This is a genomic window from Streptomyces sp. NPDC005017 (genome assembly GCF_042873115.1).
Lineage (GTDB): Bacteria > Actinomycetota > Actinomycetes > Streptomycetales > Streptomycetaceae > Streptomyces.
Genome location: NZ_JBIALD010000010.1, coordinates 223,862 through 280,270 on the forward strand (window position 1 = coordinate 223,862; position 56,409 = coordinate 280,270).

49 protein-coding genes (2 of these 49 only partly in view) are annotated in these 56,409 nt (G+C 73.5%); 28 read left to right on the plus strand and 21 right to left on the minus strand.

The features are described 5' to 3' along the window. The 3 genes in view from ACFYR0_RS17915 to ACFYR0_RS17925 are tightly spaced (at most 32 nt apart) and all read left to right on the plus strand, a layout consistent with a single transcriptional unit that may run on beyond the window. Positions 1–53, plus strand: partial view of an SDR family oxidoreductase gene (locus tag ACFYR0_RS17915; protein ID WP_389328300.1) — the 3' portion only. Its footprint begins 871 nt before the window's first position; 53 of the gene's 924 nt are visible here — the last part of the coding sequence; its start codon lies off the left edge, out of view; the stop codon is at positions 51–53. Between the two features lie 32 nt (positions 54–85). Continuing rightward, positions 86–1,222: an acyl-CoA dehydrogenase family protein gene (locus ACFYR0_RS17920; protein WP_389328303.1), complete on the plus strand. Its 1,137-nt coding sequence runs from the start codon at positions 86–88 to the stop codon at positions 1,220–1,222. A gap of 13 nt (positions 1,223–1,235) precedes the next feature. Continuing rightward, positions 1,236–2,285: an alcohol dehydrogenase catalytic domain-containing protein gene (locus tag ACFYR0_RS17925; RefSeq protein WP_389328306.1), complete on the plus strand. Its 1,050-nt coding sequence runs from the start codon at positions 1,236–1,238 to the stop codon at positions 2,283–2,285. Positions 2,286–2,399: 114 nt separating this feature from the next. Here the strand turns inward: ACFYR0_RS17925 and ACFYR0_RS17930 are convergent, their stop codons facing one another. Beyond that, entirely contained in the window at positions 2,400–3,515 is a 1,116-nt protein-coding gene (locus tag ACFYR0_RS17930) for a GlxA family transcriptional regulator (protein ID WP_389328309.1), read from the minus strand. 254 nt (positions 3,516–3,769) lie between these two features. On the opposite strand from ACFYR0_RS17930, the gene ACFYR0_RS17935 reads away from it, so the two are divergent. Beyond that, a complete protein-coding gene (locus ACFYR0_RS17935) occupies positions 3,770–5,047 on the plus strand; it encodes an MFS transporter (protein ID WP_389328472.1) in 1,278 nt (425 codons plus the stop codon). A 33-nt stretch (positions 5,048–5,080) separates the two neighbouring features. Here ACFYR0_RS17935 and ACFYR0_RS17940 read toward each other — a convergent pair whose 3' ends face one another. The 4 genes from ACFYR0_RS17940 to ACFYR0_RS17955 form a co-directional block, all read right to left on the minus strand. Beyond that, on the minus strand, positions 5,081–5,692 hold the full coding sequence (locus tag ACFYR0_RS17940; protein ID WP_389328312.1) for a flavin reductase family protein: 612 nt from the start codon (positions 5,690–5,692) through the stop codon (positions 5,081–5,083). 73 nt (positions 5,693–5,765) lie between these two features. Further along, on the minus strand, positions 5,766–6,692 hold the full coding sequence (locus tag ACFYR0_RS17945; protein ID WP_389328315.1) for an enoyl-CoA hydratase/isomerase family protein: 927 nt from the start codon (positions 6,690–6,692) through the stop codon (positions 5,766–5,768). Positions 6,693–6,699: 7 nt separating this feature from the next. After that, on the minus strand, positions 6,700–8,922 hold the full coding sequence (locus ACFYR0_RS17950; RefSeq protein ID WP_389328318.1) for an acetate--CoA ligase family protein: 2,223 nt from the start codon (positions 8,920–8,922) through the stop codon (positions 6,700–6,702). Positions 8,923–9,162: 240 nt separating this feature from the next. Further along, a complete protein-coding gene (locus ACFYR0_RS17955; protein ID WP_389328321.1) occupies positions 9,163–10,362 on the minus strand; it encodes a flavin-containing monooxygenase in 1,200 nt (399 codons plus the stop codon). Positions 10,363–10,602: 240 nt separating this feature from the next. Here ACFYR0_RS17955 and ACFYR0_RS17960 point away from each other — a divergent pair, with 240 nt between their 5' ends. The 3 genes from ACFYR0_RS17960 to ACFYR0_RS17970 are packed head-to-tail and all read left to right on the plus strand — an operon-like array spanning position 10,603 to position 12,086. Beyond that, positions 10,603–11,055, plus strand: coding sequence for a DoxX family protein (locus tag ACFYR0_RS17960; protein WP_389328324.1), 453 nt, complete (start codon positions 10,603–10,605; stop codon positions 11,053–11,055). Continuing rightward, the gene (locus tag ACFYR0_RS17965) at positions 11,043–11,444 is read left to right on the plus strand and encodes a Zn-ribbon domain-containing OB-fold protein (RefSeq protein ID WP_389328327.1); all 402 of its coding nucleotides are present in this window, start codon (positions 11,043–11,045) and stop codon (positions 11,442–11,444) included. Before ACFYR0_RS17960 ends, ACFYR0_RS17965 begins: the two co-directional genes overlap by 13 nt. A 30-nt stretch (positions 11,445–11,474) precedes the next feature. Next, on the plus strand, positions 11,475–12,086 hold the full coding sequence (locus ACFYR0_RS17970) for a GNAT family N-acetyltransferase (protein ID WP_389328330.1): 612 nt from the start codon (positions 11,475–11,477) through the stop codon (positions 12,084–12,086). Here the strand turns inward: ACFYR0_RS17970 and ACFYR0_RS17975 are convergent. Together ACFYR0_RS17975 and ACFYR0_RS17980 are read right to left on the minus strand one after the other, a co-directional pair. Then, positions 12,064–12,729 (minus strand): pyridoxal 5'-phosphate synthase, encoded by a 666-nt coding sequence (locus tag ACFYR0_RS17975; protein ID WP_389328333.1) that lies wholly within the window; start codon positions 12,727–12,729, stop codon positions 12,064–12,066. The genes ACFYR0_RS17970 and ACFYR0_RS17975 overlap by 23 nt on opposite strands. A 149-nt stretch (positions 12,730–12,878) precedes the next feature. Further along, positions 12,879–14,042, minus strand: a complete 1,164-nt coding sequence (locus ACFYR0_RS17980; RefSeq protein ID WP_389328336.1) for an acetyl-CoA acetyltransferase — start codon at positions 14,040–14,042, stop codon at positions 12,879–12,881. Positions 14,043–14,149: 107 nt separating this feature from the next. On the opposite strand from ACFYR0_RS17980, the gene ACFYR0_RS17985 reads away from it, so the two are divergent. After that, entirely contained in the window at positions 14,150–15,370 is a 1,221-nt protein-coding gene (locus ACFYR0_RS17985; RefSeq protein WP_389328339.1) for an acyl-CoA dehydrogenase family protein, read from the plus strand. Then, entirely contained in the window at positions 15,367–15,852 is a 486-nt protein-coding gene (locus ACFYR0_RS17990) for a nitroreductase family deazaflavin-dependent oxidoreductase (protein ID WP_389328342.1), read from the plus strand. Before ACFYR0_RS17985 ends, ACFYR0_RS17990 begins: the two co-directional genes overlap by 4 nt. Positions 15,853–15,879: 27 nt before the next feature. On the opposite strand, the gene ACFYR0_RS17995 is transcribed toward ACFYR0_RS17990, so the two are convergent. Beyond that, positions 15,880–16,497 (minus strand): LysE family translocator, encoded by a 618-nt coding sequence (locus tag ACFYR0_RS17995; protein WP_389328345.1) that lies wholly within the window; start codon positions 16,495–16,497, stop codon positions 15,880–15,882. An 82-nt stretch (positions 16,498–16,579) separates the two neighbouring features. Between ACFYR0_RS17995 and ACFYR0_RS18000 the strand changes: the two genes are divergently transcribed. Then, positions 16,580–17,032 carry an Lrp/AsnC family transcriptional regulator gene (locus ACFYR0_RS18000; protein ID WP_386377613.1) on the plus strand — a complete coding sequence of 151 codons (453 nt, stop codon included), beginning with the start codon at positions 16,580–16,582 and terminating at the stop codon, positions 17,030–17,032. A gap of 117 nt (positions 17,033–17,149) precedes the next feature. On the opposite strand, the gene ACFYR0_RS18005 is transcribed toward ACFYR0_RS18000, so the two are convergent. Then, positions 17,150–17,785: a TetR family transcriptional regulator gene (locus ACFYR0_RS18005; RefSeq protein WP_386377845.1), complete on the minus strand. Its 636-nt coding sequence runs from the start codon at positions 17,783–17,785 to the stop codon at positions 17,150–17,152. A gap of 133 nt (positions 17,786–17,918) precedes the next feature. Here ACFYR0_RS18005 and ACFYR0_RS18010 point away from each other — a divergent pair, with 133 nt between their 5' ends. Both ACFYR0_RS18010 and ACFYR0_RS18015 read left to right on the plus strand, forming a co-directional pair. Then, complete coding sequence (locus tag ACFYR0_RS18010; RefSeq protein ID WP_389328348.1) at positions 17,919–18,641, plus strand: VOC family protein; 723 nt, start codon at positions 17,919–17,921, stop codon at positions 18,639–18,641. 190 nt (positions 18,642–18,831) lie between these two features. Further along, positions 18,832–21,195 carry a PQQ-binding-like beta-propeller repeat protein gene (locus ACFYR0_RS18015; RefSeq protein ID WP_389328351.1) on the plus strand — a complete coding sequence of 788 codons (2,364 nt, stop codon included), beginning with the start codon at positions 18,832–18,834 and terminating at the stop codon, positions 21,193–21,195. A gap of 222 nt (positions 21,196–21,417) precedes the next feature. Here the strand turns inward: ACFYR0_RS18015 and ACFYR0_RS18020 are convergent, their stop codons facing one another. The 3 genes from ACFYR0_RS18020 to ACFYR0_RS18030 are packed head-to-tail and all read right to left on the minus strand — an operon-like array spanning position 21,418 to position 23,752. Beyond that, positions 21,418–22,188, minus strand: a complete 771-nt coding sequence (locus tag ACFYR0_RS18020; RefSeq protein ID WP_389328353.1) for an enoyl-CoA hydratase/isomerase family protein — start codon at positions 22,186–22,188, stop codon at positions 21,418–21,420. Then, complete coding sequence (locus ACFYR0_RS18025) at positions 22,185–22,601, minus strand: Zn-ribbon domain-containing OB-fold protein (RefSeq protein ID WP_389328356.1); 417 nt, start codon at positions 22,599–22,601, stop codon at positions 22,185–22,187. Before ACFYR0_RS18025 ends, ACFYR0_RS18020 begins: the two co-directional genes overlap by 4 nt. 2 nt (positions 22,602–22,603) lie before the next feature. Further along, positions 22,604–23,752: a lipid-transfer protein gene (locus ACFYR0_RS18030; RefSeq protein WP_389328359.1), complete on the minus strand. Its 1,149-nt coding sequence runs from the start codon at positions 23,750–23,752 to the stop codon at positions 22,604–22,606. A gap of 97 nt (positions 23,753–23,849) precedes the next feature. Between ACFYR0_RS18030 and ACFYR0_RS18035 the strand changes: the two genes are divergently transcribed. After that, positions 23,850–25,463 carry a FadD3 family acyl-CoA ligase gene (locus ACFYR0_RS18035; RefSeq protein WP_389328362.1) on the plus strand — a complete coding sequence of 538 codons (1,614 nt, stop codon included), beginning with the start codon at positions 23,850–23,852 and terminating at the stop codon, positions 25,461–25,463. 112 nt (positions 25,464–25,575) lie between these two features. Here the strand turns inward: ACFYR0_RS18035 and ACFYR0_RS18040 are convergent, their stop codons facing one another. Further along, positions 25,576–25,764, minus strand: coding sequence for a sigma-like protein (locus ACFYR0_RS18040; RefSeq protein ID WP_389328365.1), 189 nt, complete (start codon positions 25,762–25,764; stop codon positions 25,576–25,578). Between the two features lie 202 nt (positions 25,765–25,966). Further along, positions 25,967–28,912 carry a BTAD domain-containing putative transcriptional regulator gene (locus ACFYR0_RS18045; protein WP_389328367.1) on the minus strand — a complete coding sequence of 982 codons (2,946 nt, stop codon included), beginning with the start codon at positions 28,910–28,912 and terminating at the stop codon, positions 25,967–25,969. 195 nt (positions 28,913–29,107) lie between these two features. Between ACFYR0_RS18045 and ACFYR0_RS18050 the strand changes: the two genes are divergently transcribed. The 9 genes from ACFYR0_RS18050 to ACFYR0_RS18090 all read left to right on the plus strand — a co-directional run bounded on the left by ACFYR0_RS18050 (position 29,108) and on the right by ACFYR0_RS18090 (position 40,870). After that, positions 29,108–30,337 (plus strand): amidohydrolase family protein, encoded by a 1,230-nt coding sequence (locus tag ACFYR0_RS18050; protein WP_389328370.1) that lies wholly within the window; start codon positions 29,108–29,110, stop codon positions 30,335–30,337. Continuing rightward, complete coding sequence (locus ACFYR0_RS18055) at positions 30,334–31,248, plus strand: TIGR03619 family F420-dependent LLM class oxidoreductase (RefSeq protein WP_389328373.1); 915 nt, start codon at positions 30,334–30,336, stop codon at positions 31,246–31,248. The genes ACFYR0_RS18050 and ACFYR0_RS18055 overlap by 4 nt, the downstream gene beginning before the upstream one ends. A 10-nt stretch (positions 31,249–31,258) precedes the next feature. After that, positions 31,259–32,029 (plus strand): SDR family NAD(P)-dependent oxidoreductase, encoded by a 771-nt coding sequence (locus tag ACFYR0_RS18060; protein WP_389328376.1) that lies wholly within the window; start codon positions 31,259–31,261, stop codon positions 32,027–32,029. A 125-nt stretch (positions 32,030–32,154) separates the two neighbouring features. Further along, positions 32,155–33,273, plus strand: a complete 1,119-nt coding sequence (locus ACFYR0_RS18065; RefSeq protein WP_389328379.1) for an LLM class flavin-dependent oxidoreductase — start codon at positions 32,155–32,157, stop codon at positions 33,271–33,273. A 4-nt stretch (positions 33,274–33,277) separates the two neighbouring features. Beyond that, positions 33,278–35,008: an amidohydrolase family protein gene (locus tag ACFYR0_RS18070; RefSeq protein ID WP_389328382.1), complete on the plus strand. Its 1,731-nt coding sequence runs from the start codon at positions 33,278–33,280 to the stop codon at positions 35,006–35,008. After that, the gene (locus tag ACFYR0_RS18075; RefSeq protein WP_389328385.1) at positions 35,005–36,477 is read left to right on the plus strand and encodes an aldehyde dehydrogenase family protein; all 1,473 of its coding nucleotides are present in this window, start codon (positions 35,005–35,007) and stop codon (positions 36,475–36,477) included. The genes ACFYR0_RS18070 and ACFYR0_RS18075 overlap by 4 nt, the downstream gene beginning before the upstream one ends. A 168-nt stretch (positions 36,478–36,645) precedes the next feature. Further along, positions 36,646–37,497, plus strand: coding sequence for a TIGR03619 family F420-dependent LLM class oxidoreductase (locus tag ACFYR0_RS18080; protein WP_389328388.1), 852 nt, complete (start codon positions 36,646–36,648; stop codon positions 37,495–37,497). A 139-nt stretch (positions 37,498–37,636) separates the two neighbouring features. Next, positions 37,637–40,222, plus strand: coding sequence for a bifunctional FO biosynthesis protein CofGH (locus ACFYR0_RS18085; RefSeq protein WP_389328391.1), 2,586 nt, complete (start codon positions 37,637–37,639; stop codon positions 40,220–40,222). 90 nt (positions 40,223–40,312) lie between these two features. Continuing rightward, positions 40,313–40,870: a hypothetical protein gene (locus ACFYR0_RS18090; protein ID WP_389328394.1), complete on the plus strand. Its 558-nt coding sequence runs from the start codon at positions 40,313–40,315 to the stop codon at positions 40,868–40,870. Here the strand turns inward: ACFYR0_RS18090 and ACFYR0_RS18095 are convergent. Further along, positions 40,867–41,460: a DUF2165 domain-containing protein gene (locus tag ACFYR0_RS18095; protein ID WP_389328397.1), complete on the minus strand. Its 594-nt coding sequence runs from the start codon at positions 41,458–41,460 to the stop codon at positions 40,867–40,869. The genes ACFYR0_RS18090 and ACFYR0_RS18095 overlap by 4 nt on opposite strands. Positions 41,461–41,639: 179 nt before the next feature. Here ACFYR0_RS18095 and ACFYR0_RS18100 point away from each other — a divergent pair, with 179 nt between their 5' ends. After that, positions 41,640–42,758 carry an ADP-ribosylglycohydrolase family protein gene (locus ACFYR0_RS18100; protein WP_389328401.1) on the plus strand — a complete coding sequence of 373 codons (1,119 nt, stop codon included), beginning with the start codon at positions 41,640–41,642 and terminating at the stop codon, positions 42,756–42,758. 33 nt (positions 42,759–42,791) lie between these two features. On the opposite strand, the gene ACFYR0_RS18105 is transcribed toward ACFYR0_RS18100, so the two are convergent. Further along, positions 42,792–44,342, minus strand: coding sequence for a sodium:solute symporter family protein (locus tag ACFYR0_RS18105; protein ID WP_389328404.1), 1,551 nt, complete (start codon positions 44,340–44,342; stop codon positions 42,792–42,794). Positions 44,343–44,466: 124 nt separating this feature from the next. Then, the gene (locus ACFYR0_RS18110; RefSeq protein ID WP_389328408.1) at positions 44,467–45,252 is read right to left on the minus strand and encodes an SDR family oxidoreductase; all 786 of its coding nucleotides are present in this window, start codon (positions 45,250–45,252) and stop codon (positions 44,467–44,469) included. A gap of 76 nt (positions 45,253–45,328) precedes the next feature. Here ACFYR0_RS18110 and ACFYR0_RS18115 point away from each other — a divergent pair, with 76 nt between their 5' ends. After that, positions 45,329–46,168: a hypothetical protein gene (locus ACFYR0_RS18115; RefSeq protein ID WP_389328411.1), complete on the plus strand. Its 840-nt coding sequence runs from the start codon at positions 45,329–45,331 to the stop codon at positions 46,166–46,168. A gap of 1 nt (position 46,169) precedes the next feature. Here ACFYR0_RS18115 and ACFYR0_RS18120 read toward each other — a convergent pair whose 3' ends face one another. Together ACFYR0_RS18120 and ACFYR0_RS18125 are read right to left on the minus strand one after the other, a co-directional pair. Continuing rightward, complete coding sequence (locus ACFYR0_RS18120; RefSeq protein ID WP_389328414.1) at positions 46,170–47,993, minus strand: MFS transporter; 1,824 nt, start codon at positions 47,991–47,993, stop codon at positions 46,170–46,172. A gap of 171 nt (positions 47,994–48,164) precedes the next feature. Further along, positions 48,165–50,519: a D-alanyl-D-alanine carboxypeptidase gene (locus tag ACFYR0_RS18125; protein ID WP_389328417.1), complete on the minus strand. Its 2,355-nt coding sequence runs from the start codon at positions 50,517–50,519 to the stop codon at positions 48,165–48,167. Between the two features lie 235 nt (positions 50,520–50,754). Here ACFYR0_RS18125 and ACFYR0_RS18130 point away from each other — a divergent pair, with 235 nt between their 5' ends. The 3 genes from ACFYR0_RS18130 (at position 50,755) to ACFYR0_RS18140 (ending at position 53,279) form a co-directional block, all read left to right on the plus strand. Next, positions 50,755–51,507: a GPP34 family phosphoprotein gene (locus ACFYR0_RS18130; protein ID WP_389328420.1), complete on the plus strand. Its 753-nt coding sequence runs from the start codon at positions 50,755–50,757 to the stop codon at positions 51,505–51,507. A 487-nt stretch (positions 51,508–51,994) separates the two neighbouring features. Continuing rightward, on the plus strand, positions 51,995–52,858 hold the full coding sequence (locus ACFYR0_RS18135) for a helix-turn-helix domain-containing protein (protein WP_389328423.1): 864 nt from the start codon (positions 51,995–51,997) through the stop codon (positions 52,856–52,858). Between the two features lie 229 nt (positions 52,859–53,087). Next, positions 53,088–53,279, plus strand: coding sequence for a DUF397 domain-containing protein (locus ACFYR0_RS18140; RefSeq protein WP_356688680.1), 192 nt, complete (start codon positions 53,088–53,090; stop codon positions 53,277–53,279). Between the two features lie 207 nt (positions 53,280–53,486). Here ACFYR0_RS18140 and ACFYR0_RS18145 read toward each other — a convergent pair whose 3' ends face one another. Together ACFYR0_RS18145 and ACFYR0_RS18150 are read right to left on the minus strand one after the other, a co-directional pair. Next, complete coding sequence (locus tag ACFYR0_RS18145) at positions 53,487–53,993, minus strand: glutathione peroxidase (protein ID WP_389328426.1); 507 nt, start codon at positions 53,991–53,993, stop codon at positions 53,487–53,489. A gap of 315 nt (positions 53,994–54,308) precedes the next feature. Further along, positions 54,309–55,061: a DUF4232 domain-containing protein gene (locus ACFYR0_RS18150; RefSeq protein ID WP_389328429.1), complete on the minus strand. Its 753-nt coding sequence runs from the start codon at positions 55,059–55,061 to the stop codon at positions 54,309–54,311. Between the two features lie 135 nt (positions 55,062–55,196). Here ACFYR0_RS18150 and ACFYR0_RS18155 point away from each other — a divergent pair, with 135 nt between their 5' ends. Then, positions 55,197–56,409, plus strand: the 5' portion of a protein-coding gene (locus ACFYR0_RS18155) for an alkaline phosphatase D family protein (RefSeq protein WP_389328432.1). It continues 443 nt past the right edge of the window; 1,213 of the gene's 1,656 nt are visible here — the first part of the coding sequence; its start codon is at positions 55,197–55,199; its stop codon lies off the right edge, out of view.

Sequence of the window (56,409 nt, forward strand, 5' to 3'; positions counted from 1 at the left end):
GGGCCGCGGCGGCCGGGGACCGGCCCAACGCCGGGGCGCGCCAGGTGCCGTAGGGGCACACGTCCGCGGAAGTCGAGGAGAGCCGATGGACTTCGGGTTTGCCGCCGAGGACGAGGAGTTCCGTGCCGGGGCCCGCTCGTGGCTGGCCGCGCACGCCGGGGCCGCGACGGACCGGCGCGCCTGGGAACGTACGCTCGGCGAGGCCGGGTGGATCGGGATCGGCTGGGCCGAGGGCGGGTACGGCAACCGGCCGGCCTGCCTCACCCGGCAGGTCGTCTGGGCGGAGGAGTACGCCCGCTCCGGCGCGCCCCCGCGCTCCGGGCACATCGGGGAGAACCTGCTCGCCCCGACGCTCCTCGCCCATGGCACCGAGGAGCAGAAGGCCCGCTTCCTGCCCCCGGTCGCGGCCGGCCACGAGCTGTGGTGCCAGGGGTACAGCGAACCGGAGGCCGGGTCGGACCTGGCCGGGGTGCGCACCCGGGCCGAGCGCGCGGCCGACGGGACCTACCGGATCACCGGGCAGAAGATCTGGACCTCGCTCGCCCACGAGGCCGACTGGTGCTTCGTGCTCGCCCGCACCGACCCCGGCTCCCGGCGCCACCACGGGCTGAGCCTGCTGCTGGTGCCCATGGACCAGCCGGGACGCGTGGAGGTGCGCCCGATCCGCCAGGCCACCGGGACCAGCGACTTCAACGAGGTGTTCTTCGACGGCGCGTACGCCCGCGCGGAGCACGTCCTCGGCGGCGAGGGCGCCGGATGGCGGGTCGCCATGACCCTGCTCGGCGTCGAGCGGGGCGTGTCGACGCTCGCCCAGCAGGTCGGGTTCGCCGCCGAGCTGGACCGGGTGGTGCGCACCGCCGTGGAGAACGGCACCGCCGACGATCCCGTCGTACGGAGTCGTCTCGTACGGCAGTGGGCCGATCTGCGCGTCATGCGCTGGCACGCGCTGCGCACGCTCGGCGGCACGAGCGGCCCCAGCACGGCGAAGCTGCTGTGGGCCTCCTGGCATCAGCGGCTGGGGGAGCTGGCCGTGCTGGCGCGGGGCGCCTCGGCGGGAGCCGGGCCCGTCGTGTGGTCCGCCGGGCGGCCGTACGAACTCGACGCCGATCAGCATCTGTTCCTGTTCTCCCGTGCCGACACGATCTACGGCGGCTCGGACCAGATCCAGCGCACGATCATCGCCGAGCGGGTGCTCGGACTGCCCAGGGGACCCAGGGGATAGGGGAGTGGCCGGGATGCGTGGTGTGGTGTTCGACGGCAGGCGGGCCGAGGTCGTGGACGACCTCCAGGTGCGGGACCCGGGGCCGGGCGAGGTGCTGGTGGCCGTGTCGGCGGCGGGGCTGTGCCACAGCGACCTGTCGGTCCTGGACGGCACGATCCCCTTCCCCGTGCCGGTGGTGCTCGGGCACGAGGGCGCCGGGGTGGTGGAAGGGGTCGGCGCGGGCGTCACCCATGTCGCGCCCGGCGACCGGGTGGCCCTGTCCACGCTGGCCGGCTGCGGGGCCTGCGCCGAGTGCGACCGGGGCCGGCCGACCATGTGCCGGCAGTCCATCGGGCGCCCGGGACGGCCCTTCACGAGGGCGGGGGAGCCGCTGTTCCAGTTCGCCTCCAACTCCGCCTTCGCCGAACGGACCCTGGTCAAGGCCGTGCAGGCGGTGCGGCTGCCGGAGGACGTCCCCATGCCGTCCGCCGCGCTCATGGGCTGCGCGGTGCTCACCGGGGTCGGGGCGGTGCTCAACCGGGCCCGGGTCGAGGCGGGGGACCGGGTCGTGGTGATCGGCGCGGGCGGGGTCGGGCTCAATGTCGTCCAGGGCGCCCGACTCGCCGGGGCCTCGCGGATCGTGGCCGTCGACGCCGACCCGGACAAGGCGGAGGCCGCCCGGCGGTTCGGCGCGACCGACTTCTTCACCTCCGCCGACGACGTGGCCGGGGTGCTGCCGACCGGGGCCGACCACGTGTTCGAGTGTGTGGGCCGGGTCGAGCTGATCCGCCGGGCCGTGGACCTGCTCGACCGGCACGGCCAGGCGGTCCTGCTCGGCGTCCCGCCCGCCACGGCCGAGGCGTCCTTCCGCGTCTCCTCCCTCTACCTGGACAAGTCGGTCCTCGGCTGCCGCTACGGCTCCTCGCGGCCGCAGCGGGACATCGCCCGGTACGCCGAGCTGTACCGGGCCGGGCGGCTGATGCTGGACGAGCTGGTGACGCGGACGTACCCCGTGGAGGACTTCGGCAAGGCGGCGCAGGACGCCCGGGCGGGGAGGGTGGCCAGGGCGGTGCTGACGTTCTGAGGGTTCTGAGGGTTTTGCGGCCGCCCGGTCGGATCTGGGGTGCCGGCGGCCCTCTGGCCGAGAGTTGTCCACAGGCGGGGGGAAACTCGTCACGTTCTCACGTGCGCGCCGTCGTCAGGTGCGTGCCGTCGTCGCGTGCGTCCCGCTCTCGGGCAGGCCGCTGTCCTCTGGCAGGCCGCTGCCCTCGGGCAGGGTCCCGTCCTCCGGCAGGCTTTCGTCCTCCGGCAGGGACCCGTCCTCGCGGTCGGTGACCCGGAAGGTGCGGCGGTACGCGGTCGGGGTGACGCCGAGGGCCGCCTGAAGGTGCTGGCGCATCGACTGGGCGGCGCCGAAACCGGCGTCGCGGGCGATCCGGTCCACGGACAGACCGGTGGACTCCAGCAGATGCCGGGCCCGTTCGACGCGCTGCTGGGTGAGCCACTGGCCCGGGCTGACGCCCGTCTCCTCGCGGAACCGGCGGGTGAAGGTCCGTACCGACATCGACTCCTGCGCGGCCATGTCCCGCAGCTGGATCGGTTCGTGCAGCCGGCCGAGCGCCCAGGCGCGGGCCGTCGTGGTGGTGGCCTGCCGGAGGTCGGGCACCGGCCGCTCGATGTACTGCGCCTGCCCGCCGTCGCGGTGCGGCGGGACGACCGTACGGCGGGCCACCTCGTTGGCGACGGCCGTGCCGTGGTCGCGGCGGACCATGTGCAGGCACAGGTCGATCCCGGCCGCGACGCCCGCCGAGGTCAGCACGTCCCCGTCGTCGATGAACAGCACGTCGGGGTCCAGGTCGACCTGCGGGAAGGTCCGCCGGAAGTGCTCGGCGTCGGCCCAGTGCGTGGTCGCGGGGCGGCCGTCGAGGTAGCCGGCGGCGGCCAGTACGTACACGCCCGTGCAGATGGAGGCGAGCCGGGCGCCCGGGCGCACCAGGGCGAGCGCCGCCCGCAGCTCCTCGGTCAGGGTGCCCTGCTCGAAGACCGGGCCCAGCTCGTAGGAGGCCGGGACGATCACGGTGTCGGCGGTGGCCAGGGCCTCCGGGCCGTGGCCGACCTGGACGGCGAAGTCGGCGTCGGTCTCCACCGGGCCCGGCGGGCGCACCGAGCAGGTGATCACCTCGTAAAGATGCCGGCCCCGGGCGTCCTTGGGGCGGCCGAAGATGCGGTGCGGGATGCCCAGCTCGAAGGGGAGCAGTCCGTCCAGGGCCAGGACGACGACGCGGTGGGGGCGGAACTCCGGCTCACTGCTCATGGCCCGATTCTAACGAATGCTGTCCTTCGGGCCACTCGATGCGTCTGGCCGGATCGCCGAGGCTGTGTGTCGTGAGCAAGACGAACCAGGGCCGGACGAGCGAGGGCCGGACGAGCGAGGGCCGGACGAGCGAGGGCTGGGCGAGCGAGGGCTGGCCGAACGAGAGCCTGACGAGTGAGGGTCGGCCGAACGGAGGCCGGGCAGGCGAGGTCCGGGCAGGCGACGGCCGGACGAGCGAGACCGTCGCGGACGCCGTGCCGGGGCCGAAGGCCGTCCGTGGCCGTCGGCGCGTCCACCGTGCCTGGTTCGTCGCCGCCGTCACCTTCGTGACGATCCTCGGCGCCGCCGCCTTCCGGACCCTCCCCGGACTGATGTTCGACCCGCTGAACGAGGAGTTCGGCTGGTCGCGCGGCACGGTCGGCGCCGCCGTCTCCGTCAACCTCGCGCTGTACGGGCTGACCGCGCCGTTCGCCGCGGCGCTCATGGACCGCTTCGGCATCCGCAGGGTGGTCGCCGCCGCCCTCACGATGATCGCCCTCGGCTCGGGCCTCACCGTGTGGATGACCGCGCCCTGGCAACTGCTGCTCTGCTGGGGCCTGCTGGTCGGCCTCGGCACCGGCTCCATGGCGCTGGCGTTCGCCGCGACCGTCACCAACCGCTGGTTCGCCGAGCGGCGCGGGCTGGTCACCGGCATCCTCACCGCCGCCTCCGCGTCCGGCCAGCTGATCTTCCTGCCGGTGCTGTCCTGGATCGTCACCCGCCACGACTGGCGCCCGGCCGCCGTCACCGTCGCGCTCGCCGCCCTCGCCGTGGTGCCCTTCGTCTGGCTGCTGCTGCGCGACCACCCGGCCGACGTGGGTCTGCGGCCGTACGGCGCCGAGGAGTTCGTGCCCAGGCCCGCCCCGGTCCAGGGCGCCGCGAGCCGTGCGGTGAAGGTGCTGTCCTCGGCCGCGCGCACCGGGCCCTTCTGGCTGCTCGCCGGCTCCTTCGCGATCTGCGGCGCCTCCACCAACGGCCTGATCCAGACCCACTTCGTCCCCGCCGCCCACGACCACGGCATGCCGGTCACCGCTGCGGCCTCGCTGCTCGCCGTCATCGGGGTCTTCGACGTCATCGGCACGGTGGCCTCCGGCTGGTTCACCGACCGCTTCGAGGCCCGCCGTCTGCTCGCCGTGTACTACGCCCTGCGCGGCGTCTCGCTGCTGTTCCTGCCGATGCTGATGGCGCCGAACGTCCACCCGCCGATGCTGTTCTTCATCGTCTTCTACGGCCTGGACTGGGTCGCCACCGTGCCCCCGACCATCGCCCTGTGCCGCGAGCACTACGGCGAGGACAGCGCGATCGTCTTCGGCTGGGTGCTGGCCTCGCACCAGATCGGCGCGGCGGTGGTCGCCTTCGCCGGCGGAGTCGCCCGGGACGTCTTCGGCTCCTACGACGTCGTGTGGATCGCCTCGGGCGCGCTGTGCGCGGCGGCCGCGCTGATGGTGCTGGTGATCCGGCGCCGGCCGGCCGGGGTGCCGGCCCTGGCCTGACGGTCCCGGCCGCCTGACGGTCCGGCGTGGAGCTCAGTTCTCCAGCCGGGCGAACCGGCCCCGGTGGAAGAGCAGGGGCTCGCCCGCCCCGGCCGCGCCGAGGGCGTCGACCCGCCCGACCACGATCAGATGGTCACCGCCGGTGTGGACGGCGTGGATCGTGCAGTCGATCCAGGCCACCGTGCCCGTCAGCCGGGGCGCGCCGGAGACGGGCGCGGCGTCGTACGCCACCCCCGCGAACTTGTCGCCGCCGCTGACCGCGAAGCCACGGCACAGCTCGCCCTGGCCGGCGGCCAGCACGTTCACACAGAAGGCGCCCGCGCGGGCGATCCGCGGCCAGGTCGTCGACGCGCGGCCGACCATGAAGGCGACCAGCGGCGGCTCGAGGGACAGCGAGGAGAAGGACTGGCAGGCGAAGCCCGCGGGAGAGGCCTCGTCCGCGGCCGCCGGTGCCGTGACGACGGCCACGCCGGTCGCGAAGTTCCCGAGCACCCGCCGGAACACGCCCTGGTCCACGGGTGCCCGTTCGTCGGCGCCCACGCAGCGCAACTCCGGCCGGGGCAGCGCCTCCACGGGGTGTGGCGCGGCGGGGCCGGACGACCTGAGGTAGCGGACGGCGGCGGCCGCCATCCCTGCGGTTCCCATCACACGGACAGTGAACCTGACGCGGTGTCAGATAGGAAGCCCGCTTCGGGCACATTCGGGGGCGGTACGGCGTTCAGCGCCCCGTGAACTTCGGCGTCCTGCGCCGCGCGAAGCTCTCCAGCCCCTCTCGGGCGTCGGAGGTCGTCATGTTGATCTCCTGCGCGGCGGCTTCCGCGGCGAAGGCGGTGGCGCGGTCGCTGTCGAGGGAGGCGTTGACGAGCTGCTTGGTCAGGGCGAGGGCGCGCGTCGGGCCCTCGGCGAGACGGCCGGCCCACTCCCGGGCGGTGACGGCGAGCTCGGCGTCCGGCACGACCCGGTTGACCAGACCCAGCCGTTCGGCGTCGGCCGCCGTGAGGGCGTCGCCGAAGAACATCAGTTCCTTCGCCCGGTGCGGTCCGACCAGCCTGGGCAGCAGATAGGCGCCACCCGCGTCGGGGACGAGGCCGCGGCGGACGAACACCTCGACGAAACGGGCCGATTCGGCGGCCAGGACCAGATCGCAGGCGAGGGCCAGATGGGCGCCGAGGCCCGCCGCGACACCGTTCACGGCGGCGACGACCGGCTTCTCGCAGTCGAGGACGGCGGCGACGAGCCGCTGGGCGCCGAGGCGCAGGGTGCGTGCGACGTCCCCGGCGATCCGTTCCCCGTCGGCGGCCCGTTCCCCGCCGACGCCCTGCTGCCCGGAGCCCGGCGTGCTGTCCTGCTGCCCCGGGCCCGGCGTGCCGCCCTGTGGCCCGTCCCGTCGGTCGGCTCCCGCTCCGCCGCCCCGCAGATCCGCCCCCGCGCAGAACCCCCGCCCCGCTCCGGTGATCACCACCGCCCTCACCTCCGGGTCGGCGGAGGCCTGCGCGAGCCGCAGGACGAGGAGTTCGCGCAGGCCGGGGGTGATGGCGTTGAGGGCTTCGGGGCGGTTGAGGGTCAGGTGGGCGACCTGATTGTCAGTGGTGTGCCGTATCCATGATTCAGCGGATCTTTCCGGCGATCGGGGGAAATCGTCCATGCTCATCTCAGCGACACACCGCCAACGCGTCCAGCGCCACCGCGCCGTGGCCCCGGGGCAGCACCATCAGCGGGTTGACGTCCAGCTCGGCGAGGTCGTCGCCCAGTTCCAGCGCCATGCGCTGCACCCGGAGGACCACCTCGACGAGGGCGTCCACGTCGGCCGGGGGTCTGCCCCGCACCCCGTCCAGCAGAGCCCGCCCCCGAAGTTCACCGAGCATGTCGCGGGCCTGCTCCTCGCCGAAGGGCGGCACCCGGACGGCCGTGTCCCGCAGGACCTCCACCAGCACCCCGCCCAGCCCCACGGTCACGGTCGGCCCGAACAGCTCGTCGTGCGAGACGCCGACCACCATCTCCACGCCCTGCTCGACCATCTGGCAGACCAGCACCCCGTCCAGCTCGACCCCCTCGTAGCGGGCGATGTCGGTCAGTTCGCGGTAGGTGTCGCGGACCTGCGCGGCCGAGGTCAGTCCGACCTTCACCAGGCCCAGCTCGCTCTTGTGCGCGATCCGCGCGCCGGAGGCCTTCATCACCACCGGGTAGCCCACCAGCCCGGCCGCGCGTACGGCCGCCGCCGCACTGGTCACCAGCTGCTCGCGCGGCACCCGGATGCCGTAGGCGCGCAGCAGCTGCTTGGCCGCGTGCTCGCTCAACTGGCCTCTGTTCTGCAGCAGTTCACGCGCTTTGCGGTACGAGGGGGACGGCGTGCGCGGCGCCTCGTCGAAGGGGGAGCGGTAGTCGCGCACGAACGCGTGATGGCGGAGGTAGGCGCGGACGGCGGACAGGCAGTTGCCCACCGTGCGGAAGGTGGCGACCCGGGAGGAGCCGAGCAGCACCTCGCGATAGGCCGGCTCGGTGCCCACCGGCGACCCCCACACCACACAGACGAGCTTGTCCGTGTGCTCCGCGGCGTCCACCAGGTCGCGTACGAGCCGGTCGCTCAGCGGCGGGAAGGGCCCGGTGACCGGGCAGACCAGCACCCCCACCTCGGGGTCGGCCAGCAGTGCGTCGATGATCTTCCGGCCGCGTTCGTCGCCCACCGGATGCCCGCCGTTGTCGACGGGGTTGGCCACGTTCAGATAGCCGGGTATCCACTGGTGCAGTTCGGCCTGCTTCCGCTCGGACAGCCGCGGTATCCGCAGTCCGAGTCCGGTCGCGAGGTCGGCGACGTGCGCGCCCGTGCCGCCCGAGATCGAATAGACCGCGAGCCCGTCGGCGCGCGGGGGCCGGGCGCGGGCGAGCAGGGCCGCAGTGTCCTGGAGTTCGTCGAGCCCGTCGACGCGGATCACGCCGAACTGCCGCATCGCCGCGTCGACCACGTCGTCCGCGCCGGTCAGCTTGCCGGTGTGGGAAGCGGCCGTGCGGGCGCCGGTCTCCGTGCGGCCCACCTTGACCGCGACCACCGGCACGCCCCGCCGGGCGGCCCGGTCGGCGGCCAGCAGGAAGGCGCGGCCGTCCTTCAGGCCCTCCACATAGGCGGCGATCGCGCCGACCTCGGGCCGCTCGGCGAAGTAGGAGACGAAGTCGGCGGTCTCCAGGTCGGCCTCGTTGCCGGTCGGCGCCCAGTGCGAGAGCCGTACGCCCAGCTCCTGGAGGGCGAAGACGGGCCGTCCCTGGTGGCCGGACTGGGTGACGAGCGCGATCGCCGGACCGTCGAGGTCCTCGCGGAACCGCTCGAAGGCGTTGAGGTTGGTGTTCGGTCCGAGCAGCCGCAGCCCGGACCGGGCGACGGCGGCCGACAGCCGGGCCTGCGCGGCGGCTCCCCGCACACCGGTCTCGGCGAAGCCGGAGGCGAAGACGACCGCGAACCTCGCCTTGGCCTCGGCGAGTTCCTCGATCACCGGCAGGGGGTCGGCGACCAGCAGCACGGCCAGATCGACCTGCTCGGGCAGGTCGGCGACGGAAGGGAGGCAGGGAATCCCGAAGACGCAGGTGCGAGCGGGGTGGACCGGGTGCAGCCGGGCCCCCATCCGCTCGGCCCAGGACAGCAGCTGCCGGGTGACACCGGTGTTCGGGCGCCCCTCGGTGTCCGACGCGCCGATCACGGCGACGGACCCGGGCCGGAACAGCCGGTCGAGGTCGGGTACTCCGGCGTGCAGCGGACGCCCGCTGACGTCGAGCTCGTCAGCCGGTCGGCCGTGGACGGCCGGGCCGGGCCGGTGCTCGCCGCACGCGACGACCCGGGCCCGGCGGGAGTCGGTGGTGAGGGTGCCGTGGGTTGATCCAAGCATCTGTCCGCCCGCTCCTGTCGTGACAGCTCCAGTAACTGACGCTCTGTCAGATTACTGAATTGACACAACGTCAGGAACTGCCCGTGCGGACAAAGATTGTGAAGTCCGGCCCGGCGTCTGGGGCCCCGGCTGTTCTCGCGTCGCAATCCGGAGGGCCGCAGGGGACCCGGCCGCCCTCGCGTCGTCGCCCGGAGGGCGGGGTGGACGGGGAGCCGGGCGGCGGCGCCCGGAGGCCCTCGGTCACCCGGCCAGCCGCGACACCCCCGACCCGGCGCGCCTGGCGATCCTCTTGGCGATCTTCTCGGCGTCGAGGGCGAGTTCGCGCAGCATGCCGCTGATGGGGTTGGTGAAGCCGGTGAAGTACAGGCCGGGGGCGTCGCGGGGGCTGCGGGCGCCGTGGACGACGGGCCTGCCGCGAGGGTCGAGGACGTCCAGATGGCCGACCAGGCTCTCCAGGGCGCGGGTGTAGCCGGTCGCCGCGACGACGGCGTCGGGGGCGACGCGGGTGCCGTCGGCGAGGAGGACCTCCTCGCCCTCGAAGGCGTCGACCGCGGCGACCACCTCCACCCGGCCCGCGCGCACGGCGTCGATCAGGCCGACGTCCTGGACGGGGATCGCGCCCTCGCCGACCCGGCTGTAGAGCCCGCTGCCGGGGCGGGGCAGGCCGTGGGCGGCGAGGTCGGGGACGCTCACCCGGGCCAGCGGCCGGGCGAGCGTGTCGACCAGGCCCACGGGCAGCCGGCGGACGAGGACGCCGGTGTACTGGGCGGCCCAGCCGGCCGTGGAGCGGCGGACGATGTGCGGGGTCGTGCGCACCGCGAGCCGGACCCGCTTGGCGCCGCCCTCGACCAGGTCGACGGCGATCTCGGCGCCGGTGTTGCCGGCGCCGACGACGAGGACGTCACGGCCGGCGAAGGGCTCGGCGTTGCGGTAGCGGGAGGCGTGCAGGAACTCGCCGGGGTAGGCGTCGCGGCCCGGCCAGTCGGGGACGAGGGGGGTGTGGTTGTAGCCGGTGGCCACGACCACGGCGGCGCCGTCGAGCCGCCGCCCGCCCGTGGCGTGCAGCAGCCAGCCGTCGCCGTCCGGGGAGGGTTCGATCCGGGAGACCTCGACACCGGTCACGATCTCCAGGCCGTGGTGCTCGGCGTACTTCTCCAGGTAGCGCACCACGTCGTCCCGTGACACCCACCGCCCGAACCTGCGGGGCATGGCCAGGCCGGGCAGGGCGGACAGCCGCCGGGTGGTGTGCAGGTGCAGCCGGTCGTAGTGGCCGCGCCAGGACGAGCCGACCGCGTCGGACTTCTCCAGTACGACGGCGCGCAGGCCCCGGGCGCGCAGCGCGTGCGCGACGGCGAGCCCGCCGGGGCCGGCGCCGACGACGTAAACGGGACGTTCGGCGGGGTTCGCCACGGGGGGTGCGGACGCAGTGGAGTCGGACATGTCCGCGAGCGTAATGACAGTCAGGGTTGATGGGTCTCGGTCAAGACCGGAATTGGTTGCGGAATGGTCACGAGTGGGGTGGTCGCGTGAGAGGCGCGCGGATGGAGGGCGGCCCCGTGGGGCTCTCGCGAGGACCGGTCCTCCCGTGCCTTCCCGCCGCTTCCCGCGTCTTCCCGCCCCTCCATATCTGACGTACCGTCAGATCCATTCTTCGGCGGCGCATCGACGGGAGCGGCGGCCATGGACACGATCTGGCTCAGCGGTGCGGAGTGGCTCGCGGTGCTGCGTATCGGGCTCGGCCTGTGGTGGCTGGAGAGCTGGCGGCACAAGGACAAGAAGGCGTGGTTCGAGCGGGAGAGCGGCATCGAGTGGGCCGCCGGGGTCGCGGCCGGGCACCGCTGGGGCGCGGTGCGGTCGGGGTTCCGGACCGTGGTCGCGCCGCGCCCGAGGCTGACGGCGTACGTCGTCGCCTACGCCGAACTGGCCCTCGGCCTGGGGCTGATATCGGGACTGCTGACGCCGGTGGCGCTGGTCGGCGGGCTGCTGCTGAACGCCGTCTACTTCGTGCTCATGATCCACGACTGGGCCGAGCAGGGGCAGAACTCGATGATGGGGCTGATCTCGGTGGTGGGCCTGTTCGGGATGTCGTGGCAGACCTGGTCGCTGGACAGCGCGCTCGGGTGGTTCCGGTGAGCGGGGCACCCGACACCGACCCGTTCTCCCGCCCCTACTGGGAGGCGGCGGCCCGGGGCGCCCTGCTGCTGCGCAGATGCCGGGACTGCGGGCGGGCGCACCACCATCCGCGGGAGTTCTGCCCGTACTGCTGGAGCGAGGACGTGACCTGGGAGGAGGCGAGCGGCCGGGCCACGCTCTACTCCTGGTCGGTGGTGCACCGCAACGACCTGGCGCCCTTCCGGGAGCGCACGCCCTATGTGGTGGCCGTGGTCGACCTCGCCGAGGGGCCGCGGATGGCGACGGAGCTCGTGGGCGACGCGGCCGGGGCGCCGCGGGCGGGGATGGAGCTGGAGGCGGGCTTCAGGGACGGGGTGCCGGTGTTCGGGACGCCGGGGGCCAGACCTTGATCGTATGGGCGGATGACCTTGAATGGGCGGATGACGTCGACACACGAGCCCTCCCTGACCAGCCCCGTCCCCGAGTTGTCCGGCCACGGCCTGCGGCTGCTGCCCTGGGACGCCGATTCCCCGGCGGACGCGGAGGCCTGGCTGCGCGGGCTGACCGACCCGGAGTTCCGGCGCTGGAACACGCCCCTGCGGCAGGTGGAGGACCTGGCCGCCGCGCGGGCCTCGCTGCGGGCGAAGGCCGAGCGGGCGGCGGACGGCGCCGACGTCACCTTCCGTGTCGTGGACGCGGAGAGCGGGACGACGCTCGGCCAGATCGGCGTCAACATGATCGACCGCCTGATGAGCACCGCCCGCGTGGGCTACTGGGTCCTGCCCGAGGCCCGCGGCCGCGGCGTGGCCACCCGCGCCCTGCTCCTGGCCGGCCACTGGGCCCTGACCGACCTCGGACTGCACCGGCTCGAACTCGGTCACGCGCTGGGCCACGACGTGTCCTGCCGCACGGCCGAGCGCTGCGGCTTCCCCGCCGAGGGCACCCTGCGCGGTGCGATGTGGGAGGACGAACGCCGCTCGACCTACCGCGACGTCCACCTCCACGCCCGTCTCGCCACCGACCCGGAGGTCACGGCCACAGCAGCCCCTTGACCCAGCCCCCGCCCTCCCGGCGGTAGGCCAGGCGGACATGGCGGCGCCGTTCGTCGCCCTGGAAGAACTCGGCCTCGTCGGGGCGCATGCGGTAGAGGGTCCAGGAGGGCACCTCGGTCTCCGGGGCGGTGCGGGCCAGGTCCCAGGCGGCCTCCGAGGCCCGGTTCAGGGTCTCCAGCGAGGGCAGCGGCTCGCTCTGGTGCCCGGTGAGGGCCGCGGCCAGGGCGCCGGTGGTCCGGGCGTGCAGATCGGCGCGGGCGGCGCCGGGCGGGGCCTGCTCCACGGGGCCGCGCAGCCGGATCTGGCGGCCGTGGACGGGCCAGTAGAAGCCGAGGGCGGCGTACGGGCGGGCGGCGAGCTGGCGGCCCTTGCGGCTGGTGTCGTGGGTGGCGAAGGCCCAGCCGTCTGCGTCGGCGCCGTGCAGCATCACGGTGCGTACGTCGGGCAGGCCGTCCTCGCCCGTGGTGGCGAGGCTCATCGTGTGCGGCTCGGGCTGCCCGGCGGCGGCCGCCTCCGCGAGCCACCCGGTGAAGAGGGCCAGCGGCTCGGCGGGGGCCGCGTCGGGGTCGAAGGGCCGCAGTTCCGTGACGCCGGGGGCCCACACCCGCAGCGACCGGAGGAGTTCGTGGAGGTCCTGTGCCATGGGCCGAGTATGGCCGTGCGGGCGCCGGGCGCCGCTCACCCCCTGCCCAGCACCACCGTCCCCGAGGAGCAGAACCGGGCGCCGGGCGCCGCTCACCCCCTGCCCAGCACCACCGTCCCCGAGGAGCAGAACCGGGCGTCGGGCGCCGTTCACCCCCTGCCCAGCACCACCGTCCCCGAGGAGCAGAACCAGCCCCCCGTCCCCGACGCCACCGCCAGCTCCGGCAGCGAGCCGTCCGCGCGGCGGACCTGACGTGCCTCCGCCTCGCCGCGCAGCTGCCGTACCGCCTCGACCAGCAGGAACAGGCCGCGCATCCCCGGGTGCTGGGCCGAGAGGCCGCCGCCGTCGGTGTTGACCGGAAGCGCGCCGGCCACTGTCAGCCGCCCCTCCGACACGAAGTCCCCGCCCTCGCCCTTGGCGCAGAAACCGAGGTCCTCCAGGGTCACCAAGGTCATGTAGGTGAAGGCGTCGTAGATCTCGGCGAGGTCGATGTCCGACGGCCGCACCCCGGCCCGCGCGAAGGCCAGCGGACCGCTCACCGCCGCCGGGGAGACCGTGAAGTCGGGCCAGGAGGAGAGCGCGGAGTGGGAGACGTGCTCGCCGGTGCCGAGCACCCACACCGGGCGGGTCCGGCAGTCGCGCACGTACTCCGGGGCCGCGAGCAGCACCGCCGCCCCGCCGTCGGAGCGCAGACAGCAGTGCGGCTTGGTGAAGGGGTCGGCGATCACCGGCGCGGACAGCACCTCGTCGACGGTCAGCGGTGTGCGGTGCAGGGCGTCCGGGTTCAGCGCCGCGTTCGCGCGGGCCTGGACCGCCACCTCGGCGAGCTGCTCGACCGTCGTGCCGTACTCGGTCATGTGGCGGCGGGCCGCCATCGCGTACTTGGCGATCAGTGTGATGCCGTACGGCGTCTCGAACTGGGCGGGGCCGCGGGTGCCGAAGGAGACCTCGCCGGTGCGGCGGCCCGCGCGGACGTCGGCCCGCGCGGTGGAGCCGTAGACCAGCAGGACCGCGCGGGCGTGCCCGGCCGCGATGGCGTCGGCCGCGTGGGCGGCCATCACCTCCCAGGTCGCGCCGCCCACCGAGGTGGAGTCCACCCAGGTGGGCCGCAGGCCCAGATGGTCGGCGACCTCCACGGGCGCCAGCAGGCCGGTGCCCGCCGAGGCGAACCCGTCGACGACCGACCGGTCCAGCCCCGAGTCCGCCAGCGCGCGCCGGGCGGCCTCGGCGTGCAGGGCGTACGGGGTGGCGTCGTCCACCCGGCCGCAGGAGGAGAGGGCGACGCCGACGACGGCCGCATCACGATGACCCATGAGAACTGACGGTACGTCAGATCCGTTGCCCGGTCGAGGCGTCCGACCCCTTCGCATCCCGGGCCGGGCGCCCTAATATGACGGCCCGTCAGTTCCGGAGGTCGCCCATGGACGTCGCCTTCACGCCCGAGCAGGACGGGATCCGCCGCACCCTGCGGGACCTGCTCGACGGACACCCCGTACCGGTCCGCGAGGCCGTCGACCTGCCCGGCGGTCACGACCCGGGCCTGTGGGCCGCGCTCGCCGGACGGCTCGGCCTGCCCGGACTCGCCCTCGCCCCCACCTACGGCGGTGTCGGCGGCACCGCGACGGACCTCGCCCTCGCCGGCGAGGAGACCGGCCGTGCCCTCACCCCCTCGCCCCTGCTGGCCACCACCGTCCTGGCCGCCCCCGCGCTGCTCGCCCTCGGCACCGACGCCCAGCGCGCCCGGCTCCTCCCGGCGCTCGCCGACGGCACCCTCACCGCCGCCCTGGCCGCACCCGGCACGGCCCTCGCCACCGCCCTCGCGCTCACCGGCGACAACACCGGGCCCTGGTCGGGCGACGGCCGCGCGGGCGGCGTACAGGCCCGCCGCGAGCGGGGCGGCTGGCGGCTGTACGGCGAGAGCGGCCAGGTCCTCGACGGGCACAGCGCGGGCCTGCTCCTCGTCCCCGCCCACACCGGCGGCTACGCCCGCTCCCGCACACTCCTCTTCCTCGTCCCCGGCGACGCCCCGGGCCTGACCCGCGTACGGCAGACCGCGCTGGACGCGACCAGGCCGTGCGGGCTGCTGCAACTGCGGGACGTGGAAGCCGAGTTGCTGGGAGAGGACGACACGGTGGACGTGCCCGGGGCGCTGGCCCCGGTCGGCGCGGGCGCCGCCGCCTTCCTCGCCTGCGAGGCGGTGGGGGCGGCCGGGCGGGCGCTGGAGCTCACCGTCGGACACGTGCGGCGGCGCGAGCAGTTCGGGCGGCCGATCGGCTCCTTCCAGGCGCTCCAGCACCGGCTGGCCGACGTCCATGTCCACCTCGAGGCGGCCCGGTCGGCGGCGTACTACGCGGCCTGGGCGGCGGCCGGACCGGAGGGGGCGGATGACGGGCCGGCCCCGGCGGCGGACGGCGCCGCCGCCCTCGCCCTCGCCCACGCCCTCGACGCGCTGCGGCTCGCCGCCGCCGAGGCGATCCAGTTCCACGGGGGCCTCGGGTTCACCTGGGAGCACGACGCCCACCTCTACTTCAAGCGGGCGGCCGGCGACGCGCTCCTCTTCGGGCCCGTCCATCGGCTGCGGGCCCGCGCCGCCGAGACGGCCGGGCTGTTCGACCGTACGCGTCAGGAGGTGACGGTGTGAGCGGCCTCGGAGTGCGGTTCGTGCAGAAGGTGTCGTCCACCCGCGGCTTCGCCCGCGTCGCCCCGCACGTCATCCCGGCCCTGGACCGGGCCGTGCATCGGCTGACCAGGGGAAAGGTGCTGCTCAGCGCCCAGCTGCTGCCCGGCGTGGTGCTCACCGTCACCGGCGCCCGCAGCGGGCTGCCCCGGCGCACCCCGCTGGCCTGCATGCCGGAGGAACCCGGCCGCAGCTGGCTGCTGGTCGGCTCCAACTTCGGCCGCGCCGGCCACCCCGCCTGGACCGCGAACCTCCTGGCCCACCCGGACGCCGAGGTCAGCTGGCAGGGCCGGGACATCCCCGTCACGGCCCGGCTGCTGACCGGGCCGGAGCGGGACGGGGCCTGGCGGGCGGTGCTGGCGTTCTGGCCGCCGTACGCCACGTACCAGGCGCGGGTGGAGCGCGAGATCCGGATCTTCAGGATCGTACGGAGGCCACCGTCGTAGTGGTGCCGGGTCGGGGCCGTGGCCGGGTCAGAGCGCGTGCTGGACCAGCAGGAACGTGCCGATGCCCAGCATCGCCGCCCCCGAGGTGCGGGTGACCGCGCGGGCGGCGGCGGGGCGGGCGCGCAGCACCGCGCGGGCCAGGACGCCGACGGAGAGGTAGACCGCGGCGCAGCACGCCATGTGCAGCAGGCCGAGCGCGGCGGTCTGCACCGGCACCGGGAGGTGCCCGCCGTCGACGGTGAGGAACTGCGGCAGGACGGAGAGGTAGAGCAGCAGGCCCTTGGGGTTCAGGCCGCTGATCGTGGCCCCGCGCAGGAAGACGCCCGCGCCCCCGCCGCGCACCGGCTCCTCGCCGGCCCCGGGCACCGCCGGGCGGCGCAGCACGCCCCAGCCCAGCCACACCAGGTAGCAGGCGCCGGCGACGGTGAGCGCGGTGAGCAGGACCGGGGAGCCCGCGACCAGTACGGCGAGGCCGGCCGCCGCGAGCACGGTGTGCAGCGCGTAGCCCGAGACCAGGCCGCCGACCGCGGCCGCCACCGAGCGGCCGCGCAGCCCGGCGGAGATGGCGTACGCCCAGTCGGCGCCCGGCACGCACACCAGCAGCAGGTCGATCGCGAGGAAGGAGAGGAGGGAACCCGAGTCCATGCCGGGAACGCTATGCCGGATTGGCCCGAAAGTGTTCCTGAAGTTTGCCCGTCCTCTCGCACAGTGAGGGAAGATCTACCCCATGGACGACGTGGACCGGAAAATTCTTGCCGAGCTTCAGCAGGACGGGCGGCTGACCGTGACCGAGCTGGCCGGGCGGGTGCGGCTGAGCGTGTCGCCGTGCCACCGCCGGCTGCGGGAGCTGGAGCGGTCGGGGGCGATCAGCGGATACCGCGCGGTGGTGGAGCCGGCGGCGGTGGGGCTCAGCTTCGAGGCGCTGGTGTTCGTGTCCATGCGGCAGGAGGACCGGGACACCGTCGTCGAGTTCGAGCGGGCGCTCACCGAGGTCGAGCATGTGCTGGACGCCCAGCGGCTGTTCGGCGAGCCGGACTATCTGCTGCGGGTCGCCACCGCGGACCTTGCGGCGTTCCAGAGGCTCTACGACGAGAGGCTGGCCACTTTGCCGGGGGTGCAGCGGCTTACGTCGACGCTGGTGATGAAGCACGTGGTGAAGGATCGGCCGTTGCCCGCGTAGGCGGTGGCTTTCGGGAGTCGCCCTCGGTTGCTCGCGCTCACGCGGCGGAGTCACGTGCGGCACTTCCCCGCGCCCCTTTCGGGGCGCTTGACAAGACGGTGGGGAATTGCGGCGGGGTTACTTCGTGGGCTTCTTGCCCGTGACGCCCAGGTAGACCAACAGGGCCAGATTCGGCTTGAGTTCGGCCTGCTTCACGCCCCAGGAGGTGAAGCCCTTCTGGTGCGAGGCGACGGCGGCGAGCATGGCCACCAGGGAGCCGGCGACGGCGGCCGGGTTGACGTCCTTGTCGACCCTGCCCTTGGACTGGAGTTCGGTGACGGCTTCCGCGAGGGAGTTGTTCACCGAGTTCAGGATCTTCATGCGGAGCTTGTAGAAGCGCTTGTCGCCCTCGGCCGCGCCTAGATCGACCACGCGCAGGATCGCGTCGTTCTTCCGCCAGAACTCCAGGAATCCGTCGACGAGTTCCTGCGCGGTCTGCCAGCCGGCCTTGCCGACCCAGCTGCGGCCCTCCAGCAGTTCCGTCAACCCGGCGCCCTCGGCGGCCATTTGGTCGGCGATCTCCAGGACGGCACCTTCGACGTCCGGGAAGTACTGATAGAAGGTCGCGGGCGAAGTGCCCGCCTTCCGGGCGACATCGATGACCTTGACGTCCCGGTACGGAGACGAGCTGAGCATCTCGCTGAGGCAGTCGAGCAGCTTCTGCCGCGTCGCCTGCCCGCGCCGACCGGCAACGCGGCCGTCGACGGTACGCACTTGTCCTGTCATGCCGTCAGCTTACCGAGGGGTGATCGGAGCGCGATTCGGCCGACTGCAAATGGGGTGCGCGGGGGTTCCGCGGCAGGTGTGCTGGTCTGCGCGTTGCGTGAGCGGCCGTTACGTTTCTTGTATGGCCGAAAACAGGGCATCGCGGGTCACGGAGGGCATCCCCTGCTGGGTGGACGCCCAGCTTCCCGACCTGGAAGCGGGGAAACGGTTCTACGGTGAGCTCTTCGGGTGGTCGTACGAGGACTGGTACCGGGGCAGTGTGCGGGCCCTGAAGGACGGCGAGCCGGTCGCCGCGCTGGCTCACAAGGCGGACGGGCGGATGCCCACCGTCTGGACGGTGTACTTCGCCACCCCGGCCGCCGAGGTGCTGGCCCGGCGCGTGCGGGAGACGGGTGGCCAGGTGGTGGCGGTGCCGATGCCCATGGGGGAGCTGGGCACGGTCGCGCTCGCCGCCGACCCCGAGGGCGCGGTGTTCGGCATCTGGGAGCCCGGCACCCACACCGGCTTCGGCCTGCGGCACGCGCCGGGCAGTTTCGTCTGGGCCGAGCTGTACGCCCGGGACACCGCCGGCGCCAACGACTTCTACGGCGGCCTCTTCCACGACGCGCTGTTCGGGCCGGACGCCGAGCCCGACTTCGGGCGGGCACCGGTCACCGACGTCTTCGCGGCCGAGATGCCCCCGCACTTCCTCGCCCACTTCCGGGTCGAGGACTGCGAGAGGGCCCTCGCGGAGGTGAACCGGCTCGGCGGACGCGTCCAGGCGGGACCGTTCGCCACCTCGTACGGCACAGTGGGGGTGGTCGCCGACGACCAGGGGGCGTCCTTCGCCGTGCTGGAGCGCTGATCAGGAGGCCCGTCGAAGGATTTTCGCCCCCGTTTGTCCGCTGACACCCCGATTCTCACCCGGTTCGCAACCGGGGCCTCGGCCAGGAAGAATCGGGGTGCGTGCCGCCATGGCGGTGCGGTGGTGAGACGCTGCACGGGGTCGTGCGCACAAGTGGGGCGCACGGCCCGTACGGGGAGGTGGCAGGCAAGTGGTGGATCAGCTGACGCAGCACGATCCGCGGCGGATCGGGCCGTTCGAGGTGCTGGGACGGCTGGGGGCCGGCGGCATGGGGCTGGTCTATCTCGCGCGCTCGGCGTCGGGCCGGCGGGTGGCGATCAAGACGGTCCGTACGGAACTCGCCGAGGACCAGCTCTTCCGCGTCCGCTTCACGCGCGAGGTGGAGGCCGCCCGCGCGGTATCCGGCTTCTACACGGCGGCCGTGGTCGACGCCGATCCCCGCGCGGCGGTGCCCTGGCTGGCCACGGCCTATGTCCCCGCGCCCTCCCTCGAGGAGATAGTGAACGACTGCGGGCCGCTTCCGGCCCAGGCCGTGCGCTGGCTCGCCGCGGGTGTCGCCGAGGCCCTCCAGTCCATCCACGGCGCCGGGCTGGTCCACCGCGACCTCAAGCCCTCCAACGTCCTCGTGGTCGAGGACGGCCCCCGGGTGATCGACTTCGGTATCGCGTCCGGCGTCTCGAACACCCGTTTGACGATGACCAACGTGGCGGTCGGCACGCCCGCCTACATGTCGCCCGAGCAGGCCAAGGACTCCCGCAGCGTCACGGGCGCCAGCGACGTCTTCTCGCTCGGCTCCACCCTGGTCTTCGCCGCCACCGGCCACCCGCCCTACCACGGCGCCAACCCGGTCGAGACGGTGTTCATGCTGCTGCGCGAGGGCCCCGACCTGGACGGTCTGCCCGACGAGCTGCGGCCCCTGATCGAGTCCTGTATGCAGATGGAGGCCTCGGCCAGACCCACCCCGGCCGACCTCCAGGCCCAGCTCGCCCCGCATCTGTTCGGCTCCGGCTCCGACGACAGCGGCACCGCCTCGGCCTGGCTGCCGGAGAAGGCCGTCGCGATGATCGAGACCCGCCGCGGCGGCCGTCTCGCGCCCAGGCCCGCGGGCGGCGGCCGCAGCACCGGAGGGCGCCACCCGGGCCTGCCCGCCGTACCGCCCCCGCCGCACCACCCGCCCGCCCCCGCCGTCGCGCCCGTCGGGGCCACGGCCCCCGTGGGCGCCCCGGGCACCGGTCCCGTCCACCTGGCCGGCGGGTCCGTGCCGATCGGGCCGGGCCCGCGCGTGGCCGACGGCCGTGCCGCCGCCGTGAAGGCGCCCCCGCCCGAGGCGGGCCTGGTGGCCGCGTGGTCCAAGCCGCGGCCCGGCGTCAACGGCGCCGACACCTCCCCGGCGCAGCCGCCGGTCCCGGTCCCCGAGGTCCCCGGCTCCTGGCGCCCCTGGCGCTTCCGCATGTCCAACGACGTCTGGGGCACCCCGGCCGTCGCCGACGACCTCGTCTACGTCACCTCCTTCGAGGTGCACGCCCTCGACGTGGCCACCGGCCGCCGCCGCTTCAAGACCCGTGACGTCGCCTGGTCCATGGCGGTCGCGGACGGCCGTGTCCACGCCTCCGACGGCCCCACCCTCTTCGCGCTGGACGCGAGGGAGGGCGCGGACCTGTGGCGCCTGCAGACGGACGCCTGGGTGTACTCGCTCAAGGCCGACCGGGGCACCGTCGTCACCGGCACCCGAGGCGGCGGCGTCCAGGCCTGGGAGGCGGCGGGCGGCCAGAAGCTCTGGGAGATCACCGGCGCCCAGACCGACTTCGAGTCCCCGGAGGCCGGCCCCGCCGTCCACGACGGCACCGTCTACGTCTGGCAGGACGCCCGGCTGCGCGCCCTGGACGCCCGTACCGGCGACGAGCGCTGGTCGTACCCCATCGGTGACGCGGCCTCCTGCGGCGGCGTCCCCGTCCGGCTCACCCCGGCCCCCGACGGCTACGTCTACGTCAGCGCGGGCACCCGCGTCCTCGCCATCGACATCGCCGCGGGGCACGTCAAGTGGCACTTCGAGGCGCCCGCCGTCTTCCTCTGCCCGCCCGCCTACGCCCCCGGCCCCGCCGTCACCGGCGGCGGCGTGTACCTCGCCGACTACCTCGGCACGGTCTACGCCCTCGACGCCACCGACGGCCGCGACCGCTGGCGCATCGCCACCGAGAGCCGGGCCTCCATCGAGCCGGTACTGGTGGCCGCCGGACACGTCCACGTCGGCAGCGGCAACGGCCTCTACACCCTGGACGCCGTCACCGGCACCCCGAAGTGGCGCTTCCAGGCGGGCGGCGACATCGTCGGCGCGCCCTCGGTCGCCGAGGGCCGTATCCACTTCGGCTCCACCGACCACCTGCTCTACACCCTGAAGGCCGACGACGGCCGTCTGCGCTGGAAGCTGGCCACGGGCGGCGAGATCACCGGCTCGCCGGTGGTCAAGGACGGCATCGTGTACGCGTGCAGCAAGGACCGCTGCGTGTACGCGCTGGACGCGGAGAAGGGCACGGGCACGGCACGGACCAGCTGACCCGCGCGCACCGCCGACGGCCGCTCCGGTTACGGGACGGCCGTCGTCCCGGGGCACGGAAGGGGGTCCAGACGGCGGCCGTCGCTCGGGAGGGCGGGTGGCGGACGCCGGTCACCTCACCGCTGAGGCCCGCGCCGGTCTCCTCGCCGCTCTCACAGCAGACGCTACGCCCGGCGAGTCGGCCCCGCCACGCGGGACAGGCCCCCCACCTGGTGCGATGCGCTATCTGGTGCGGTGCCCGCCCGGCCGCCCCCGGAACAGCTCCGCCTGCCGCCCGGGCGGCAGGCTCCCCAGCGCGATCAGCTGCGGCGCCTGGGCGAACCCCCGGGCCAGCGCCCCCTCCCGCGCCGCCCACAACGCCCGCACGGTCCCCTGCACCGCCTGCGCCGGACACCCCGCGATCACCTCGGCGCAGGACACCGCGGCCGCCACCGCCCCGCCCCGCGGGGTCACCTCCGACACCAGCCCCGTCGCATGGGCCCGCTCCGCCCCGATCCGCTCCCGCACCCCCATCAGCGCCATCCGCGCGACCTCCCCGTACGGCATCCGCTGCGCCATGAGCAGCGTCTCGTAGGCGCTGACCATCCCGTACGAGGTGTGCGGGTCGAAGAACGAGGCGTCCGCCCCCGCGACGACGAACTCGCACTCCCCGAGCAGATAGAAGGCGCCGCCGCAGGCCATCCCCTCCACGGCGGCGACGACCGGCTTCCACAGGTCGCAGGACTTCGGCCCGACCCGCAGCAGCGGATCGTCCAGCATGTACGGCGACGAGGGCTGCTCCACGACGACGTCCCGGTCGATCCCGGTGCAGAAGGCCCGCGTCCCGGCCCCGGTGAGCACGACCGCCCGTACCGAGTCGTCGAACCGCAACGCCCGCCAGATGCCGGTCAGCCGCTCCACCGCCGCCAGGTCGAGCGCGTTGAGCCGCTCGGGCCGGTCGAGGGTGACGACGGCGACCGCGGTGTCCTCGTCGACGTCGAGCCGCACACTCACGGCTGCTCCAGCAGCCACTGGGGCAGCCCGTCGCCGGTGAACGAGACCCGCACCCGGGCCCCGATCCGGATCAGTCGCGGGTCGAGGGAGTCGATGGGCGCGCCCGGAGCGGCGACCAGGTTGCCGACGAGCCGGACGCGGGGGGCGTCGGCGAGTTCGACGATCACGACGGGGTACGGCGCCCGCTCCGCGTAGCCGGGCAGCAGCGGCGGATGGGCGACGACGTACGACCAGACGCGGCCGCGGCCGTCGGTCGGCTTCCACACGCACGCGAAGGACCCGCAGTGCGGGCAGCAGGGCCGGGGCGGGAAGCGGACCTCGCCGCAGTCCGCACAGGCCTGGACGCGCAGTTCGCCGCGGGCCGCGTACTCCCAGAAGGGCGCGCCGTCGGTGTCGGTGACAGGGGTCAGCACGTTCAGCTCCTTAGCAGCAGCGCGGAGGTGGGCACGCCCTCGCCGGCCGTGACGAGGCAGGTGGTGGCGCCGGGGACCTGCGCGGTGGCGGTGCCGCGCAGTTGCTTCACCCCTTCGTTGATCAGGTTGAAGCCGTGCACATAGGCCTCGCTGAGCCCGCCCCCGCCGGTGTTGAGCGGCAGCCGGCCGCCGGTCTCCAGCGCGCCCTGCTCGGTGAAGGCGCCGCCCTCGCCCCTCGCGCAGAAGCCGTAGCCCTCCAGGGAGAGCGGGACGAGCGGGGTGAAGGCGTCGTAGATCTGCGCCACGTCCACGTCGTCCGGGGTGAGGTCGGCCCGCTTCCACAGCTGCCGGGCGGCGGTCCAGGCGGGGCCGGTGAGGGGGTCGTCGTTCCAGTAGTTGACCATGCCGTGGTGCTGGGCGGGCAGACCCTGGGCGGCGGAGTGGACGAGGACCGGCCGGTGCCGGCAGTCGCGGGCGCGCTCGCGCGAGACGACCACGCAGGCCAGCGCCCCGTCCGTCTCCAGGCAGTTGTCGTACAGGCACAGCGGCTCGCTGATCCAGCGCGAGGTCATGTACATCTCGCGGGTCAGGGGGCGGTCGTACATCACCGCCGCCGGGTTCTGGTTGGCCCGGTTGCGGCAGGCGAGGGCGACGTTGAACAGGTGGTCCCGGGTGGCGCCGTACTCGTGCATGTACCGCCGGGCCAGCATGGCGATCTCGTCGGCCGGCCGCAGCAGGCCGAAGGGGCGGGTCCACTGGGCGGGGGTGGGCAGCTGGGCGCGGGTCTCGGTCCAGGGGCGCGGCCCGCTGCCGCGCTTGCGCGAGCGCCAGGCGACCCCGACGGTGGCCTGACCGGCGGCGACGGCGGCGGCGAGGTGGGCGACGGTCGCGCAGGAGCCGCCGCCGCCGTACGGGACGCGGCTGAAGAAGGTCAGGTCCCCGAACCCGACGGCCTTGGCGAGCTCCACCTCGTCGGTCTCCTCCATGGTGTAGGAGGCGACAGCGTCCACCTCGCCGGGCGCGATCCCGGCGTCGTCCAGCGCGGCGAGCACGGCCCGGCAGGCGAGGGTCCTCTCGTCCTCCGGCAGGTGCCGGGCGAAGGGGGTCTGGCCTATGCCGGCGATGGCGGCGGCGTCCTTGATCCCGGCCATGGGCCCTCCCAGCGGGGCTGGTTCCTCATTGCTGACGGGTCGTCAGATTAGCGATAGCCTGACGAACTGTCAGCAACTGCGGGGCGGGAGGCCGGTCGTGAGGGACGAGTGGAACGCCCCGTGGGGCAGCATTCCCGAGCTGGTGCGCTGGGCGGCCGTGCGCCACGCCGCCACCGAGGCGGTCGTCGACTGCGGCGGCCGGGTACGGGTGACGTACGCCGGCCTGGGCGCCCGGGTGGAACGCGCGGCCGCGGCCTGCCTGGCCCAGGGCGTGCGCCCCGGCGACCGGGTGGGCATCTGGGCCCCCAACTCCCTGGACTGGATCACGGCGGCGCTCGGGGCGGTCTCGGCGGGCGCGGTCCTGGTCCCCCTCAACACCCGTTTCAAGGGCGCCGAGGCGGCCGACGTGCTGCGCCGCAGCGGGGCACGGCTGCTCTTCGTCACGGGCACGTTCCTCGGCACCTCCTACGTCGCCTCGCTGCGCAGGGCGGCGGGGGAGGGCGACGCGGCGGGCCCGCTCCCCGGCCTCCCGGCGCTGCGCGCCGCGGTGGTGCTGTCGGAGGACGCGCCGCGGTCCTTCCTGACCTGGAAGGACTTCCTGGCGAGCGGGGAGGGCGTGGCGGCCGAGGAGGTCCGCTCGGTACAGGTGCCCGGCACGGCGGCCTCGGACATCGTCTTCACGTCCGGTACGACGGGCCGCCCGAAGGGCGCGCTGATCACCCACGCGCAGTCCCTGCGGGCGTACGACACCTGGGCCCAACTGGCGGGTCTGCGCCGGGGCGACCGCTATCTGATCGTCAACCCCTTCTTCCACACCTTCGGCTACAAGGCCGGCGTCCTCGCCTGCCTGACGAGGGGCGCGACGATGATCCCGCAGCCGGTCTTCGGCGCCGAGACGGCGCTGGCCAACGTGGCGGCGGAGCGGGTGACGGTCCTGCCCGGCCCGCCGACCCTGTTCGAGTCACTCCTCGACCACCCCGCCCGCCGCGACCACGACCTCTCCAGCCTCCGGCTGGTCGTGACCGGCGCGGCGGTGGTCCCGCTGTCCCTGGTCGAACGCCTGCGGACCGGCCTCGGCGTGGAGACGGTCCTCACCGCCTACGGCCTCTCCGAGGCGAGCGGCTTCGTGACGATGTGCCGCCGCGGGGACCCGCCCGAGGTCGTCGCCGCCACGTCCGGGCGGGCGATACCGGGGGTCGAGGTGCGGGTGGTGTCCCCCGACGGCACCGGCCTCCCGCCGGGCTCCCCGGGGGAGGTCCTGGTCCGGGGCTTCAACGTGATGCGCGGCTACTACGAGGACCCCGCCGCCACGGCCGAGGTCCTGGCCCCCGACGGCTGGCTGCGCACCGGCGACGTGGGAGTCCTGGACGCCGCGGGCAACCTGCGCATCACCGACCGGCTGAAGGACATGTACATCGTCGGCGGCTTCAACGCCTACCCGGCGGAGATAGAGCGGCTGCTGGCCGCGCACCCGGACGTCGCGGAGGTGGCCGTCGTCGGCGTCCCCGACCCCCGCCTCGGCGAGACCGGCAAGGCCTACGTCGTCCGCCGCCCCGGCTCCTCCCTCACCGCCGACGACCTCATCGCCTGGTCCCGCCGCGAGATGGCCAACTTCAAGGTCCCGAGGTGGGTGCGGTTCGTGGAGCAACTCCCGCGCAACGCCGCCGGCAAGGTGGTGAAGGGCGGACTCCGCGAGGCCTCGGGCCCGTGACGCCCTCGAGGGGACAGAGCCCGAAAGCCCTGCCCCCTCGAAACACCCCGGCCACGGCGGCCCCCCTCCGCGCCGCCGCGGCCGTCCCCCTCGGGCCGGAAGTACGCGGGCCCTACTTGCCGCCGAGATCCAGGGCGGGCGGGGCGGGTGCGTGCTGGTCCAGCGTGGTGACCTCGCCGTCCAGGGCGGGCGGAACAGGCGCGTGCTGGTCCAGCGTGGTGACCTCCTCGTCCAGGGCGGGCGGCGCGGGCGCGTGCTGGTCCAGCGTCGTGATCTTCTCGTCCTTCTTTGCTTCGCTCACGGTGTGAACCCCTAAGGCAGTGGCTGACGTTCCAGACGGAGGCGCCCGTTCGGCGGCTCCCCCGAGGGCCGCCGAACGGGCGTTTCCGAGGCCTCAGCGTAGTCACGAGACCTGAGGGATCCGCCTGCCCCCCGACGCGACGGATCCGTGCATTGAGAGTGGCAGGAGCCCATAAACGTTCGATGAACGACCGGGCTTCGGTTCAGGCGGCGGCGAGCGGGGAGAGCAGCGTGCGCACCTCGTCGGCCTCGGACGAACCCGCGGCGTCGTAGATCGCCAGTGCCTCACGCCAGCAGGCGCCGGCACGGCCCGACTGGCCGAGCGCCGCCAGCGCCTTGCCCAGCACGGTGAGGGCGTTGGCCTTCATCCAGTCGCCGCCGATGCATCCGATCGCCAGCGCCTGTTCCGCGTGCTGGGCCGCCTGCGGGAACCTGCGGGCCGCCATGTGGACCTGGGCGACGCGGAAGTGGGTCGTGCCCTCCCACAGACGCTGGCGGTTCTCGGTGAAGATCTGGAGCGCCTCGCCGAGCTGCGTCAGAGCCTCCGCCAGGCGACCGGCCTGGGTGAGGACGATCCCCGAGGCGTACCGAGCGTTGGCGAGACGCACCGAGAGACCGAGCTCGTCGTATATCTCCACGCCTCGCTGGGCGAGTTCCACCGCCTCGGAGCTGCGGCCCATCGAGGCGAGCGTGCGGGAGAGGTTGCAGACCGCGCTGGCCTCGCCAGGCTTGTTGCCGTCCGCCCGAAAGGCGTGGACCGCCCGCAGGAAGTAGCCCTCCGCGTCGGAGTACCGGGCCGTGCAGAGTGCGATGATGCCCAACTGGTTGGGAGCGGTGCTGGTCGTCCAGGGGTCGCCGGCCGTCTCGTTGAGGGCGTCGGCGCGCCTGGCCTCCCGCTCAGCTTCGTCGAAGCGTCCCGCCTGGCTCAGAACCTGCGCCAGCGTGATGCGCGCTCGCACCTCCGCGTGGACCTCTCCCTGCCCGGCGGCGGCCCGGGCCGCGGCCACGGCCGTCGTCTCGTAGCGGCGTGAGCCGGCTCCGGACTCCGCCAGGTCGATGGTCGCGAGGAGCAGATCGACGGCCCGGCGCAGGGTCGCGGCATTCAGTGACTGCTGCACACAGGCGAGCAGCGGTTCCGCCTCCGAGTGCAGCCAGTCCAGGGCCTCCGTGGCATCGGTGAAGGCCAGACCGTCGTAGTCACCCTCCTCCAGGTGCGCCACGGTCCGGTCCCCCGGCCGTTCGATCGCGTACACCCGGGCCGCCGTGGCCAGATAGAAGTCCAGCAACCGCGACAACGCCGCGTCCCGCTCGCTCGGCGGCCACTCGTCGCGTTCGGCGCAGGCACGCGCGTAGAGGCGTACGAGGTCGTGGAAGCGGTAGCGGCCGGGCGCGGCGGACTCGAGGAGGGACGTGTCGACGAGGGACTCCAGGAGGTCCTCCGTGTCGTCGGCGTCGAGGCCGAGCGCCGCGGCGGCCGCGGCGAGGGAGATGTCGGGGCCGTCCGCGAGGCCCAGCAGGCGGAACGCGCGGGCCTGGGCGGGTTCCAGTGCCCCGTAGCCCAGCTCGAACGTGGCCTTGACCGCCAGGTCGCCCGCCTGGAGCTCGTCGAGGCGACGGCGTTCGTCGGCGAGCTTCGCGGCGAGCACCGACACCGTCCAGGTGCGGCGGGCGGCGAGCCGGGACGCGGCGATGCGGATCGCCAGCGGCAGGAAGCCGCAGGCGGCGACCACGTCGAGCGCGGCCTCCCGCTCGGCGGCGACCCGCTCCTCGCCCACGATCCTCGTGAAGAGGGCCAGCGCCTCGTCAGGGGACATCACGTCCAGGTCGACCAGATGCGCCCCGGCCAGGTCGACCATCCGCACCCGGGAGGTCACCAGCGCGGCGCAGCCGTCCGTGCCGGGCAGCAGCGGCCGTACCTGCGCGGCGTCGCGGGCGTTGTCGAGGAGGACCAGGACCCGTCGGCCGTCGAGCATCGAGCGGTACAGCGCGGCCCGCTCCTCCAGCGAGTCGGGGACGGCCGAGTCGGCGGTGCCGAGGGCGCGCAGGAAGGCGCCGAGGACGGTCTCCGGCTCCGCCGCCCGGGGGCCCGCGCCCTGGAGGTCGACGTACAGCTGGCCGTCGGGGAACGCGGACCGGGCCTGGTGGGCCACGTGGACCGCGAGGGTGGTCTTGCCGACGCCGCCGATGCCGGCCAGCGCGGAGACGGCCATGACGCGGCCCTCCGCGGAGGTCAGGACGTCACGCAGCTCGGACACGAACGCGGCGCGGCCCGTGAAGTCGGGCACGGTCGCGGGGAGTTGCGCCGGACGCACGAGGACCGCGGCGGGCTCGGCGGCGGGCGCCGAGGGCTCGGCGAGGCCCGGGTCCGCCTTGAGGATGCGGTCCTGGAGCTCCCGCAGGCCGGGCCCCGGGTCCACCCCCAGCTCGTCCGCCAGCAGGCGCCGCGTGTCGGCGTAGACCGCCAGCGCCTCCGCCTGGCGTCCGCTGCGGTACAGCGCCAGCATCAGCAGTTCGCGCAGCCGCTCCCGCAGGGGGTGCGCGGCGGTGAGCGCCGTCAGCTCGGAGACCGCCTCCGCGTGGCAGCCCTGCTCCAGGTCCATGTCCAGCCGGGATTCGAGGAGTTGCAGGCGCCACTCCTCCAGCCGGACGCGCTGGGCGTCCGCGTACGGGCCGGGCACCCCGGCCAGGGGCTCGCCGTCCCACAGGGCCAGGGCGCGCCCCAGCACCTCGCGGGCCTGGCACAGGTCACCGCCGTGCCGGGCCTTCTCCGCCCCGGCGGCGAGGTCCTGCGCCACCGTGAGGTCCAGCGACCCCTCGTCCAGGCCTCGCACCGCGTAGCCGCCGGACTCGCTGACCAGCACACCCGCGTCCAGCACCTTGCGCAGCCGCGAGGCGTAGGTCCGTACCGCGGCGAGGGCCTGCGAGGGCGGCTCCTCGCCCCACAGGGCGTCGATCAGCTCGGCCGCGGTGGCCGTACGGCCCTCGCGCAGCAGCAGGGCCGCCAGCAGCGCGCGCTGCTGGGGGGAGCCGGTCGGCAGCGGCTCCTCGCCGCGCCAGGCACGCACCGGTCCGAGCACACCGAAGCGCAGCGGCGCGGGCTCGTCCGAGCCTCGGCGGCGCTGCTCCGGCACTCGCGGTACCCCGTCCATCGACGTCCCCCCTAGGGCCTGTCCGGCTCCAGACATCCCGAACAACTCCGTCAGTTTGCCTTGTGCACGGCGGATGCGTCAGCCGTGCGAGACGCCGATCACAGAGCGGCTCACGGGAGTCCACAAGGCCCTCACATCTCCTCCTCGGCGACAGGGTTACTGACGGTCCGTCAGATCGGCGCTACGGTGGCCGACATGGACTCCAACCACGCCTTCCCGCGCATCATTTCCGTCGACGACCACACCGTCGAACCCCCGGGCGTCTGGCAGGACCGGCTGCCGAGGAAGTACCTGGACACCGGACCCCGGATCGTCCGCGCCCCGCTGAGGGAGATGACCTTCCTCGGCGGCCGCTTCAAGCCCGTCATGGGCGAACCGGGCACCACGGACGGCCCGGTCGGCGACTGGTGGGTCTACGAGGACCTGCACCGGCCGCTCACCCGCCTGGACACCGCCGTCGGGTACGACCGCGACGAGATCCGCCTCGAGGTGATCACCTACGGGCAGATGCGGCCCGGGTCGTACGACGTGCCCGCCCGGCTCGCCGACATGGACGTCAACCACGTCCAGTCCGCCCTGTGCTTCCCCACCTTCCCCCGCTTCTGCGGCCAGACCTTCACCGAGGCCCGCGACCGCGAGCTGGGACTGCTGTGCGTGCGCGCGTACAACGACTGGATGGTGGAGGAGTGGTGCGGGCCCGAGGCCGGCGGCCGGCTGATACCGCTCACCCTGATCCCGCTCTGGGACGCGCGGCTCGCCGCCGAGGAGGTCCGGCGCAACGCCGCCCGGGGCGTGCGGGCCGTCGCCTTCTCCGAGATCCCCCCGCACCTCGGCCTGCCCTCCGTGCACACCGACGACTGGGACCCCTTCCTCGCCGCCTGCGACGAGACCGGCACGGTCATCGCCATGCACATCGGCTCCAGCAGCCGTATGCCGTCCACCTCCGCCGACGCCCCGCCCGCCGTCGGCTCCACCATCACCTTCGCCAACTGCTGCTTCTCGATGGTCGACTGGCTGATGAGCGGCAAGTTCGAGCGGTTCCCCGGCCTGCGCGTGATGTACGCCGAGGGACAGATCGGCTGGATCCCCTACGTCCTGGAGCGCGCCGACGTCGTCTGGGAGGAGAACCGGGCATGGGGCGGCGTCGCCGACAAGGTCCGCCGGCCACCCTCCGAGACCTTCGCCGGTCATGTCTACGGCTGCTTCTTCGACGACGCGTTCGGGCTGCGCAACCTGGACGCCGTCGGCGTCGGGAACGTCCTCTACGAGACCGACTACCCGCACTCCGACTCCACCTGGCCCAAGTCCCGCGAGGTCGGCGAGGCCCAGATGGCCCACCTCGACGCCGACACCGTCACCCGGATCGTGCGCGGCAACGCCATCGAGCTGCTCCAGCTCACCCCCGAGGGGCTCTGGGCGCCGTGAGGTACGGCATCCAGCTCCCGGTCCAGTCCCAGAGCATCCTCTACACCGAACCCTGGGAGACCACCGCAGGTCCCGAGGACCTGCTCGCCGTCGCGCGCGCCGCGGAGGCGGCCGGCTTCGCCTACGTCGCCGTCTGCGACCACGTCGCCGTCCCGCGCCGCCTCGCGGCCGCGATGAGCACGGTCTGGTACGACCCCGTCGCCACCCTCGCCTACCTGGCCGCCGCCACCGGCCGCGTCCGGCTGCTCTCGCACGTCGCCGTGGTCGGGCTGCGGCACCCGCTGCTCACCGCGAAGCAGTACGCCACCCTCGACCACCTCTCCGGGGGCCGGCTCGTCCTCGGCGTCGGGGCCGGGCACGTGGCCGAGGAGTTCGAGGCGCTCGGGGCCGACTTCGCCCGGCGCGGGGCCGTGCTGGACGAGACGATCGACGCGCTGCGCGCCGCCCTCGGCCCGGAGGAGTATCCCGAGCACCACGGCAAGCTGTACGACTTCGAGGGCCTCGGCCAGCGGCCCCGGCCCGCCCAGCCGCGAGTGCCGCTCTGGGTCGGCGGCTCCTCGGCGCCCGCCGTGCGCCGGGCCGCGCTCAAGGGCGACGGCTGGCTGCCGCAGGGCGATCCGCGCGAGCGGCTGGCCGGGCGGATCGCCCGCATCCGGGAGCTGCGAGAACGGGCCGGACTGAGCGGACCCTTCTCCTTCGGGGCCATCGCCGAGCCGCTCCACGTCGGACGGCCCGCCTGGGACGTGGGCCGGCGCTGCCTCTCCGGGAGCCCGGACGCCCTCGCCGAGTCCCTGCGCGCCTACCGGGCGATGGGCGTGGACCAGCTCCAGGTGCGCTTCCGCAGCCGCGGCCGCACCGAACTCACCGACCAGATCGCCGCGTTCGGCGCCGAGGTGGCGCCGGGGCTGTAGAGGAGGACCGATGGGCAAGCTGGACGGCCGCGTGGTGATCGTCACCGGCGCGGCACGCGGCCAGGGCGAGCAGGAGGCCCGGCTGTTCCGTCAGGAGGGCGCCGAGGTCGTCGTCACCGACGTCCTCGACGAGCCTGGCGAGGCGCTCGCCAAGGAACTCGGCGCGCTGTACCTGCATCTCGACGTCGGCACGGAGGACGGCTGGCGGGACGCGGTCGCCGCCGTGAAGGAGGCCCACGGGCGCGTCGACGGGCTGGTCAACAACGCGGGTGTGCTGCGCTTCAACGCCCTCGTGGACACCCCGCTCGACGAGTTCATGGAGGTCGTGCGGGTCAACCAGGTCGGCTGCTTCCTCGGGATGAAGGCCGTGGCCCCCGAGCTGGCCGACGGCGGCACCATCGTCAACACCGCCTCCTGCACGGCCCTGACCGGCATGGCGGCCGTGGGGACGTACGCGGCCACCAAGCACGCCGTGCTGGGGCTGACCAGGGTGGCCGCGCTGGAGCTGGCCGGGCGCGGTATCCGGGTCAACGCCATCTGCCCGGGTGCCGTGGACACCGCGATGTCCAACCCGGCCCGGCTGGACCCGGACGCCGACCCGGAGGGGACCGGGCGGGCGCTGGACGCGCTGTACCGCAGGCTGGTGCCGCTCGGGCGGATCGGCAGGGCCGAGGAGGTGGCCCGGCTGGCGCTGTTCCTGACCTCGGAGGACTCCTCGTACATCACCGGGCAGCCGTTCGTGATCGACGGCGGCTGGCTGGCCGGGGTCGGCGTCCTCTGACACCCGCGGACCCCTGGATCTGACTGTCCGTCAGCTATTGACCATCCAGGGCCGCGGTGCCACAGTCCCCTATCTGACGGGAAGTCAGAAACTCGGCACACTCGACCCCGGGACGGTGAACCTCCGTGGAATTCGGGCTCTTTGTACAGGGATACGTGGGCAAGCGCGCCGAGACCGACCCCCTCGCCGAGCACAAGGCGCTGATGGAGGAGACCGAGTACGTCATCCAGGCGGACAGGTCCGGGTTCAAGTACGCCTGGGCCTCCGAGCACCACTTCCTGGAGGAGTACTCCCATCTGTCCGCCAACGACGTCTTCCTCGGCTACCTCGCGCACGCCACCGAGCGCATCCACCTCGGCTCCGGGATCTTCAACCCCCTCGCCCAGGTCAACCACCCCGTGAAGGTCGCCGAGAAGGTCGCGATGCTCGACCACCTCTCCGAGGGCCGCTTCGAGTTCGGCAGCGGGCGGGGGGCCGGGTCCCACGAGATCCTCGGCTTCCTGCCCGGCATCACCGACATGAACCACACCAAGGAGATCTGGGAGGAGACGATCGCCGAGTTCCCCAGGATGTGGCTCCAGGACGAGTACGCCGGCTTCCAGGGCAAGCACTGGTCCCTGCCGCCGCGCAAGATCCTGCCCAAGCCGTACGGGGCCTCGCACCCGGCGATGTGGTACGCCGCCGGATCCCCGCCCTCGTACGCCATGGCCGCCCGCAAGGGCCTAGGGGTGCTCGGCTTCAGCATCCAGAAGGTCTCGGACATGGAATGGGTGCTGGAGCAGTACAAGACGGCGATCGTGGACGCGCGGCCGGTCGGGGACTTCGTCAACGACAACGTGATGGTGACGACCACGGCGATCTGCGCGCCCACGCACGCCGAGGCGATCGAGATCGCGGTCAACGGCGGACTGCACTACCTGCCCTCCCTCGTCTTCCGCTACCACGACACCTTCCCGCGGCCCGAGGGGTTCCCCGTCTGGCCCGAGACGCTGCCCCGGTACACACCGGAGTTCGTCGAGGTGCTCATCGAGGAGGAGCTGCTGATCTGCGGCGACCCCGACGAGGTGCTGCGCCAGTGCAAGCGGTGGGAGCAGGCGGGCGCGGACCAGCTGAGCTTCGGACTGCCCGTCGGGGTGCCGAAGGAGGAGACGCTCCAGACGATCCGGCTGATCGGCGAGCAGGTGATCCCGAAGATCGACACGGATCCCGTGCACCGGACCACGCGGTTCCGGCGGGGGGCCTGAGCCCATGCTCGACCACGTCATCGCCGGGGCCACGGTCGTCGACGGGACCGGACGCCCCGCCCGCACCGCCGACGTCGGTCTGCGCGACGGCCGTATCGCCGCCGTCGGCCGGATCACCGAGGCGTCCCGCACCCGCGAGGACGCCTCCGGGCTCGTCCTCGCCCCCGGGTTCGTCGACCCCCACACCCACTACGACGCCCAGCTGTTCTGGGACCCGTACGCGACCCCCTCCCTCAACCACGGCGTGACCACCGTCGTCGCGGGCAACTGCGGCTTCACGCTGGCCCCGCTGAACCCCGCCCGCCCCGAGGACGCCGACTACACCCGGCGGATGATGGCGAAGGTGGAGGGGATGTCCCTCGTGGCGCTGGAGGAGGGGGCGCCCTGGACCTGGAGCACCTTCGGCGAGTACCTGGACGCGCTGGACGGCCGGATCGCGGTCAACGCCGGTTTCATGGTGGGCCACTGTGCCCTGCGCCGGCATGTGATGGGCCCGGAGGCGGTCGGCGGGCAGCCCTCGACGGAGCAGCTCGACGCGATGCTGCGGCTGCTGCACGAGGCCATGGACGCCGGGGCCTGGGGCCTGTCCACCACCCAGTCCTCCACCCACTCCGACGGCGACGGCCGCCCGGTCGCCTCCCGGCACGCGCTCCCCGCCGAACTGCTGGCCCTGTGCGGGGCGGTCGGCGAGCACGAGGGCACCCAGATCGAGGCGATCGTGGCCGGCTGCCTGGACCGCTTCAGCGACGCCGAGATCGACCTGCTCGCGGAGATGAGCGCGGTGCCCGGGCGACCGCTCAACTGGAACGTCCTCACCGTCGACGCGGCCGTCCCGGAGCGCGTGCCCCGCCAGCTCCTGGCGAGCGAGCGGGCCCGCAAGGCCGGCGGGCGCGTGGTCGCGCTGACCATGCCCATCCTCACGCCGATGAACATGTCGCTCGGCACCTTCTGCGCGCTCAACCTCATCCCCGGCTGGGGGCCCGTCCTCGGCCTGCCCGTCCCGGAACGCGTCCGCCGCCTGAGCGACCCGGAGGTACGGCGGGAGATGCTCCGGCAGGCCCGCTCCGAGGAGGCGGGCGTCTTCCGCCGCCTGACCGACTTCGGTCGGTACGTCATCGGCGACACCTACAGCGAGCCCAACGCCGGACTCACCGGCCGGGTCGTGAAGGACATCGCGGCCGAGCGCGGCCAGGACCCGTTCGCCTGCCTGGTGGAGATCTGCGCGAACGACGGCCTGCGTACCGTCCTGTGGCCCATGCCCACCGACAACGACCCGGCCTCCTGGGCCCTGCGCGCGGAGACCTGGCGGCACGAGGACGTGCTGCTCGGCGGCTCCGACGCGGGCGCGCACCTGGACCGGATGTGCGGGGCGCCGTACACGACCCGGTTCCTCGGGGACTGTCTGCGCGGGCGCGGGCTGGTCGGCCTGGAGGAGGCGGTGCGGATGCTGACCGACGACCCGGCCCGGCTGTTCGGGCTGCGCGGGCGCGGGCGGATCGAGGAGGGGTTCCACGCCGACCTCGTCCTGTTCGACCCGGAGCGCGTGGACGCGGACAAGGCCACGCTGGTGCACGACCTGCCGGGCGACAGCCCCCGCCTGGACTCCCGGGCCCTCGGGATACGGGCCGTGCGGGTCAACGGGGTCGAGGTGATCCGCGAGGACGAGGTGACCGGGGCAGTGCCGGGCAGGGTGCTGCGCTCGGGCCGCGACACGAGGACGGTGGCGACCAGGTGACCGGCCGGGACACCCGGGCGGCGGACGGCCAGCGGCTGCTGATCGGCGGCGCCTGGACCGAGCCCGACGGCGGCTACTACGACGTCGTCGACCCGGCGAGCGAGAGGGTCGTCGGCCGGGCGCCCGAGGCCTCGCGGGCACAGGTGCACGCGGCCTGCGCAGCGGCCCGCGAGGCCTTCGGGACCTGGTCGCGCACCGCGCCCGAGGAGCGGGCCGCCCTGCTCGCGCGCGCCGCGGCCGTCATCGGCGACCGGGCCGCCGAGTACGCCCTGCTCGCCCAGGCCGAGACCGGCGCGACCACGGCCACCGCCCGCGCCCTCCAGGTCGGCGTGGGCGCCGCCCGCTTCCGCCGCTACGCGCGCCCGGAGCCCGCCGAGTGGCCGATCGCGCCGCAGGTCAACGAGGCGGGACCGATCGGGAGGGCGGCGGTGATGGGGGCCCTGGCGGTCCGCCAGCCCGTCGGCGTGGTCACCTGCGTCACCTCGTACAACAACCCCTGGGCCAACCCCGCCGGGAAGGTCGCCCCCGCGCTGGCCATGGGCAACACGGTCGTCGTGAAGCCCGCGCCGCAGGACCCGCTGTCCGTCTACCGGATGGCCGAGGCGCTCCAGGCCGCGGGCGCCCCGCCGGGCGTGGTCAACGTGGTGTCCGGGCGGGCGGTGGCCGTGGGCGAGGCGGCCGTGGACTCGCCCGACGTCGACATGGTCAGCTTCACCGGCTCCACCGCGGTCGGCCGGAGCATCGCCGAGGTGTGCGGGCGGCACATGAAACGCCAGCTCATGGAGCTCGGCGGCAAGGGTGCGGCCCTGGTCTTCGACGACGCCGACCTGGCCTCGGCGGTGTCCGGCATCGGCACGACCTTCTCCTTCTACAGCGGCCAGATCTGCACGGCCCCGACCCGGGTGCTGGCCCAGCGCGGGATCTACGAGCGGCTGATCGGCCAACTGGCCGCGTACGCCGCCCGGCTGAAGGTGGGCGATCCGCGCGAGCGGGACACCGTCGTGGGACCGCTGATCTCGGCTGCCCACCGCGACCGGGTCGAGTCCTATGTCGAACTGGGCCGCAAGGAGGGGGCGGTGATCGTCACCGGCGGTGAACGCCCGCCCCTGGAGAAGGGGTTCTTCGTCGCGCCCACCCTGCTCGCCGACTGCACCAACGACATGCGGGTGGCCCGCGAGGAGATCTTCGGCCCGGTGGTCGTGGTGATCCCCTTCGACGACGAGGAGGAGGCGGTGCGTCTGGCCGACGACTCCGACTACGGCCTCATCGACTACGTCTGGTCCGCCGACACCGCGCGCGCGTTCCGGGTGGCCCGCCGGCTGCGGGCCGGAGGGGTGGGCGTCAACACGGTCGCCCGCAACATGGAGGCCCCCTTCGGCGGCTTCAGACACAGCGGTGTGGGCCGCGACTGCGGCTCCTACGCCCTGCACGCCTACAGCGAGGTGCAGTCGATCGTATGGCCGGGCTGAGCGCCCGGACGGCCGGGCCGGCACCCGCCTCGGGGCGCGGACGTCCGACTCCGGCCCCCGCGCTCCGGCCCCCGCGCTCCGGGCCCCCCGCGCTCCGGCCCTCGGCACCGAGAGTGATGCCGACTGGTCGGTATGGACAGATGAACCGCCGAACGGTAGAGATGGGTCATGCGTATCGCCGTCACCATCTTCCTCACCGACGAGACGATCACCCCCGTACGGCTCGCCCGTGAGCTGGAACAACGGGGCTTCGCCGGGCTGTACCTGCCCGAGCACACCCACATCCCGGTCGAGCGGACGACCCCGTACCCCGCCGGCGGCGAACTCCCGCGCGAGTACGGCCGCACGTTCGACCCCTTCGTCGCGCTCGGCCAGGCCGCGGCCGTCACCGAGCGGCTAGGGCTCGGCACCGGCATCACACTGGTCGCCCAGCACGACCCGATCGCCCTGGCCAAGCAGGCCGCCACGCTGGACCATCTGTCCGGCGGCCGTCTCACCCTCGGGATCGGCTTCGGCTGGAACGTGGAGGAGGCCGCCGACCACGGCGTGAAGTGGCGCGACCGCCGAGAACTGGTCCGGGACCGGATGCGGCTGATGCAGGCGCTGTGGACGGAGGAACCCACCGGCTACGAGGGCGAGTTCGGCGGGGTGCGGCCCAGCCACGCCCACCCCAAGCCCGCCCGGAAGCCGCGCGGCCCGGTGACCGGCCCCCGCACCCTGGTCGGCGGGGCCGCCGGGCCCAAGCTGTTCACCCACATCTGCGAGTACGCCGACGGCTGGCTGCCCATCGGCGGCCGCGGACTGTCCGGGGCCCTGCCGGTGCTGCGCGCCCGCTGGGCCGACGCCGGACGCGACCCGGACGCCCTCCGGATCGTCCCGTACGCCGTCCACCCCACCCCGGGCAAGCTCGCCCACTACGCCGACCTCGGCATCGAGGAGACCGTGGTGCAACTGCCGCCCGCGGGCGAGGCGGAGGTGCTCGGCGCGCTGGACGCGCTCGCGCCCTTCCTGGCCGGGTAGAGCAGGGCAGTGGACACGGACGGAGTGCCGGTGCGGGGGCCCGCGAGGGGCGGTCCCCCGTCCGGCGCGGTCCCCCGTCCGGCGCGCGCCCCCGTGAAGCGCCGGCCGGCACCGGTCGGCCCGACCGTATGCTTCGAGAATGACCACATCCGCGACCTCCGGAACCGGCCCGACCGAGAACTCCCTGCGTCGCGCCCTCAAACGCGCCCGGGACGGTGTCGCCCTGGACGTCACCGAGGCGGCCGTGCTGCTCCAGGCCCGCGGCGAGGCGCTTCGGGACCTCTCCGCGTCCGCCGCCCGGGTACGGGACGCGGGCCTCGAGGCCGCCGGACGGCCGGGCGTCATCACGTACTCCAAGAGCGTCTTCATACCGCTGACCCGGCTGTGCCGGGACAAGTGCCACTACTGCACGTTCGTCACCGTCCCCGGCAAGCTGCGCCGCGCCGGGCACGGGATGTTCATGTCGCCCGACGAGGTGCTGGACATCGCCCGCAAGGGCGCCGCCCTCGGCTGCAAGGAAGCCCTCGTCACCCTCGGCGACAAGCCGGAGGACCGCTGGCCCGAGGCGCGCGAGTGGCTCGACGCGCACGGCTACGACGACACCATCGCCTACGTCCGCGCGATCTCGGTGCGCATCCTGGAGGAGACGGGCCTGCTGCCCCACCTCAACCCCGGGGTGATGTCCTGGACGGACTTCCAGCGGCTGAAGCCGGTCGCGCCCTCCATGGGCATGATGCTGGAGACCACCGCGACCCGGCTGTGGTCGGAGCCCGGCGGCCCCCACCACGGCTCCCCGGACAAGGAGCCCGCGGTACGGCTGCGGGTGCTCCAGGACGCCGGCCGCTCCTCCGTGCCCTTCACCTCCGGCATCCTCCTCGGCATCGGCGAGACCTACGAGGAGCGCGCCGAGTCCCTCTTCGCGCTGCGGAAGGTCGCCCGCGCCTACCACGGCATCCAGGAACTGATCATCCAGAACTTCCGCGCCAAGCCGGACACGGCCATGCGCGGCATGCCCGACGCCGAACTCGACGAACTGGTCGCCGCGGTGGCCGTCGCCCGGCTCGTCCTGGGCCCCTCCGCCTGCCTCCAGGCCCCGCCCAACCTCGTGGCCGGCGAGTACGAGCGGCTGATCGCGGCCGGCATCGACGACTGGGGCGGCGTGTCCCCGCTGACCATCGACCACGTCAACCCCGAGCGCCCCTGGCCGCAGATCGAGGACCTCGCCGAACGCTCCCGGGCCGCAGGCTTCGAGCTGCGCGAACGCCTCTGCGTCTACCCGGAGTTCGTCCGCCGCGGCGAGCCCTGGCTGGACCCGCGGCTGCGCCCGCACGTGGCCGCCCTCGCCGACCCGGAGACCGGGCTGGCCCGCGAAGGGGCGCTGCCGGGCGGTCTGCCGTGGCAGGAGCCGGAGGAGGCCTTCACCTCCTCTGGGCGCACGGATCTGCACACCACCATCGACAGCGAGGGCCGCAGCGGCGACCGCCGCGAGGACTTCGACGCGGTGTACGGCGACTGGGACGCCCTGCGCGAGGCCGCCGCCCCCGGCATGGTCCCGGAGCGCATCGACACGGACGTACGGCAGGCGCTGGGCACGGCCGCGGACGATCCGACGCGGCTGACCGACGCCGAGGCCCTCGCCCTGCTGCACGCGGACGGGCCCGCGCTGGACGCGCTGTGCCGGATCGCCGACGACGTGCGCCGGGCGGCCGTCGGCGACGACGTGACCTACATCGTCACGCGGAACATCAACTTCACCAACGTCTGCTACACCGGCTGCCGCTTCTGCGCGTTCGCGCAGCGCCGCACCGACGCCGACGCCTACACCCTCTCCCTGGAACAGGTCGCCGACCGCGCCCGGCAGGCGTGGGACGTGGGCGCGGTCGAGGTGTGCATGCAGGGCGGCATCCACCCGGACCTGCCGGGCACGGCGTACTTCGACATCGCCAGGGCGGTGAAGGAGCGGGTGCCGGGCATGCATGTGCACGCCTTCTCCCCGATGGAGGTCGTCAACGGCGCGACCCGGACCGGTCTGTCGGTCCGCGAGTGGCTGACCGCCGCCAAGGAGGCCGGCCTGGACTCGGTGCCGGGCACGGCCGCGGAGATCCTGGACGACGAGGTGCGCTGGGTGCTCACCAAGGGCAAACTGCCCGCGGCCACCTGGATCGAGGTGATCACCACCGCGCACGAGCTGGGCATCCGCTCGTCCTCGACGATGATGTACGGCCATGTCGACCAGCCGCGCCACTGGCTCGGCCATCTGCGCACCCTGGCCTCGATCCAGCGCGAGACGGGCGGCTTCACGGAGTTCGTGACACTGCCGTTCATCCACACGAACGCGCCCGTGTACCTGGCCGGGATCGCCCGCCCGGGCCCCACGATCCGGGACAACCGCGCGGTCACCGCGATGGCCCGTCTCCTGCTGCACCCGCACATCCCCAACATCCAGACGAGCTGGGTGAAGCTCGGCACCGAGGGCGCGGCCGAGATGCTGCGCTCCGGGGCGAACGACCTGGGCGGCACCCTCATGGAGGAGACGATCTCCCGCATGGCGGGCTCCTCCTACGGCTCCTACAAGTCGGTCAGGGACCTGGTCGCGGTCGCGGAGGCCGCGGGCCGCCCGGCGCGCCCGCGCACCACGCTGTACGGCGAGGTCCCCGAGGAGCGGCAGCGGGCCGCGGCGGCCTCCGACGGCCACCTGCCGGAGCTGCTGCCGGTGCTCGACTGAGCGCCGTCGGGCCCGCCCTGAGGCTGGCAGTACGATGATCCGACCCTGGTGGCCGCGGTGGGCTGCCCGAGCGACTGAGGAGAAGCGTCCGTGTCTGCCCGACTGCCCTCGTGGGCCTGGGTCACCGGTCTGACCGCGGGCGCCGTCGTCGCCGTCGCCGTCCTCGCCGTGCAGGCCGACCGGGGCGCGCACCCGGAGCCGACGGCGGCCCGGCCGAGCGTGTCGGCCTCGGCGAGCCCGAAGCCGAAGCCGACCGAGGCGGCGCCGCCCGCCGCCCCGGCCGAATCGGGCACCGGCCGCCGTGTCGTCTACTCGCTCGGCGAGCGCCGGGTCTGGCTGGTCGACGCCAGTGACGCCGTGCGCCGCACCTTCCCGGTCTGGCCGGGCACGGTCGCCCCGGAGCCGGGCGGCTACACGGTCGGCACGCGCACGGACGCCACCACCGGCTCCGACGGCGTGAAGATCGAGCACATCGTGTACTTCACCCTTCAGTCGGGCGTGAACATAGGCTTCTCCAACGCCCTCGACGGCTCCTCCCCGCCGCCCGCCCAGGGCCGGCGGACCGGCGGCATCCGCATGACCAAGGAGGCGGGCACCGCCCTCTGGGCGTTCGCGACGGAGGGCACGCCGGTCCGCGTGGTCGCCTAGCCCTGCTGCTCCTGCTGCTCCTGCTGCTCCTGCTGCTCCTGCTGCTCCTGCTGCTGGTGCTCCCGCTGGTGCTCCGGCGACGGCTCCCGTTCCCCCTCCCGGAACGGCAGCTGGACCACGATCAGGATCACGCCGCTCATCAGGAACACCCGGGTCGCCGCGTCCAGCCCGTTCCAGTCCTCCGACTGCCACATCGCGAACCACTCGCCGCCGATCCCGACGAACCCGGCCCCGAACAGCAGCATCAGCATCAGCAGCCCGTACGTCGACACCCGCCGGGCCGCCCCGGGCCGCCCGCGCGCCCACAGCCAGGTACCGGCGGCCAGCACCAGCGCCGCCACCGTCTCCCAGACGATGATCGCCACATAGGCCGCGTCCTGGAGCGCCGTGCTGGTGACGGCCCGCCACATCAGGTCCTCGTCCCCGAAGGTGCTGTCCATCGCCAGCACATGCCGCACGAACTGCCGGTTGGACCCGAAGTCGGTGATGTTCCCGAACGCCACGAGAGCGATGTAGAGAGCGGCCGTCGCGGTCAACAGCCCCGCGGCCAGGGGGAGTACGGGACGGTGGGGGGATTTGTTTATGGACATGACAGCAATCTTCCCCGATGGTGATCGGGGCCGGGCTTGACGGGTGCCGGGACGGGAGGCGGGCCGGGAACTTCGCGGTCTGTCCGTAATCGACCGATTCACGCGCCGAGCCGACCGTTCCCGGTCGATTACAGTGCAGAGCCTGTCGTACATGCGGACGGTGCCCTGGGGAGGTCTATGTGGGTGCGACGACCGGGCCCGTGTGGGGGCGGGTCGAGCAGCAGGACTTCCGGAGCAGGGTGCGGGGCACCCTGCTCGGGGCCGCTGTGGGGGACGCGCTCGGGGCCGCCGTGGACGGACTCGGCCTGGACGCGATCCGGGAGGAGCACGGGGCCGAGGGACTCGTCGACCTGGCTCCCGCGTACGGGCGGCGGGGCGCGGTCACGCATCTCACCCAGCTCGGGCTGTTCACGGTCGACGGGCTGATCCGCGCCCAGGTCCGCCGGGACAGCGGGGCCTGGCACCCGCCGACCGATGTGCACCGGGCGTATCTGCGCTGGGCCGCCACCCAGCGCGACTGGGGCCCCGACGAGCGCCGCAAGGACGACGGCTGGCTGGCCCGCGAGGAGTGGCTGTACGCCCGCCGCGCCCCCGCCCGCCCGCTGCTGCTGGGCCTCGGCGACGAGATCATGGGCACCCCGGACGCACCCAAGAACCCCGGCGAGCCGGGCCCCGAACCGGCGGCCCGCTCCGCCGCGTTCGGCCTGCTGGTCGGCTGGGAGCCGCAGCTCGTGGCGCAGCTCGCGCTGGAGTGCGCGGCCCAGACCCACGGGCACCCGGCGGCCTGTCTCACCGCGGGCGGCTACGCCGTGATCGTGCACGGGCTGGCCCGCGGGGAGCATCTGGACGGCGCGGTCCAGCGCGCGATGGGGCTGCTCGCGGCGCGGCCCGGCCACGAACCGGTGACCGAGGCCCTGCAGCGCGCGCTCGGCGCGGTCCGCCAGGGCGTCCCCGACCCGTCCCGGGTGGAGGAACTGTCCGCCGCCGGGACCGCGGAACAGGTGCTGTCGGCGGCCGTGTACTGCGCCCTGGTCGCCGAGGACGTCCGGCACGGACTGCGGCTGGCCGCCAACCAGAGCGGCCCGTCCGCCGCCGCGGCCTGTCTCACCGGCGGTCTCCTCGGCGCCCTGCACGGCGAGACGGCCCTCCCCCCGGCCTGGCTGGCCGAGCTGGAGGGCCGCCCCACGATCCTGGAACTGGCGGACGACTTCGCGATGGAGATGACCCAGGGGCCCGCCCTGCACGGCCCGGCCGGATCGTCCCCGGGCTGGCTGGCGAGATACCCCCGGACGCCCTGAGACGTGTCGCGGGCGCCCGGCGCCCGGCGGCGTTCAGTCCCTGACCCGCTCCCCGCCCGCCTGGGCGGGGACCGCGGCCGTCGCGTCGCCGTCCGTGTTGACGCGCTCGATGACCTCCAGCCGCTCCGGGGTGTCCTCGGGCTTCAGGAAACCGATCAGCACGTAGAGCACCAGGGAGACGGCGAGCGGTACGGACACCTGGTACTGGAGCGGCACCCCGCCGTCGACGTTCCAGCTGACCGGGTAGTTGACCAGCCAGAACGCCAGCAGGCCCATCGCCCAGCTGGTCAGGGCCGCGGTCGGGCCCGAGCGGCGGAAGGGCCGCAGCAGACCCAGCATCATCGGGATCGCGATCGGGCCCATGAGACCGGCCACCCACTTGATCACGACGGTGATGATGTCCTTGAACGTGGGGGAGTTGACCTGGGTCGCCACCGCCATGGACAGCGCGAGGAACACCACCGTCGTCAGCCGCGCGGCGATCAGCCCGCTGCGCTCGTTCCAGGAACGCGCCTTCGCGGACAGCACCGGCGCCACGTCCCGGGTGAACACCGCGGCGATGGCGTTGGCGTCGGAGGAGCACATCGCCATGGTGTGGGAGAAGAAGCCGACGATCACCAGGCCCAGCAGCCCGTGCGGCAGGAGCTGTTCGGTCATCAGGCCGTAGGAGTCCGAGCCGTCCGGCTTCTGCGCCTCGACCAGCAGCGGCGACATCCACATCGGGAAGAACAGCACCAGCGGCCACACCAGCCACAGCACCGCCGACAGCCGCGCCGAGCGCTCGGCCTCGCGCGGCGACGGGGTCGCCATGTAGCGCTGGGCCTGGTTGAGCATGCCGCCGTTGTACTCGAACAGCTTGATGAAGAGGAACGCGAGCAGGAAGACGGTCCCGTACGGCCCGACCAGCGGTTCGCCGTGGCCCTTCAGGGCGGGTTCGTCCCAGGCGCCGAAGAACCCGATGCCCTTGTCGTCCAGTTCCATGACCACCGCGACGAACATCGCGATGCCGGCCAGCAGCTGGATGACGAACTGGCCCAGCTCGGTGAGCGCGTCGGCCCACAGACCGCCGATCGTGCAGTAGACGCCGGTGACGACGCCGGTGATGAGGATGCCCTGGTTCAGGGAGACGCCGGTGAAGACGGACAACAGGGTGGCGATCGCCGCCCACTTGGCGCCGACGTCCACGATCTTCAGCAGCATGCCCGACCAGGCGAGCGCCTGCTGGGTGCGCAGGTCGTAGCGGTTCTTCAGATACTCCAGCGGGGAGGCCACATGGAGCCGTGAGCGCAGCCGGTTGATCCGCGGCGCGAACAGCTTCGAGCCGACGGCGATGCCCAGGGCGATGGGGAACGACCAGGTCACGAAGGACGTGACGCCGTAGGTGTAGGCGATGCCGGCGTAGCCGGTGAACATCACCGCGCTGTAGCCGGACATGTGGTGCGAGATGCCCGAGAGCCACCACGGCATCTTCCCGCCGGCCGTGAAGAAGTCGCTCACGTTGTCCACGCGCTTGTGCGACCAGACGCCGATCGCCACCATCACGCCGAAATAGCCGATGAGCACGGCCCAGTCGAGACCGTTCATATGCGTCCTCCCAGGGTCGACCGGCGCTCATCGTGGGCGCTGTCGCATGAGCACGACAAGTGAGCGTGAGGTCAAAGGGAGGTAAAATCATTCGAGATGATGGCCTTGGTTCACGGACATGAACTCATCGCATCAGCTCACCGGCGTTGACCAGCAACGACTGTCCGGTGATCGCCCGGGCCCTGTCCGACGCCAGGAACGCCACCGCGTCGGCCACATCCCCGTCCGTCGCCAGTGCGGGCAGTGCCATCCGCTCCGTCAGCCGCCGCAGCACCTCGGACTCCGGCACCTTCTCCGAGTGCGCCGCGAACCGTACGTACGCCTGCACCGGCGGGCCCCACATCCAGCCCGGCAGCACGGTGTTGACCCGGATGCGGTCCGGCCCCAGCTCCCGCGCCAGCGAGTACATCGCACCGGTCAGCGCCCCCTTCGAGGCCGCGTACGCCGCCTGCCGCACCTGCGAGGGCGCGGCCACCGCCGACTGCGTCCCGATGATCACCACCGACCCGCCGCGCTCCCGCAGCAGCGGCAGACAGGCCCGGGTCATCCGCAGCGTCCCCAGCAGATTGACGTCGATCACCTTCTGCCAGGTCGTGAAGTCCGCGTCCGCGAGTCCGCCGAAGTACCCGTCCCAGGCGGCCACATGGACCACCGCGTCGATCCGCCCGAACCGCTCCCGCGCCAGCTCGGCCAGCGCCTCGCACTGCCCCTCGTCGGTGATGTCCGTCGCCCGGTACGCCGTGCGCGCCCCGCCGGGGTCGACGTCGGCCGCGCAGACCGCCAGGTTCGCCTCCGTCCGCGCCCCCAGCACGGCGTTCCCGCCGTCCCGCACCACCGCCGCCACGACCCGGTGGCCGAGCCCGGCACCGACCCCCGAGACGACGACGGTCCTGCCCGTGAGCAGCGACATGAGAGGCCTCCCTCGCTCTGGCGCATCATCTGACGGTCCGTCAGAGTATGGGCGACCGAAGGAAAGGGGAACGGGCATGAGCGACGACACCCGCAGCGATCTCTACGCCGAACTGGCCTCCACCGGCCCCTACGGCGTCCGCCCCGGCCACGCCCTGATCACCATGGTCGAGCCGCACCCGGGCCACGAGTACGCCTACAACCGCTGGTACGAGGACGACCACTACTACGCCGGGGCCATGGCCATGCCGTGGATGTACGCGGGCCGCCGCTGGGTGGCGACCCGGGACCTCCGGCTGCTGCGCTACCCGGAGAAGTCGGCCGTCGCCCAGCCGGTGTCGGCGGGCTGCTACCTCTCCACCTACTGGATCACCGCGGGCCGCTACGACGACCACATGCGCTGGACCGTCGCGATCAACCGGCGCCTGAACCGCGACGCGCGCGTCTACCGCGACCGCACCCATGTGTTCACCGCGTTCCAGGACCACGAGCGCACGGTCTACCGCGACGGCGCCGCCGGCCCCCGCGACGTCCACGCCCTCGACCACCCCTACGCGGGCCTGGTCCTCCAGGTGATCGACGCCGAGTCGGAGGACGCCCGCCCCGAGCTGCTGCGGTGGCTGGCCGGCCGCCACCTTCCCGAGCGGCTCGCGGGCTCACCCGCCGCCCTGGTCACCGTCTTCCGCCCGACCCCGCTGCCCGGCGACCGGATGACCTACGTCAAGCAGGTCGAGGGCGTCGGTACCCGGCTGACCCTGCTGTGGTTCCTCCAGGCCGACCCCCGCGACTGCTGGGAGCGGCACTTCACCGGGCTCGACGAGACCGTCGCCGCCTCAGGGCTCGGCCGCGTCGAGCTGATCGCCCCGTTCGTGCCGACCGTGCCGGGCACCGACACCCATGTGAACGAGCTCCGGTGAGTCAGCGCAGTTCCTCCGGGCAGGGCGTGCCGCGCGGCAGGTCGTAGGGGGAGGCGAGGCGGTAGGTGCCCGCGCGGGGCGCCAGCAGCTCGGTCCACCTGTCGCCGAGCGCGTCCTCCTCGGTCTCCGTCAGACAGCCGTTGAGGTTCTCGTACGTCTTCGGGGTGCCCTCGGTCCGGTTCTCGGAGGCCTCGGTCTCCCGCGGCGGCTCGACGCCCTTGCCGTCGGCGTCGACCAGCTTCAGCCAGGGCGAGTACGGCACCCGGATCAGCACCCGGCCCGGCTCGGAGACCGTCAGGGTCATCTCGCCCTGCTCGGCCCGCTCGACCGTGGCCGGCGGGTCGGCGAGGGGGACCGGGTCGGTCACGGCGAACAGCTGCCAGTTGGCGTCGCCCCACACCTGCCGCAGATACGGCAGCCCGCGCTGCACCAGCTCCCGCTCCCGCTCGGCGCCCGCGCCGTCCGGGTCGTCCTTGGGCAGCACCACGAAGTGCACGGCCCAGCGGCGCAGCCACTCGTGGTAGTTCGCCGAGTTCAGGGTGTCGTCGTAGAAGAGCGGGTTGCGCTCCATGTCGGCCTGGCGGTTCCAGCCGCGGGCCAGGTTCACGTACGGCGCCAGCGCGGAGGCCTCGCGGTGCGAGCGGGCGGGCACGACCTCCACCCGGCCCTGCTCGGCGCCGACCTCCTGCAGCTCGTTGACCAGCGGCGCGAGCTCACGCGCCCAGGACGCGGTCGGTGTGGTGTGCACGACGTCGTCGACCGACTTGAAGCCGATCCAGCCGGCGAACCCCACCGAGGCGACCACGATCGTGTACCACTTGCGCGAGCGCGGCTGGGTGAACGGCAGCGCGGCCACCAGCGCCACCCCCGCGAACAGCATCGGCAGCCGTGTGATGTTCGAGCCGATCTGCGAGCTGATCAGCCACACCAGCAGCACCGACAGCCCGTACACCGCGGCCGTGATCCGCACGGTCGTCCAGGTCCGCGGCACGACCGCGAAGACGACGACCGCGTACACCAGCGGCAGGCTCGCGGAGGCGAAGGACATCGGCTGGGTGCCGGAGAACGGGAACGCCCACGCGGACACCGCCACCACCGCGGTCGGCCCGAGGCCCAGCGCCCAGGCGCCCGGCAGCCGCTTCTGGAAGAACATCGCGACCGCGATCAGCCCCACGAACAGCCCCGCGACCGGCGAGGACATCGTCGCGAGCGCCGCCAGCGGTGCCGCGCACAGCGCCTTCGCCCACCGTTTGTAGCGCCACTTGTACGGCCAGCAGAACACGACCGCGACCGCGCCGAGCGCGAACATCGTGCCCAGGCCGAAGGTCACCCGGCCCGAGACCGCGTTGCACAGAAAGGCGAACACACCCGCGAGCGAGGCCCACAGCGGATTGCGCACGGACCGGCTGCGCATCAGCACCAGCGTCAGCAGCCCCGCGGACACGGTCCCGGCGATCATCATCGTCGTCCGGACACCGAGGACCGACATCAGATACGGCGACACCACGCTGTACGACACCGGGTGCATGCCCCCGTACCAGGCGAGGTTGTACGCCGAGTCGGGGTGGCGGCCGACGAACTCGGCCCAGGCGTCCTGCGCGGCCAGATCACCGCCACTGTTGGCGAACGTGAAGAACCAGACGATGTGCAGGATGCCGGACAGGGCGGTGAAGGCGAGGACGGGATGGCGCAGGAAGACCTCGCGGACCCTCTCCACGGCTCTGCGGGACCGGGATTCGTCCTCGGACGGGGACAGCGGTATTCGCGGGCCGGCGTCCGGGCCCGGACCGGTGTCGTCGGCGCGTGTCGGCTCCGCAGTGGCCACCTGTAGGCACTCCCCGTGTCCCGTCTTCTGCTGTCGGCCGCGTTCCGTTCCCGCAGACTTCACGGCCGTGTTCCCACGTGCGGCGGCCTTGTCCCGTTTCGTGACGCTAGCACGCGGCCCGCCGACGGAAACCCGGGCGGGGTCCGTGGCGGGCCGCGGTGCTTTCGCCGGTCAGGCGATACGCGTCAGCTTGTCCGTCCAGCCCGGTTCGGCCAGATCGCTCTGCAGCGCGACCGGCACCTTGACCGCGCCCGCGGTGCCGCCGTCGCCGACGGTGAGGGTGCCGACCTGGGTGCCGGCCTTCGCCGCGTGGGGCAGCTCGTCGGCGGTGAACTTCAGCTCCACCTTCAGGCCGGCCCAGCCGACCGCGGTCACGTCCTTGGTCGCCACGACCGGGGTACGGCCGCCGAGACCGTCGTCGACATAGCCGACGACGTCGCCCTTCTTCAGGATCTTCGCCGACCGGAGGCGGTCCTGCGCGGCCCGGATGAGCTCGTCGCTCGCCGACAGGGCGCCCTGGAGGATGGTGTTGTCGAAGCCGCCCGGCGGCTGGCGCACGACGGCGCCGACGATCGTGCGGGTCTCCCCGTCGATCTCCTTCTTCGCCGCGAAGAGCAGGTTGCCCAGGGCGGAGGTGGTGGTGCCGGTCTTGATGCCGACGACGTCGTTCTTGCCGACCAGCTGGTTCCAGTTGGGGTGCTTGGTGCCCTTGTAGTCGGTGTACTCCATCATCGCCGCGACCTCGCGGAACGCGGGCTCCTTCATCGCGGCCTTGCCGAGCTTCACCTGGTCCACGGCGGTGGAGACGGTGGTGTCGTTCAGGCCCGAGGGGTCGGTGTACGTGGTGTTCGTCATGCCGAGGTCCGCGGCGGCGGCGTTCATCTTCTCCACGAACGCCTTCTCCGAGCCGGCGTCCCAGCGGGCGAGCAGCCGGGCGACGTTGTTGGCGGAGGCGATGAGGATGCTCTCCAGGGCCTCGCGCTGGGAGATCGAGTCGCCGGCCGTCACGTCGACGGTCGACTCCTGGCCGGCCTTGGACTGGTCCTGGGCGGTCTGGTCGATCGGGATCTTCGGACCCTCGGCGCCGCTCTCGAGCGGGTGGTCGCGCAGGATCACGTACGCCGTCATGACCTTGGCGACACTCGCGATCGGGACGGGCTTCTGCTCACCGGAGGAGCCGAAGGAGCCGATGCCCTGCACGTCGAGCGCCGCCTGGCCCTCCTGCGGCCACGGGATGCCCTGGAGGTCGCCGTCGAAGGTGTAGCTGTCCTTCGCGGTCAGCGTCAGCTCCGGGGCGGGGAGCGGACGCAGAGACTGTGCGACCGCAAACGCGATCAGGAGGAGCAGGACCAGCGGGGTCCAGATCTTGACCCGCCGGGCCGCCTGGCGCAGGGGCGTCTGCGGGGGCGGCGGGGTGTTGGTCAGCTCCGCGAGGAGGTCCAGCGGGGGCTTCGGCGGAAGCGGCTGCCGGGTGGTGCGCTCGGCGGCGCCGAGCTTGAGCATGGTGGTCGGCTGGTCGGGGACGTCGCCGAGCCGGCGGAAGACGCTGGTGGGCTGGTCGACGGGGGCCGGCTGGGGCTCGGCCGGCTTCTCGCGGGTGGCTTCGGCGCCGTCGGAGGGGGCGGGCTTCCGGGAGGCGGGGGTGGCAGCGGGGGCAGGGGCGGGAGCCGGGGCCGGGGTCGCGGCTTCGGGCTCGTCGTCCGCGTCCTGGTCCTCGTCCCGGTCTTCGTCCTGGTCCTGCTGGTCCTCGTCCTCGACGTCCTCGGAGGCCGGGGCGGGGGTTTCGCCGGCGGGGGCGTGCTCGTCGCGGTCGTCGTCCTCGTCGTACTCGTCGTCCTCGGCGGTGGCAGCCGGGGCTTCCGGCTCGTCGGCGGCCTCGGCCTCGTCCTCGGTGTCGGCCTCGGTCCCGTCCGCCTCGTCCGCGCGCGGCTCCCCGGACTCGGTGTCCTCGTCGCCGTCGTCCTCGTCGCCGTCGTCCGTGATGTCCTCGCCGGACGGCTCCTCGGACGCCGCGTCGGCCGGCTCCGCCGCTTCGGGCTCGTCGGCGGGAAGCTCGGCGGTCGCGGTCGCGTCTTCGTCCTCGCTCGCGTCCCCGTCCTCGACGGGCTCCGCGGCTTCGTCCGTGGCCGCGTCCTCAGCCGCGTCCCCGGTCTCCTCCTCGACGGAGTCCTCGGCGGGCTCCTCCGGAGCCTCGGAGGGCGCCTCGGACCGGTCCTCAGGCGCTTCGGAGGGCTCCTCGGAGGCCTGGGCGCCCTTCGTGACCCAGGCGGCGACAGCGGCGCGCAGGCGGGCGTCCTCCTCGGGCTCCTCGGGCTCGGTCTCGTCCTCGGGTTCGGAGGAGGGCGGCTTCGGGAGGGAGAGGACCTGCGTGGCCGTGTCCTTCACGGGCGCCGGGGGCGTCGTGCCGGACTCGCGGGCCACGGCGAGTCGTGGATCGCGGGCCTCGGGAACCGGGGCCGCGGTTCCCGGCGTCGGTTCTGCCGACGACTCGCGCTGCTTCGACCTGTCGGGGGACTCGCCCGCCACCGATGCCTCCTCCGTGCCGCACGCACTCCGCGCGCCTAACCGAACCCTGAACCGCCGCCCGGACCCGTGTCCATGGCAGTGTCCGAACCATGTACCAGTGTCCTGTGTGTGGCCCTGACCGACGTGATAGACGAGAACGACATACCTGCCGGTTCCACTACAAACAGGTCACGCACCCTCGACAGACCAATGTGAGAGGGGTCACCCTGTCATTCATCCACGCGGGGAGGCATGGATGGGCAGGAGCCGCAGAACAATTCCGGAGGAGCTTCTGCTGCTGGCACTGGACCCGGCCACGGGTACCACTGCACAGCCGCAGTCGCTCGACCTCGGTCTGGCCGGAGCACAGCTAGTGGAGCTGGCGCTGGCCGGACGGATAGCCCCAGACGGGGATCGTATCGCCGTGGTGTCCCCACGGCCGACTGGAGATCCGACACTGGACTGCGCGTTGGAGCTGCTGCGAAGGCGCGGCGCTCCGGTTCGGGCCGTCCACTGGATCGGCGGGCCGCGTCTCGGGCTACGCCAGACCTACCTCTCGCATCTGGAGCGGTGCGGCATGGTGCATGCCGTGGCGGGCCAGATGTGCGGAGTGCTGCCGACGACTCGCTACCAGGCGACGGACACGGCGATCAGCCGGGAGATCAGGGCCCGGCTGGACTCCGCGATCCGCACCGGCGTACCGCCGGACCCGCGGACCGCGGCGCTCGCCGCCCTGGCCCACGCGGTCGGACTCGGCAAGCACCTGTACCCGGGCAACGAGGGCCGCTCCTCGCGCTCCCGGCTGCGGGATCTGATCAGGCACGACCCCATGGGCGGTCTCGTGGCGCACGCGGTCATGGACGTCCAGAACGGCGTCGCGGTCCAGCCGCGCCGCAGCCCGGCCCCGGCCGGCCGCCAGGCCGCCCCGGGCAGGCCGGCAGCGGAACCCGCTCGCGGTGTTCCGGTGCAGCCGCACCGCAGTCCCATGGCACGCGCCGGAGTCCACTGAGCCGAGGGCCCGGCACCGCCGCACGACCCCCCGAACCCGTCACCGGGAGCCGCCGCGACGAGCGGAGCGGGACGACCCACCAGGTCACCCGCTCCGCTCGTCCGCACCCGGTTCGCGCCCGCCGGCCCCACCCCGGCCCGCGCCCCGACGACCCTCGGGCGACCCGTCACGCGCCCGCGCCCGGCCCCGTGCCGGCCGGCACCCGGCCGAGTCCGGGCCCCTCTCACGACGCCCTTAGCGGCGCCCTCTGTGACGCGCCGACCCCCACCTCCTGTCCGGGCGAGTCTCGTTCCCCCGGCCGGATCCGGACCCCGTCCGTGCCCGGAAGGGGCGGGCCGCGTGTCCGGATCGAGGCTTCGCGCGTTCAGCGTCGTGCACTCGCGCATATCCCCCGTTTGCCAGCGGTAGGAAGCACCTTGGTGGCAGTCTGCTCAACAGCAGATACGCAAAGTGTCAGGTACAGGCAGTAGCCGGAGGTGCACGTCCCGTGGCGTCCAATGTCAATCCCACCGTCAGACGGCGCCGGCTGGGCCAGGAGCTGCGCCGGCTCCGTGAACTCAAGGGCATGACCGCGGAGGAGGTGGCCGAACGGCTGCTGGTGTCGCAGTCGAAGATCAGCCGCCTGGAGAACGGCCGGCGCAGTATCAGCCAGCGTGACGTCCGCGACCTGTGCGGGGTCTACGAGGTGGAGGACCAGCGCGTCGTCGACTCGCTGATGCAGATGGCCAAGGACTCCCGCCAGCAGGGCTGGTGGCACGCCTTCGGCGATGTGCCGTACAGCGTGTACATCGGCCTGGAGACCGACGCGGCCAGTCTGCGGGTGTACGACCCGCAGGTCGTGCCGGGCCTGCTGCAGACCCGCGGCTACGCCGAGGCGCTGATCGCGGGCGCCCTGCCGGAGGCCGCGCAGGCCGACATCGACAAGCGCGTACAGGTCCGCATGCGCAGGCAGGAACGTATTTCCGCCGCCGACAACCCGCTCCGCCTGTGGGCCGTGGTCGACGAGGCCGCGCTGCGGCGCGAGGTCGGCAACCGCCAGGTGATGATCGAGCAGCTGGAACATCTGCTGGAGATGGCCCAACTGCCCCACGTCACCGTGCAGGTGATCCCGTTCTCCATGGGCGCCCACCCGGGCGTCAGCGGCCAGTACGCGATCCTGGAGTTCCCCGACGCCGCCGACTCCACCGTGGTCTACATCGAGGGCGTGACCAGCGACCTGTACCTGGAGAAGGCCCAGGACGTGTCCAAGTACAGCGTGATGTACGAGCACTTGAGGGCCCAGGCGCTGAACGTCGAGCAGACCCGGGAGTTCATCTCCAAGGCGGCCAAGGACTACGCCCGCGAGAACTGAGGGCCGCCCCGGAAGCGGTTGCCGAGGCCGTACCGGAGCAGAGGCGCCGAAAGGTACACCGTTAGACGACCTTGAGGGAAGTCCCTCTGGAATATGTCATCCGGTCGGGTGAACGGTTCCTCCAGGCGGCTGAGTTGGCGAGTAGCGTCGATCACGCCAATCGAGCACACGGGTTGGCGCAAACACAGCAACTCAGCAACTCAGCAAGCAACTGGCTACTGGAGCGAAAATGGCGATCAAGCAGGGTGCGACGGACACGTGGGTCAAGTCGTCCTACTCCCAGGGCAACGGCGCGTGCGTCGAGGTCAAGTCCCCTGTCCCGGCCGCACTGTCGGTGCGTGACTCCAAGGTCACCGACGGCCCGACCCTCGCCTTCCCGACCGGCGCGTGGCAGGCGTTCGTGACGTCGGTCAAGGCCTGAAACGGAGGGTCTTCCTGATCCTCCGCCGATCACGACAACTCGACAAGCCTCACCTCAGGAGCCCTCTCGACCAGCTCGCCGTCCTTGCCGAGGGGGCTCGGCTTGTGCCCGGCGCCGCGCGGAACGCCTCCGCCCGGCGCCGGGCCCGTACGGCGACTCCGACGCTCCCCCTTGCCCCAGGGGCAAGGTCAACAACCGGCGGGAGGGTCAGCCGACCGCCTTCTCGACGGCCGCCACCAGCTCCGCCGACTCCGGCTCGGTCTGCGGCGAGAAACGCCCGACGACCTGCCCGTCCCGGCCGATCAGGAACTTCTCGAAGTTCCAGCGGACGTCCCCGCTGTGCCCCTCGGCGTCCGCGAAGCCGACCAGCCGCTCGTACAGCGCGTGCCGCCCCTCCCCGTTCACCTCGACCTTCTCGGTCATCGGGAAACTCACCCCGTACGTCGCCGAGCAGAACTCCGCGATCTCCTCGGCCGACCCCGGCTCCTGCCCGAGGAACTGGTTGCACGGCACACCGAGCACCGTGAACCCCTTCTCGGCGAACCGCTCCTGGAGCCGCTCCAGGCCGCTGTACTGCGGCGTCAGCCCGCACTTCGAGGCCACGTTCACGACCAGTACGGCCCGGCCCGCGTAGGAGGCCAGGTCCGCGGAGCCGCCGGTGAGGGCGTCGATCGAGACGCCGAGGGGGGAGGTGCCGTTCAGTTCAGTAGTCATGGGCGGATGCTAACGCCACGCATCTCCGGGGCGCGGACCGTACCGGTACGGCTCCACCGCGTGACGGCCATGACGGCCCCGGCGGGGCGAGTACGGCGACCCTGCCAGGGCTGGGGGCCGAGGAAGACCTCGGGCACCTTGTCGTCCTGCACCACGCGCGCCAGGAGCGCGGCCGGCTGGAGCTGTCGGCCCTGTACGCCGCGTGGTCGCGTACGCCCGGATGCGGGAGGCGGGCCGCCCGGCCCAGGGCCGGGGCTCATGGCGCGGGGATGTCCGGGACCGGGGCTTACGGCTCGGGGAAGCCCGGGGCCGGGCTCACGGCGCGGGCGCGAACGCCGTCACCTTCACCCCGGTGTCGCAGATCCGTACCTCCGCCCGCGCTCCGCCCGCCGTCGTGAAACCGGGCGTCAGCGGCCGTGACTCGCCGGGCGGTACGACGTCCAGGGCGCCGACCGGCTCGCACTCGTCCAGCCCCACGAAGGTGAGCCCGGCGGACGCGGAGTCGCCCGGGGTCAGGGTGACCTCCTCGGCGTTCGCCGCCGAACCGTCCCAGTCCACCGGCAGTTCGGCGCGACCGGCCTCGCCCACGAAGAGCAGCGAGGGGAAGCCGCGCAGGGTGCAGGAGCCGTCGCCCTCGTTGGTCAGCACGACCGAGGCGCGGCCCTGCCCGGTGCTGCGGGCCACGGCCGACAGGTCCTTCGTACGGCAGCGGTCGGCGGCGGGGGTGGGGAGCCGGTCGGCGCCGTAGAGGACGCCGGGGGGCGGCGAGGAGGGGCCACCGCCACCCGGGCTCCCGCCGCTGGCGCCGTCCTCGCCGCTCCGGCCGCTCCGGCCGCTCTGGCCGCTCTGGCCGTCGGGGTCGTCCGGGCCGTTCCGACCGTCCTCCCCGTTCGGGCCGTTCGGGTCCTCGGAGCCGGACGCCGCGCCGCCGTTCCCGTCCGCGCGGGACGCGTTCGCCCCGGTCCCGGCGCCGCCGGGACCGTCGCCGGAGTCCGACGACGAGGAGCAGGCCGTCGCCCCGGCCAGCAGCAGGGCGGCCGCGACGAGGGAGAGCGTGGGTCGGCGCATGGCTCCTGCCGTCTCCTTCGGTGTCCGCGCGGGCGGTCGGGGGTCCGCGTTCCTCACCGGCGAGGGTATTAGAATCCCGCCGATCAGTTCACCGGCGCTGCCCAGCGCACCGCCTCCGGGGGAAGGGCACGCGCTGTGGACCCGAGCAGTTCGGACGGCATACGCCGCAGGCGTTTCCTGGGCGCGGGCGCCGCGACGCTGGGCGCCGCGGGCGCACTGGCCGCCGGACAGTACCTGACCGGCGACGCCTCGGCCTCCGTCGGCGGCCCGACGGCCCCGGCGGCCCCCGGCGCGAACGTGAGCGGCACGGTCTTCAAGCTCGGCGTGGCCTCCGGCGACCCGCTCCCGAACGCGATCGTGATCTGGACCAGACTGACCCCCGCCCAGCAGGGCGGATCCGGCATCCTCGCCCCCACGGTGCCGGTGACCTGGGAACTCGCGGCGGACAGCGCCTTCACGAGCATCGTCAGGAGCGGCACGGCGACGGCGAGCGCCACCCTCGGCCACAGCGTCCACGTCGACGTCACCGGCCTGACCCCGGCGACGGACTACTGGTACCGCTTCAAGGCCCTCGGCCGCACCTCCGGCACGGGCAGGACCCGTACCGCCCCGGCCGCCGGGAGCACCCCCGAGCGCCTGCGCATCGCCCTCGCCTCCTGCCAGAACTGGCAGCACGGCTGGTTCACCCCGTACCGCGACATGAGGGAACAGCGCCCCGACCTGGTGCTGTTCGTCGGCGACTACATCTACGAGAGCTCCGCCTACTCGTACCGCGTACGCCGCCACGAGGGCGGGGGCGCGCCCGTCACGCTCGCCCAGTACCGCGCCCGGCACGAGCAGTACAACACCGACCCCGACCTGCAGGCGATGCGCGCCGCCGCGCCCTTCGTCGTCGTGTTCGACGACCACGAGGTGGACCAGGACTGGGCCGGAGCCGTGGCGGGCGACCCGGTCGCCTGGCCCCGCGACACCTTCCTCGCCCGCCGCTCGGCCGCCTTCCAGGCGTTCTACGAGCACATGCCGGTCCGCGCCCGGCAGAAGCCCAGCGGCCCGGACGCCCTGATGTACCGCAGACTCGACTTCGGCGCCCTGGCCCGGCTGCACGTCCTGGACACCCGCCAGTACCGCGACGACCAGGCGGCCACCGCCGAGGCCGCGGCCGCGTCGGACCGCGTCATCATGGGCGACGCCCAGCGCGACTGGCTGCTCACGGGCATGGCCGAGCCCGGCACCACCTGGAACCTCGTCGCCTCCCAGGTGATGATGGCCGAGACCGACTTCCTGGCCGGTACGGGCAAGGAGTGGTCGTACGACGCCTGGGACGGCTACCAGCAGGAACGCGCCTCCC

What these genes read in the sequence shown, in the direction of transcription:
- ACFYR0_RS17925 (WP_389328306.1), top strand. Translation starts at nt 1,236, where the DNA reads ATGCGTGGTGTGGTGTTCGACGGCAGGCGGGCCGAGGTCGTGGACGAC.
- ACFYR0_RS17930 (WP_389328309.1), bottom strand. Translation starts at nt 3,515, where the DNA reads ATGAGCAGTGAGCCGGAGTTCCGCCCCCACCGCGTCGTCGTCCTGGCC.
- ACFYR0_RS17970 (WP_389328330.1), top strand. Translation starts at nt 11,475, where the DNA reads ATGACGTCGACACACGAGCCCTCCCTGACCAGCCCCGTCCCCGAGTTG.
- ACFYR0_RS18145 (WP_389328426.1), bottom strand. Translation starts at nt 53,993, where the DNA reads ATGACTACTGAACTGAACGGCACCTCCCCCCTCGGCGTCTCGATCGAC.
- ACFYR0_RS17975 (WP_389328333.1), bottom strand. Translation starts at nt 12,729, where the DNA reads ATGGCACAGGACCTCCACGAACTCCTCCGGTCGCTGCGGGTGTGGGCC.
- ACFYR0_RS18060 (WP_389328376.1), top strand. Translation starts at nt 31,259, where the DNA reads ATGGGCAAGCTGGACGGCCGCGTGGTGATCGTCACCGGCGCGGCACGC.
- ACFYR0_RS18110 (WP_389328408.1), bottom strand. Translation starts at nt 45,252, where the DNA reads ATGTCGCTGCTCACGGGCAGGACCGTCGTCGTCTCGGGGGTCGGTGCC.
- ACFYR0_RS17985 (WP_389328339.1), top strand. Translation starts at nt 14,150, where the DNA reads ATGGACGTCGCCTTCACGCCCGAGCAGGACGGGATCCGCCGCACCCTG.
- ACFYR0_RS18150 (WP_389328429.1), bottom strand. Translation starts at nt 55,061, where the DNA reads ATGCGCCGACCCACGCTCTCCCTCGTCGCGGCCGCCCTGCTGCTGGCC.
- ACFYR0_RS18095 (WP_389328397.1), bottom strand. Translation starts at nt 41,460, where the DNA reads ATGTCCATAAACAAATCCCCCCACCGTCCCGTACTCCCCCTGGCCGCG.
- ACFYR0_RS17920 (WP_389328303.1), top strand. Translation starts at nt 86, where the DNA reads ATGGACTTCGGGTTTGCCGCCGAGGACGAGGAGTTCCGTGCCGGGGCC.
- ACFYR0_RS18080 (WP_389328388.1), top strand. Translation starts at nt 36,646, where the DNA reads ATGCGTATCGCCGTCACCATCTTCCTCACCGACGAGACGATCACCCCC.
- ACFYR0_RS18115 (WP_389328411.1), top strand. Translation starts at nt 45,329, where the DNA reads ATGAGCGACGACACCCGCAGCGATCTCTACGCCGAACTGGCCTCCACC.
- ACFYR0_RS18140 (WP_356688680.1), top strand. Translation starts at nt 53,088, where the DNA reads ATGGCGATCAAGCAGGGTGCGACGGACACGTGGGTCAAGTCGTCCTAC.
- ACFYR0_RS18030 (WP_389328359.1), bottom strand. Translation starts at nt 23,752, where the DNA reads ATGGCCGGGATCAAGGACGCCGCCGCCATCGCCGGCATAGGCCAGACC.
- ACFYR0_RS17955 (WP_389328321.1), bottom strand. Translation starts at nt 10,362, where the DNA reads ATGTCCGACTCCACTGCGTCCGCACCCCCCGTGGCGAACCCCGCCGAA.
- ACFYR0_RS18000 (WP_386377613.1), top strand. Translation starts at nt 16,580, where the DNA reads ATGGACGACGTGGACCGGAAAATTCTTGCCGAGCTTCAGCAGGACGGG.
- ACFYR0_RS18085 (WP_389328391.1), top strand. Translation starts at nt 37,637, where the DNA reads ATGACCACATCCGCGACCTCCGGAACCGGCCCGACCGAGAACTCCCTG.
- ACFYR0_RS18105 (WP_389328404.1), bottom strand. Translation starts at nt 44,342, where the DNA reads ATGAACGGTCTCGACTGGGCCGTGCTCATCGGCTATTTCGGCGTGATG.
- ACFYR0_RS17950 (WP_389328318.1), bottom strand. Translation starts at nt 8,922, where the DNA reads ATGCTTGGATCAACCCACGGCACCCTCACCACCGACTCCCGCCGGGCC.
- ACFYR0_RS17940 (WP_389328312.1), bottom strand. Translation starts at nt 5,692, where the DNA reads ATGGGAACCGCAGGGATGGCGGCCGCCGCCGTCCGCTACCTCAGGTCG.
- ACFYR0_RS17995 (WP_389328345.1), bottom strand. Translation starts at nt 16,497, where the DNA reads ATGGACTCGGGTTCCCTCCTCTCCTTCCTCGCGATCGACCTGCTGCTG.
- ACFYR0_RS18010 (WP_389328348.1), top strand. Translation starts at nt 17,919, where the DNA reads ATGGCCGAAAACAGGGCATCGCGGGTCACGGAGGGCATCCCCTGCTGG.
- ACFYR0_RS18050 (WP_389328370.1), top strand. Translation starts at nt 29,108, where the DNA reads ATGGACTCCAACCACGCCTTCCCGCGCATCATTTCCGTCGACGACCAC.
- ACFYR0_RS17980 (WP_389328336.1), bottom strand. Translation starts at nt 14,042, where the DNA reads ATGGGTCATCGTGATGCGGCCGTCGTCGGCGTCGCCCTCTCCTCCTGC.
- ACFYR0_RS17945 (WP_389328315.1), bottom strand. Translation starts at nt 6,692, where the DNA reads ATGGACGATTTCCCCCGATCGCCGGAAAGATCCGCTGAATCATGGATA.
- ACFYR0_RS18070 (WP_389328382.1), top strand. Translation starts at nt 33,278, where the DNA reads ATGCTCGACCACGTCATCGCCGGGGCCACGGTCGTCGACGGGACCGGA.
- ACFYR0_RS18045 (WP_389328367.1), bottom strand. Translation starts at nt 28,912, where the DNA reads ATGGACGGGGTACCGCGAGTGCCGGAGCAGCGCCGCCGAGGCTCGGAC.
- ACFYR0_RS18130 (WP_389328420.1), top strand. Translation starts at nt 50,755, where the DNA reads ATGGGCAGGAGCCGCAGAACAATTCCGGAGGAGCTTCTGCTGCTGGCA.
- ACFYR0_RS17960 (WP_389328324.1), top strand. Translation starts at nt 10,603, where the DNA reads ATGGACACGATCTGGCTCAGCGGTGCGGAGTGGCTCGCGGTGCTGCGT.